Here is a 45,627-nt window from a genome sequence, read left to right as displayed (position 1 = left end):
TGGGCCACGCATTTCATTTTGAGGATACGGAGGATTTTAATGTGAGGGTTAGGGAGTGGTTGTTGAAAAAATTGTCAAGCTGAGCGGACCGGTCCGCTCAGCTTGACAAAAAGAAGCATTTTCAATATGAATTACATTAAAACAAGGCGTTTTTCGCCTTTTACAATCAGAACAAGATAGTAACAATAAATAATGGAGCGTACCGAATCAATAAATCAGGACTGGAAAGAGAAGGTATCCAATCACATCCAGGTAGGAGGAATTGAAACATCCATACTAGACAATGGGGCTGGAAGAGGTACGCGTATCGCCTGGATAAACACCGGGACCGGATTGCGTTTGAAGGTCGTGATCGACCGGGCTATGGACATTGCGGAGGCTTTTTACAATCAACATAGTCTGGCGTGGATCAGCCACGTGGGCATTACTTCTCCGCAACCGTTTTCGGATAAAGGAATCGACTGGCTGAGGACATTTGGGGGTGGGTTGCTCACTACCTGCGGACTTTCTCACGCCGGCGGACCTGAGTCTGACCAGTTTGGAGACCGTGGACTACATGGTCTGATCGGCAATCAGCCCGCCGAGATTGTTTCGATCATTCAGCCGGATTTGAGAGGAGGTAACCTGGAAATGAGCATTACCGGGATCATCCGTGAAACGCGACCATTCGGGCCAAGTCTTGAACTGAAGAGAACCATTTCGGCGACGCTTCGCAAACCCGGGATCCGGATACATGATGAGGTAATTAATAAGGCCAATACAGCCGCGCCGCACATGTTGCTTTACCATTTCAATTTTGGCTGGCCGCTCGTCGATGAGGGTAGCGAGATACTTTGGAACGGCAAATGGTTCCCGCGTCATGGCGAGGAGAATGCGAAGATCTTTAAAGAGGGAAATGATTTCCGTAAATGTCCCGCACCACTCGAAAGTCATTCAGGCAGCGGCGAAGAAGTAGCATTGATCGATGTGGAGGCCGACATTTTTGGTGACAGCATTTGCGGACTGTACAATGAAAAAATTGGTCTGGCGGTTTCACTGAAATTCAAAAAAGAACAATTACCCTGGCTTGCGAACTGGCAGCATTTCGGGAAAGGCGAGTATGTAACGGGTATCGAGCCGAGTACACATCCGCTATCCGGTCAGGCGAAGGCGCGGGAAGATGGGACGCTGATTTTTCTCCAACCGGAAGAGACGAGGGTGTACGATCTGGAACTGACTGTAATCACGGATGAAAACCTGGAAACTTGGGAAGTCTTTAAGACGGGGTCGCCAAGACTTACCAAGTTTAGAGAACTAAAAAATAACAATAACTAAACCAATTTTTAATACAAAACAATGGGAATTTCAAGTATAGCTGAGAAGGCATTGGAGCAGGGAAAAGGGATTTTACGATTGGCGCCGACCTGGGTACCACGTTCATTTTGTGTTCCGGGACGGAGGATCAAGTTGCATCCGGACGATTACTATGTGCTCGGCGGCGAGCGCGGCGGGATCGACGAACGTTGGTTGTCTTCTACCACTCCTGCCAAAAATGGCCCTTTGACTGGTGAAAATGAGGGATTAAGTGCTGTTGTTTACGACGATGGAAATGGCGAGCAGCAAATTCTGCTGAAAGATGCGGTAGAGGAATTGAAGGGTGCATTGATCGGCGACCGTTTGTGGGACGAATACAAAAGCTGGCCGATGTATTCCAAGTTTTTTGATAACATGGGCCCATTGCCTCACCACATTCACCATAATGACGAGCATGCGGCATTGATCGGTCAGAATGGCAAGCCGGAAGCTTACTATTTTCCGCCACAACTCAACAACCACGGAGGCGATTTTCCTTATACTTTCTTTGGAATTACACCCGGAACGACGAAGGAGCAGATCAAGGAATGTCTGATGAATTTCAATAAAGGCGACAATAAAATCACCAATTACTCATCTGCATTCCGTCTTGAACCAGGGACTGGCTGGGACGTTCCTCCTGGGATGTTACATGCACCAGGAAGCTTATGCACTTACGAGCCGCAAAAAGCTTCGGATGTGTTTGCGATGTATCAATCTCTTGTGAACGAGGCGATTGTTCCCGAAGAATTGCTTTGGAATGGAACTCCGGAAGATCGCAAAGGAGATTACGATCAGCTCATGGAAGTGATTGATTGGGAATTAAATACAAATCCCAATATGCTTGAAACCCGTTTCATGCGTCCGAAATCAGTGAAAGATGATGCGGAAATGGAAGCAGAAGGATACAGCGAAAAATGGGTATGCTACCTGAACGAGGCATTTAGTGCAAAAGAACTTACCGTATTGCCCGGCAAAACGGTAACGATCAAAGATGCAGCTGCTTATGGAATTATCGTCATGCAAGGTCACGGAAAGTTCGGAGAATGGGACATTGAAACACCTGCATTAATCCGCTACGGACAGTTGACGAATGACGAGTTTTTTGTAAGTGAAAAAGCAGCAACGGAAGGCGTTGTAATCAGCAATCCATCAAAAACAGATCCAATTGTAATTTTGAAACACTTTGGACCGGGGAATCCGGATTTGGTATTGTAGGTTTTTTAGCTAAAAGCTTTTAGCCGTTAGCTATTGGCTTTTAGCTTTTTTGATTTGCTCGTAATTCAAGATTATATTTTATTTCAAAACCAAACTAAGCTAATGGCTAACAGCTAAAAGCTAACAGCTTAAAATCCCTTAAACCATGCCTGAAAATAATTATCCTAAACTTCACAATGCCACATGGCCTGGGATTGTGGGGAAAGGTTCCGACGAGGAGCCGATTATTTCTTTTGATACAATGCTTGAAAAAACCGCTGCCGCGGAAGTGGGCGGTGTAAGGTTCGATGGTGTTGATATCGGCCTTTTTGATCCGCACGTAGGCATTTACATGAATACCGACGACGGGGCGAAGCTTCTTGCTGACAAACTGAACGGACTTAACCTGGAAGTGGGAAGCCTTGTAGCCAATGTATGGGCAGGCTCCGCGATGGGAAGTAAAGAGGCACGTGACGAATTTGTGGCTCAGGTGCGTACTGCATGTGTTTTTGGAAAAAAACTCCGGGACCTCGGAATACGCAATGGCGGAGTAATCCGTGTAGATTCTGCATGTTCACCAGAAGCATGGGCCGCCGACCCGGCCGGTAATACGAAGCGAATTGCCGAAACATGGCGGGCTGCTTGCGACGTTGCGGCTGATTTTGGCGAAAAAATTGCTGCAGAAGGTGAAATATGCTGGGGCGGTATGCACAGCTGGAAAACGATGATCGATACTCTTGAAGCAGTGGATCGCCCGAATATGGGTTTCCAGGCGGATATGTCACATACATTTCTTTACCTGCTCGGGTACAATGCGCCTGAACACCGCATTCTGCCCGTCGATTTTCAGTGGAACGATCGTGGGGCACTGGATGAAGGCTTAAAGAAAATGACTGCTGCACTTCGTCCCTGGACATTCGATTTCCATGTCGCCCAAAACGACGGAACCGTTCACGGAACAGGCTCACACGACAAAACGGGCCGCCATTGCCTCGCAACCGATCCGAACGGAAGACTCGACATTACCCATGACGCCGGATACTGGCTGCGCGACGAAAACGGCAACATTACCAAAGCCTTCCGGCACATTTGCTGGGATGGCTGTATGTTCCCGAATGAGGTCATGTACAATCAGCAAACATGGAATGATATCCTCGCTGCATTAGTGAAGGTGCGTCAGGCGCATGGCTGGTATCAGGAGGTTTAGGAGGGAGATGTGAGATGTGAGATGTGAGACGTGAGACGTGAGATGTGAGACGTGAGATGTGAGTTACAAGTGAAAAGTTACGCTGAATCTACTTTTTTGAAAAATACTAACAAAGCTAATAGCTAATAGCTAACAGCTAATGGCTAATAGCCCAAAATATCGAAGCAATGTCAAACAAGAAACAAGTCAGAATTGGATTGATTGGTAGCGGTCTCATGGGGCGCACGCATTCCAATGGATATAAAAGAATTGGAGATTTTTTTCCGGAACTCGAGTACACGCCGGTGTTGCAGGCTGTATGTTCCCGCAACGAAGAAAAAGTAAAAGCATTCGCCGAACAATGGGGATATGCTTCTTACGAAACGGATTGGAAAAAGATCATCGAGCGTGACGATATCGATGCGGTGGACATTTGTACGCCAAACGACATGCATATGGAAATTGCCCTGGCTGCTGCGGCGGCAGGTAAAATGATCCTTTGCGAAAAGCCATTGGCAAGAACGCTCGAAGAAGCAAAAACGATGGTGGAAGCCATTGAAAAGGCAGGAGTCCAAAATACGGTCTGGTATAATTATCGCCGTGTTCCAGCTGTGACTTTGGCCAAGCAAATTGTTGATTCAGGTAAACTGGGACGCATTTTCCATTATCGTGCCAACTTCCTGCAGGACTGGACGATCAGCCCGGATGTGCCGCAGGGTGGTACTGCAACCTGGCGTCTGGATGTGGATGCCGCGGGTTCAGGGGTTACCGGCGATTTGCTCGCGCATTGCATTGATACTGCAATGTGGATCAACGGAGGCATAAAAGACGTATCTGCCGTAACTGAAACGTTTATTAAAGAACGTGTTCATGCAGGCAGCGGTGAAGTACAAAAAGTGGGTATCGATGATGCCTGTATCTTCCATTGCCATTTCGATAATGGTTCGTTAGGTCTTTTTGAATCAACGCGTTATGCGAGAGGCCATAAAGCACTTTATACTTTCGAAATTAACGGTGAGCATGCGTCCATTAAATGGGATTTGCATGATCTGAACCGTCTCGAATACTTCGATCACAGTGACGAATCCATCGTTCGCGGATGGAGATCCATTCTGGTTACCGACAGTGATCAGCCGTACATGAAAAGATGGTGGATCCCTGGAACCAGCATTGGGTACGAACATTCATTTATCCACCAGGTAGCTGACTTTTTCGAAAGCCTGCAAACAGGAAAACCTTGCCAGCCAACATTCAGAGATGCATACGAGACACAAAAAGTCTGCGAAGCTGTTCTGGATTCGGCCGCAGCCAAAGCCTGGAAAGATACCGGAGTAAATTGGGAAGGATAGCGAGCCATTTTGGTCGGCAAATCGGCCGCATCGGCCCGTCGGCCAAAGCCTACGGAAAATGAATCCGGAATGGAAAATCAATTGCCGCCGGCTTCAGCCGACGGAAAATAGAAAAAGGGCTTTAGCTGCATCATGAGATCTAGTTAGAGCCTTTTTTTCTAAAAGAATATAGAATTAAAATAAATATGTCTGATTTCATTCTTAGCGTTCGCAATCTTTCCAAATCATTCTCAGGCATTAAAGCGCTGGATGCTGTTCAGTTCAATCTGAAAAGGGGAGAGGTGCATTCGCTGATGGGTGAGAATGGCGCCGGGAAGTCAACCTTCATGAAGATCCTGATCGGGTTGCTGAAACCTGATTCCGGGGAGATTATTTTTGAAGGACAAAATCTGGAGGAAGGCCATACAGGTGATAAGCTGAAAAAAGGCATTTCGATGATCCACCAGGAACTACTGGTTGTGCCTGAATTGACAGTTGCTCAAAACATATTTTTGGGTAGAGAAAAAAGGGTTTCCGGACGTAATGCGTTTTTTTCGGGTTGGTTAAACGATTCTGACATTAACCGGCCGGCCGCTCAATTAATGGAACAAATGGGTGTGAATATCGCCCCGGATACCAAAATGAAATATTTGAGCGTAGCTCAAATGCAGATGGTCGAGATTGCGAAAGCCATTTCGAATGAGGCTAAAATCATCATCATGGACGAGCCCACGTCGGCCATATCAGACAAGGAAGTCGCAACGCTATTTAATATAATCCGGGACTTAAAGTCAAAAGGAGTCAGTGTCATTTATATTTCACACAAAATGGACGAGATCTTTGCGATTTCGGACACAATTACGGTGCTGAGGGATGGTAAATATGTTGGTTCAAAACCTGCAAATGATCTTGATCGAAATTCCCTGATCTCCATGATGGTAGGGCGGGAGCTGACTCAGATGTTCCCGAAACCGGAGCGGAACTTTGGAAAAGAAGTGCTGGCTGTTCGTGGACTAAGTAAAAAAGGAAAATTCACAAATATACATTTCAATGTCCGCGGCGGAGAAATTCTCGGTCTGGCAGGTTTAATGGGCGCTGGCAGGACTGAGATTGCCAGAGCCATATTTGGTCTGGACAAGCCTGATAGCGGTGAAGTTGTGCTCTCGGGAAATGAAAAAGCAATCCATTCCCCACGCGCAGCATTGAAAAGTGGCATTGGTTATGTGAGCGAAGACCGAAAGGGACTTGGATTTATCCCGGGAATGTCCATTAAGGATAACATGACCCTTTCCAGCATCTTCAGGCACAGGAAAGGTATTTTTATTAATGAAGAAAGTGAGATGTATGCGACAGATCAGATGGTGTTGGATCTGCAGATCAAAACTTCGGGAATTGACAAAAAAGTGACTTTGCTCAGTGGCGGAAATCAACAAAAAGTAGTGATCGGAAGAGTATTATTAGCTTCCCCCGACATTGTTATTCTGGACGAACCAACGCGCGGTGTAGACATTGTGGCAAAATTTGAAATATATAAATTGATCAGAGACCTCACGAAACAAGGAATTGCCATCATTATGATCTCTTCTGAGTTGCCTGAAATCCTGGGGATGAGTGACCGGATACTAGTTCTCTCAAAAGGAAAACAAACCGCGCTGCTTTCCAGAGAAGAAGCAACGCAGGAATTAATCATGAAATACGCAGTAGCGTGATGGCTATCGGCGGTCGGCAGTCGGCAATCAAAAAAAGCCGATAGCTGACTGCCGATAACCGACAGCCCGAAAAATCCCTCTATTATGGAAAAAACGATATCTTCTCGCCTGACCGATTTTGGACGCTATGGTATTTTCCTGGCATTCCTGATCATCTGTATTGTTCTTGCATTCAGTACTCCCAAGTTTTTCACGGTATCCAATCTGATGATCATCGGAACGCAGGTGTCGATCAATGCATTACTTGCATTTGGGGTCACTTTTGTGATTATCACAGGAGGGATTGATCTTTCGCTCGGCTCGATGGTCGCAGTGGCGGGGGTGGTTACGGCTATGTTCGCGCATCCCGACACCTATCCACTGGTCGTACCATTACTGGCCGGGATCGGAGCGGGCGTATTGCTGGGGGCATTTAATGGGTTAGTGATTACAAAAAGTAAAGTGCCTCCGTTCATCGTAACACTCGGTACCATGACGATCGGGCGGGGATTAGCATTGATTTTGAGCAAAGGCAGGCCGATTTCCAACTTATCTGATTCATTCAATTTCATCGGTGGCGGAACTGTTTTCGGCGTTCCATTCCCGATCGTTATCCTCATACTAGCATTTATCATTTGCTCGGTGGTACTAAACAAAACGATTTTAGGGCGCTATATGTATGCGGTCGGTGGCAACGAACCTGCGGCGAGGGCCTCGGGAATCCATGTAACGAAGGTCAAAATGTGGGTTTATACGATTTCCGGGCTACTTTCGGCGATAGGCGGGATTTTACTGACATCCCGGATTACCACGGGACAGCCAAATGCAGGTGCAGGTTTTGAACTGGATGCCATTGCCGCCGCCATTATCGGAGGCACAAGTACTTCCGGCGGGACGGGCACAATGACGGGTACCCTGATCGGCGCATTACTTATAGGAGTAATTGGCAATAGCCTGGATCTGCTGAATGTAACTTCTTATTACCAGCAGGTAGTGATGGGCGTTATCATTATCGGGGCGGTTGTTTTGGATGGTTTAGGTAAAAAAGATTAAAAAACAGTTTATGAAAATCAATACAGTAGTATCGTTTTTGCTTTCTGGTGCAGTGCTTTTTGGCTGTAACGGCTCGACCGACGAGAAAGCCGGAGACGGTGAAAAACTTGTGATTGGCGCCACCATGCTGAGTATGCAAAATGAATTCATCGTGAATGTGAGCGATGAAATGGAGGCAAAGGCAAAAGAACTTGGAGTGAAATTGATCACGGTTGATGCGGAACGTTCCGCTTTGAAGCAGGTAGAACAGGTTGAAAGCTTTATCGCCCAGGGGGTGAGCGCCATTATCATGAATCCATGCGAAGTGGAGGCGAGTTCTCCGGCTGTAAAGCTGGCATTGGACGCCAAAATACCGATCATAAATGTAAACTCAGAAACGAGTGCCAAACCGACGGCATTCGTAGGTTCCGATGACACCGAATCCGCGAGGATAGCGATGAAATACATTGCCCAGAGGCTGGGTGGAAAAGGAAACATTTTAATGATGCATGGCTTTATGGGTCAGGCGGCGCAGATCAAAAGAGATAACGGTGCGAAGGAAGTTTTAAAAGCAAACCCAGGCCTGAAACTTCTGGCAGAACAAACCGGCGAATGGGACCGCGCAAAAGCAATGTCATTGACGGAAAACTGGATACAATCCTATGGAAATCAGGTTAATGCGATTTTTGCGCACAATGACGAAATGGGAATGGGTGCCGTGAAAGCGTTGGAGGCCGCAGGTCTTAAGAATAAAGTGCTGGTAGTGAGCGTAGACGCAATCCCGGACGCATTACAAGCCGTAAAAAAAGGAACGCTGGACGCCACGGTTTTTCAGAATGCAAAAGAGCAGGGAAGTAAAGCCATCGAAACAGCTGTTAAAGCAGCAAAAAAGGAAGCATTTGACAAGGAAGTTTTGATTCCTTTTCAGTTGGTGACGAAAGACAATGTCGGGGAGTTTTTGAAATAGTAAGATAGGATACACGTTAATTTATGAATAACTTTAATTGTTTCTAATTTTATACGACTTGCATTATGGCTGCAACATATCACATACGAATCAAGAAGGATTATGCGGCTGCTTTAATTGAGGATCTTCAAAAAGTAGATGCGGTTGAGCTGATTGAAGTAGATAATGGAGATGATTTTGAAATCCCACTTTGGCAAAAAGAAACAGTTCTTAATCGCTTAAAAGATGCAAAAGAGCATCCGGAAAAATTAATCTCCTGGGATGAAGCAAAGCTACGGATCAACAAACTGGGCAATTGAGCATGAGTTTTGAGATTGTTCTTGTCCAGAATGCAATCGACGATATAGAAGCCGCTGTCACGTATTACAATGATGAACTGGCCGGGCTGGGTAACAGGTTTCTGAATCAAGTAGATAGTACAATCAAAAGGATAACAGACGCACCGTTTATTTATTCTGTCAGATATGCGAATATAAGGTGCGCAGGTATTTGGCGGTTTCCTTTCCTGATTCATTTCAATATTGACGAAAGTCTCAGTAAGATTTTCATTTTAGCCGTTTATAGCACTCACCAGCAGCCGCTTTGGGAAACTAAATAGCTAACGTCAGACTCAAGAGAACTTTTCGATAGTAAACATCCCCAAAAACATCCTTTCTATAAGCGTCCACATACCTGGGCGCTTTTGTGTTTTTAATCACCAACCATTCAATTCATGAATAATTTCAACATCAACCGCCGCCACTTCCTGCACGGCGCGACTGCTGCATTGGCGCTTTCTACTTTTGGAGCGAGAGGAATGGATTTGATTAATCCGCCTAAAACGCTTCGGGTTGGTTTGATCGGTACAGGCTGGTATGGCAAAAGTGATTTATTCAGGTTGATACAAGTAGCTCCGGTTGAGGTAGTTGCACTTTGTGACGTGGACAAAAACCAGTTGAATGAGGCTGGTAAGCTGGTGAGCCAGCGCCAGAAATCGGGTAAGGTGCCGAAATTATATGGTGATTACCAGAAGTTGCTTTCAGAAAATCAGTTGGATATCGTGCTCATCGGCACTCCGGACCATTGGCACGCATTGCAAATGATCGACGCTGTAAAAGCGGGTGCCCACGTGTATGTTCAAAAGCCCATTAGTGTAGACGTGATGGAAGGCGAGGCAATGGTAGCAGCAGCCCGCAAATATAAAAAGGTTGTTCAGGTTGGGACGCAGCGCAAAAGCACACCCCATTTGATTGATGCAAAGAAAAATATCGTAGACGCAGGTTTGCTGGGTAAAATTTCTCACGTTGAAATGTGCTGTTACTACCATATGAGGAATAACGGAAATCCGCCTGTGGAAGCTGTTCCTGATTTTCTTGATTATGAAAAATGGACAGGTCCCGCACCGCTGAGACCTTACGATGGAATCCCGCATGTTCGCTGGTGGCGGACATTTATGGAGTATGGAAATGGCATTACCGGAGATATGTGCGTGCACATGTTCGACACGGTACGCTGGATGCTCAAATTAGGCTGGCCTACAAAGATCAGTTCGACAGGAGGTATTTATGTGCAAAAAGAAGGTAAATCCAATATTTCAGATACACAGTCTGCCATTTTTGAATATCCGGAGCTGAACTGTGTTTGGCAGCATCGCACCTGGGGAACGCCTAATAATCCCGATTACCCCTGGTCATTTACGCTTTATGGTGAAAAAGGAACTTTGTGGGCGAGTACCATGGCCTATGATTTCATCCCGCAGGGAAAAGGTGAAAAAATCCATAAAGATGTGGTTTTTGAAAAGGAAAAATATCCGGAAGACCTGAAAGAAGACAAGATCGAATTGAATGCAGCCCCTGCAACACGTTTGCACATGCTGGACTTCCTGAGTGCAATCGATAACAACACGAAGCCAGTGGCTGATATTGAAGAAGGTCATATTTCCACGGCAAGTTGCATTCTCGCAAATCTTTCCATGAAAACCGGCAGACCTATTGTATATGATCCTGTAAAACGCGAAATTGTAGGTGACAGAGAAGCAAATGGCTTGTTAGCACGGTCTTACCGCTCTCCATACAAGCACCCAGACTATAAAAATGTCTAGAAGATGATCTAAAATCTTGTGGTCCCCAATAACTTCCCAGTGCACGCGTCCGGTTATTCCGTGCGCGTTTTTTTTTTGTGAAAAAATGAAATTTTAACAACGATATACCAATGCGGATTGTTTATAAGTTTAATAGATGTTTTCCGACTATTTAAACCTTTTGCTATCGGAAAGTGTCAAATAACCAGTAAACTAAACGTTCAAAGAAAAATGAAAAGCATAGTGAAGTTGATAAAATCCGCCGGCGTGGCGGTTGTGGCGGGAGTCTTGATCATGGCATGCAGCCAGGCGCTCCAGGTAAGTTACGATTACGATTCTTCGGTTAACCTCAAACAATTCAAAACTTTCAAGGTAGAGGCAGAACATAACATGCAAACTGACCCGCTTTTGGGTAGTGAATTGAACCGGAGAAGATTGGGAGATGCAGTAGTGGAAGTGATGGAAGCCAAAGGCTACAAAATGGATACTAAAAATCCGGAGCTAATTGTACGGTTCATGACGGATGTGAAAGACCGCCAGCAAGTTCGTTCCAATAATATGTATTCGCCCTATATGTGGTGGTACGGGGGCGGAAACAATATTTCCACCTACAATTACCAGGAAAGTCGCTTTATCCTGAATATCTATCAGAAAAATAGCGACCGGATGATCTGGCAGGGTTGGGCTTCGGGAAAAGTGAAGGCTCCAACCAAAAAGGATGACCGCGAAAGTATGGTGAAAAACACCATGTCAGACATTCTGAAAACTTTCCCGGAAGCCACACTGGATACGTATAGTAGGAAATAAATTGCCAGATCGGCGCGAAGCTCAGCTTCGTGCCGGTTATGTGAAGGCCTCCGGCCGGTCTGAGTCAGCGATTTGCGACTTGTTCCGGCCGGAGGCCTTTTAATAGCTTCCCCGAAGCACAGCTTCGCGCCAACTTCGGCGCAACTTTCGCACCATTATCATCTCACATCTCACGTCTCACGTCTCACATCTCACAAACTCCCCCCATCCCGATATTCTTCCGATGCTTTCTTCACAATCGCATCTCCCTCATGCAAATCGCCAAAAACCTCCACCAGCGTATCTACGACAGTTCCTCTTTTCACAGAAACCCATTCCGCTTTTTTATTCACGTCACGGATCACGAAAACCCGCTCGCTGGAATTTACGACAGATGTGGTTGGTACAAATAATGTGTTGGAAGTCCGTTCCGTATTCAATAAAACCTGCGCGTACATACCCGCTTTTAGTTCATTTGAACGGTTATCAACATCAAATTCCGTCATCATGGAGCGGTTTTCTTCCGAAAGTGTTCTTGAACTTCTTGCGTAAATCGCTTTGTACACTTTCTCGGGACTGGCTGAAACGGTAAAGCTAATTTCACCTTTGTTGGGAATTGCACTCGAAAGGTTTTCAGGAATAGCCAGTGTCAAACGCAATTTGGTATTGTCTTCCAGAATAAATAGTGGTTTCGCGCCGCTTTCGCCCGGTCCTACCAATGCACCCGGGCTGATGTTTCGCTCTGTAATAATCCCGTCGAACGGTGCGGTCACCGTCAGGTACCTTGCCAGTTCCGATTTCGTTTCCATATGTGATTTTGCAGCCTGCACATTGCCTCTGGCAACCGCCATGGCTGCACTGTCAGTCGTAGCTTTTGCTCTTGCCAGATCCAGTTCGTTGAGTGAAACCGCGCCTTCTGTTTTATTAGTTTTGATTAACCGACTGTATGTGAGCGAGCTAGCCTGAAAACGTGTTGTGATCTCATGCAGGGAAGCTTCTGAAGCAATCACCTGCGCTTTTGCCTGGCTTAATTCAGACATCACTTCCGGCGCTTCCAGAACCGCCAGTACCTGACCTTTTCGAACCATCGTTCCACGGTCCACATTCACCGTTTTTACAAATCCCTTCACTTTTGGATGAATGCTCACTTTGTTCCAGGGTTTCAATTCTCCCGGCAACGCGATTTGCTTGGCAGGTTTCATGCTTTTGACATAAGCCAGCTCAACAGTGGGTGCTTTCTCAGCCGTTTCTTCACGCTTTTCACTCGTCTCAGCTTCCGAACTGCAGGAAATGGCGCCGGCAGCGAAGATGAGAATCATCAGGTAGGATTTCAGGGAGTTCATTGAAATGGATGTTTGAAGTTTTTTACGGAAAAAGTTGCTTTCTGGATCTTCTGGGTCCAGGGATACGGAATGGATGGATGCTTTTCGCTGCACCATTGTGAAGACTGCCGGAAGGATTAGTAATGAAGCTAATGTCGAGGCAATCAAGCCACCGATTACCGCCTGGCCCAGCGGTGCGATCTGGTCGCCGCCCTCGCCAAGTCCCGACGCCATCGGAATCATACCTGCGATCATCGCGATACTGGTCATCAGAATAGGGCGGATCCGGCTGCCGGCTGCCAGGAATACGGCCTCTTTTGCATCATTCAGCTTCAAACGAATGTTTTCCGCATTGGTAACCATTAAAATCGCATTTGCCACCGATACGCCGACCGACATAATCAAGCCCATATACGATTGCAAGTTGAGGGTAGCGCCGGTTAACAATAGTAATCCGATTGATCCCACTACTACCGCAGGAATCGTGGAAAGTACCACAAGTGAAAGCTTAAATGACTGATATGTAGCCGACAACAATAGGAACATAATGACAATCGCGATCAGTAACCCGGTTTGAAGGCTGCCCAAAGTCTCGGATAAAAGATCGGATTGTCCTTTCAACTCTACCAAAACACCACGCGGAGGTTCACCGGCATTTTTAATCGCGTTTTGCACGGCCGTCGTCGCGGCACCAAGGTCTTTTTTGTGAATATTGGCAGTTACGGTTACCAATCTGTTTGGCCCGGCGCGGTCGTATTCACCCGGGGCTGTTTTTTCAGAAAATGTGGCTACATCAGCGAGTAATGGGTTACTTACTCCCGTTTTCAAAGGAATATTGCCAATGTCTTCCACAGAGGTCATCTGGTATTCCGGTATCTGAACCTGCACCTGGTAGGCAAGGCCTTTTGCATCGTCGAGCCAAAGATTTTTATCCGTAAAACGGCTGGAAGAAGTCGCAGCTACCATCGATCTGGCCACCTGGGTTGAAGTAATGCCCAATTGTCCGGCGCGCTCGCGGTTGATTTCCACGTTCAGAACGGGATATTCCAATGGTTGTGCGATTTGCACATCACGCAGGAATGTGATCTGCTCCATTTCTTTCTGGATTTTTTTAGCAAATCTTCCTGCTTCTTCCACATCTTTTGCGGCCACACTTACTTCGATCGGAGTGGAAGCTCCCTGGCTCATGATTTTATCAACAAGCTCGATGGGTTCGAATGAAATAGCGAGCGAGGGGATTTCTTTTTTAATCCTTTCTCTGAGTTTTTCCTTCAACGCATCCATTTTTACTGGAAAATCTTCGTGAAGTGAAACCTGCAAAACCGCCTCGTGCGGGCCGCTGTTGAATACAAAAATGTTGGAAGTACCATAGCTGGAAGGCACCGTGCCGACATAGGCCGACGAAATTTCGACATGATCTTTGCCGACTTCAGACTTAATCAGATCCAGTACTTTTAATGTAGCCGTTTCTGTACGCTCCACACGTGTACCGTCGGGTACCCGCAAACGCATTTGAAACTGGTGACTATTTGCTTTTGGCAAAATATCCGTCCCGATCAAAAAAAATCCGCCGACGATCAATGCGATGGTACCGACCAGATATACCGGAACGACGAACGATCCCCGGTTCATAATTCCCTCCAAAAAACCGATATACCTTCTCTTGAATTTTTCAAAGCCAGTTGGCGGGAGTGACGGGTGAACACCTTCTTCGATGACATCATTAATTTCCCGGCTGTCGAGCGCGAGGGTAGGAGCTTCGTGATGCGGATGGTCTTTCAAAAGCCAGTTTGCCAAAACGGGAACCAGTGTTTGGGATAATAAAAAGGATGCGATCATCGCAAAACCCACCGCCAGCGATAATGGTAAAAACATAGACCGCGGAATGCCGCTCATGACAAATGAAGGTGCAAAAACCGCCAGAATCGCGAGTAAGATCAAAAACTCCGGAAATGCGATTTCCTTACAGGCATCCCAGATCGCCTCTTCTTTCGGCTTGCCCATTTCCTGATGCTGGTGAATATTTTCAATGGTAACTGTCGCCTGATCAACCAAAACTCCGATTGCGAGCGCCAAACCGCTCAATGTCATGATGTTAATGGTTTGGCCAAACAGGTTCATCAAAATCACTGCGGACAAGATGGAGATCGGGATCGTCACGACCACGATGATCACACTGCGCCAGTCGCGAAGGAAAAGCAGTACCATCAGACCCGTCAATAATGCGCCCAGAATACCTTCGGTAATAAGGCTTTTCAGAGAGTTTGTTACGTAAACGGATTGGTCGAATTCATAGGAAATCTTCACATCTTCCGGCACCGCATTTCGCAGTTGCGGCAATGCGGCGCGAATGTTGTTCACCACGTCCAATGTGGAAGCATCCGATTTTTTAACAACAGGAATGTAAACCGCCCGCCGGCCATTGATCAATGCGTAACTCACGGTCACATCGGCGCCATCTTCCACGGTACCCACATCCCGGATAAATACGGTCGGGCCGGCACCAATGCGAATCGGGATGTTGAGAAAATCTTCAGGTTTTTTGATCAGTGAGTTCACCGGCGTCATCAGAGTCCGGTCACCCATTCGGATGTTACCGGCAGGCGAAGGCTGGTTATTGGTAATAATGGATTTAATAATTTCCTCGGGAGTAAGGTGGTAACTCCTGATCCGCTCGGGGTCGACGCGGATTACAATGGTACGTTGATTACCTCCGAATGGCGGGGGGCTGGAAACACCTTCGATCCGGCTGAACATCGGACGAACCCGCGACGAAGCAAAATCCTGGATTTCGTTTAATGACCGGGAGGAACTTTCGAAAACCATTTGACCGATGGGTACGGAGCTGGCATCGAAACGAACAACCTGCGGAGGCACCGTACCTTCGGGCATATACGCTTTCGCCCGCGAAACGTTGTTGGCAACTTCGGCGGCGGCCTGCGCCATGTCGGTACCCGGGTAGAATGAAAGTTTGATCAGTGATAATCCCTGGATCGTTTTTACATCCACGTCACGAATCCCCGAAACGTAGAGAAAGTGGTCCTGGTAACGGGTGGCGATGAAACCGTCCATTTGGTCGGGCGCCATACCACCATAAGGTTGCACGACGTAAATGGTTGGTAAATCGAGGTTTGGGAAAATGTCGACCGGAATGCTGCGGATCGACAGAACGGAAAAGAAGAGAATGCCTATGACAACCACCACAATGGAAATGGGTTGCCTCAGAGCGGTTCGAATGAGTTGGTACATACTAACTTACGTTATGATAATGATTTGATGTTGGACTTTGTCAGGGTGACAATTCTAATTCGCAACCTGATTGAGAAATATGCTCAAATCGCCGGCGGCGGCGGCTTTCATGAGCAGCGCGCGCCACACATTGCCATTGGTCACGAATTTGTCCACTTCGGCGCGGTTAAGTGCATTTACACTTTGCGCGAGTGTGAAAAGATCGGTTAGTCCGCTTTGATATCTTGCTTGTGCCTGATTGAATGCACGTTGCGCCGCATTAAGCTGTACCGGGGTGAGCCTGGCCTGTTCCAGTGAAAGCTGCAATTGCATCTCCGCCTCGCGCGACTGGCGATCTACCTGCAGTTTTTGGGTTTGATATAATTCCTTAAATCGCTCGACCTGGAATTGCTCCGTTTTGTAATCATTCCGGACTTTCAGAATGTTCGTCAGGTTCCACCGCGTAGAAATGCCAAATAAGTAGTTGTAAACCTGATAATTAACCCCACTGACGAAATCGGTACGGAAGGAATCGTCTTTGTTGGAAACCCCCGAACCACGCGCCCAACCGGCACCGAGAATGGAAACCGACGGCAGATACGATCTTTTTACAGCCAGACTTCTCGCATTGGAAGCATCGATCTGCGTCTGCGAAAAGCGTAATGCAGGATTTTTAAGATAAGAATCAACCTGATTGGTCACTGCGGGCAAAATGGAATAGAAACCCATACTATCCACCTCGATGCTGTCACGGATTTGCCCGGTCAGCTCGGTAAGTCTTAATGCCTGCGCTTTTTCGGAACGCTGACTTTCCAAAAGCGACAGTCTGGCTTTTGCGTATTCCGCGGCGGCGAGTGAACTATCCACGCCCGGACGCATTCCCGAGCTCACCGCCGCATCCGTAACCTGCTTAAAAACAAGTGCTCTTTTAAGGTTTTGCCGCTGCGCATCAACCAGCTTTTGATTGATCAATAACACAAGATAAGCATCGGCAATGCGCACCTGATGTTGAAAAAGCTCGTTTTCATAATCAGCCTGGGTTCTGGTCAGGTCTGCTTTTGCTGCATTTACATTGGCTTTGACTTTACCAAAATTAAACACCCGCCAGTCTACTAATGCCGTCGTGAAACTGCCAAAAACACCCGTGTAAATGTTTTCGGGCCGGATGCCGCCGGATGGAGAAATGGCGCTGCCTTCATTTGGCCAAAATGCTCCTGCGACACTATTATTGGTTGAAAATGTGTATTGGTCCTGAATAACCAATGTGGGCAGGTAATCTGTCTTGACCGATTTGATACGCATTTCTGCGCTTCGGATCTCGGCTTGTTTCGATTTCAGAAACGGGAAGTTCAGGGTGCCTTCTTCCAGGACCTGCTGCAGTTTCACGGTTTGTGCGTTGGCCGCAAAACCGGGTAGCAGAAAGGCGATGGCGAGATAGGAGAATGTTTTTCTTAGGCAAAACATGGATTGTTTTTTGGGGAAGAGGAAATAAAATTTTCAGTGAAATTAGAGGCCAATTCTGGAAACATTTGGGAAAACAGGCCATTGGAAGCGGTTCTGACAGAATTTATTAACTTCCCAAATGTTTCCAATTTCGCGGTCTATTTTTGTCCGATCCCTTTTATAGCGAAGAATGAAAATATTAGTAGTAGAAGATGAAAAAGGTCTCGCCGAAAGCATTACCGATTATTTGACGAAGGAGGGATTCATATGCGAGGTGGCGAACACATTTTGGCAGGCCGACGAAAAGATCAGTTTATACCGTTACGACTGCACGATCGTGGATCTCACATTACCTGATGGTGAAGGTTTCGACATTATCCAAACATTGAAAAAGATCGCTGCGACGACGGGAATCATCATTATTTCAGCCAGAAATACATTGGAAGACAAGATCCGTGGCCTGGAAATCGGATCGGACGATTACATGACCAAGCCATTTCACTTGTCCGAGTTAAATGCGCGAGTCAAATCCCTGATCAGGCGGCGCCATTTTGGAGGTAATAATGATATGATCTGGAAAGAAATCCGCGTTCAGCTGGCTGCCAGGAAGGTTTTTATACATGATAGGGAAGCTCTCATTTCGAGGAAGGAATACGATTTATTGCTTTATTTTCTCTCTAATATAGACGTCGCACTTACCAAGGAATCGATCGCGGAGCACCTTTGGGGCGATCATATGGATTCTTCCGATTCGCTCGATATGGTGTATTCGCATATCAAAAATCTCAGACGGAAAATCGTTGAAAGAGGAGGAAAAGATTACATTCAATCCATTTACGGAATAGGTTACAAATTTACAGCACCTTGAAACTGCTCCAAAAAACAAGTCGGATCTACCTCGCAGCCTCGCTGGTGACCTACCTGGTGGTGGGGATCGCCTTTTACTGGATCATTAAATTCATTATCTACGACGAGGTTGAGAGCCGGCTCATGGTCGAAAAGCAGGATTTTGAAACATACATCCGCGCAAACGATATGTGGTCGAGTAACTCATATTTTGTCGAGAATAAGATCGAGGCACATCCGGTTTTTGGAAAGTTTAAAAATGAGGTGGTTTTTACAGATACGCTGATCCGCAACCGGTATGAGGAAAGTGTCGATCCATTCAGGCAGGTCAGTTTCTATACGCTGATCGGCGGCACACCTTACCGGGTTTCGATCCGCAAATCGATGATCGAATCGTATAAATTGATCGAGGCGATTTCGGCAACGATGATCACCTGTCTTGCGCTATTGATGGTCGGCATGTTTTTCTTTCAGCGGCGTCTTTCCGGACAATTATGGCAGCCATTTTATGATTCGCTTTCAAAAATCAAAAACTTTGATTGGACAAGAAATGAGAAGCTGTCGCTGACCCGGAGTGAGATCACCGAATTCAATGAACTGGAAGATGTCATGGAAAAAATGGCTTCAAAAATGCAGCATGATTATAAAAGTCTGCGGGAATTCACGGAAAATGCTTCACATGAAATCCAGACGCCTCTGGCGCTGATCAATGCACGGGTCGAACAGTTTATTCAGTCGAAAGATCTTGGAGAAAATCATACGTACTGGATTGAAGAGATTTATCACGCGGCCAGAAGAATGTCGCGCCTTAATCAGGGGCTTTTGCTTTTGGCCAAGATTGAAAATCAGCAGTTTACGGATCAGGAGGAAATTGATCTGTCAGAATTGATAAAAGACAAAATAAAAGATTTTGAAGACATCATCCATCATAAAAACATCCGGGTCGACTTTAAAATAGAAGGCAGCTTTGGTCGGCTCATGTCGCCATCGCTCGCAGATATTTTGCTGAGTAATCTGTTAAACAATGCCATTAAACACAATCATACTGACGGAACGATCACCATTGAGGCGGGCGAGCACTATCTCGAAATCAGTAATTCAGGTAGCGTATTAAAAGGTAATCCCGAACGGTTATTCGAAAGGTTTAAAAAGGAATCGACCGGTACCGAATCGCTCGGGCTTGGGCTGGCGATTGTGAAGCAGATTTGTGATAATTATAATCTGCAGATTGCATATAATACCAGCGATTCGATGCATACCATATTAATTTCAAAGTAGTGGGCGCTAAGCTACGCTTCGTGCCTGCTATGTTCAGGCCTCTGGCCGGTGTTCACAAGTACGAAAATGTATCTGCAAGTATGACCGGCCGGAGGCCTACAAATATAAATGGCGAAGCTACAGCTTCGCAAACGCTTACATAGCAACCTTCTGCAACTCCGCATTCAACGCCCGGTTGTCGGGGAATTCCTGCGGGATCCAGCGGTTTACAACTTTACCGGCGGAATCGAGCACCAAGTAAGGATACCGGATGTCAATCGCATATTTCTCTTTCAGCAATTCAATATTTTCATCGGAGGCCCACAAATGCTTCACATTGGGGCGGGCTTTCGCGTATTGTTTCCAGGTTGAAAGTGCAAAACCCGGCGCCACAGACACGTAAACGAAAGTCACTTTGCTGCCGAACTTGTCCTCCAAAGCTTTTAATCCGGGTTCGTGCTGGCCGATGCTGAACGAAAATACCATGCAAACCGGCTTTCCTTGCAGCGATGAAACGGTAACCGCAGTGCTGTCTACGCCAAGTAAGGTCACATCAGAAATCGCAGATCCGGGTTTCAAAGATTCTTTGGTTTGGATCAGCTTGGTGATGTATTCGGAATGGGGAGATTGCGGAAATGTGGCCTTATAGTCTTCCAAAAGTGCTTTACTGGTTTCGATCGTCGGAATTGCGGTTGCGGCATAATTGAGCCAGTAGGTTAGCAGATATTCCTTTTGTTTGGGATAATTCGCCAGTTTTTCCTTGCTGAATGCATATACATCTTTTATGGCTTCCGGGCTGAGCTCGTAGCGGCTGTCAGCTTGTAACGGGAATTTCCGGGTAGACGGAATGAGTGCCCAGTTTCTTAATTCATCCCGATATGCCTGGCTGAGCAAAGCATCATCAGACTGTATTTTGAAATCGGATAAAGTAAAATCTTCCAGCTCTTTTTTCTGCGCATCATCCAGTCGGGCTACGCGGTTGCGGCGCATCATGCGTTCCTGGATCGCCCGGCGTGTTACGGATGGTTCGGTCGCTGTTGTCGCCAGTACATAAGCTTCAAATGCAGGAACAGCCGGATTCGCAGTTTTGAATTTCTCAAACGCTTCCAACCTGACCTTTTTTAAACTATCACTTTGTACAACTACACTTTTATTATCAACCTGAGATGGTTTATAGCCAAACACCGGCAAATATTGATACTGATTTTCAAGGAAGTAGTTTTTCAGGAACGTCTGATAATTCGCATTCTTGCCGGTAAACGTTACATCGCCATTGTCTCCGAAATTGATGGAAAGATCATCGCCAGGTTGCAAAAACAGCATCCAGGTTTTGTTCACAGCCCCGCCGCCATATTGCAGGCGCATCATTTTCGGCTCGTTCAACTGGATTACTGCTTTCTCTGAAGTCTTTTCATTGAAATTGACAGACACGACAGGTTCCAGCTTTACATCGGCAAGCCCGATGCCCAGGTTGGGGTGGAAATGAACATCTTCGCTGATCAACGTGACATTTGCCGGGCCTTGTTTTGAGGCAGTAAGGGTTATAGTTGCGGTATTTTGGGCTTTTACGAATAAACTTGTAAAAATCAATATCAGTAGTGTAGCGTTTCTCATTTTGTATATAGTATGAATGGATGGTCTTTACATAAATTGTAAAAACTGTGCCAATATACGTACATGAAGTCTCATTAGTCTTTACTTCCTTTAACTTCGCTTTTCAATTCAATTCATTCCTAAATCCTGATGACCCGCGTTTCTGTTTTTCAATTTAATTCACTTCGTTCTCAATTTGAGGGGGAGCTATATTACGACGAATCCACGTTGCACGCAGCACAAAAATCCATTTATGCCACGGATGCGTCGGTATACCAGGAAATGCCCCTGGCCGTTGCATTGCCCCGGACCGTTGAAGACATTCGTCACCTCATTGAATTTGCGAAAAATAACAAAGTGACCCTCATTCCACGTGCGGCCGGTACCTCATTGGCGGGGCAGGTGGTGGGAAACGGGATTGTCGTCGATATATCCAAACATTTTGGTAAAATATTGGAAATCAATGCGGCGGAGAAATGGGTAAGAGTTCAGCCGGGCGTGATCCGGGATGATCTGAACAAACATCTGGCTGCTCACAAGCTGCTTTTCGGGCCTGAAACTTCTACCGCCAGCCGGGCGATGATCGGGGGAATGATCGGCAATAATTCGTGCGGGCTGCATTCCATTACCTGGGGTGCCACGCGGGACCATTTGCTGGAAGTAAAAGCATTGCTTTCCGATGGCTCGGAGGCTGTTTTTAAGAATCAGACTACCTCAGAATATACACAACAAATTGGTCAGAACCAGGCCAAAGGCCAGCAGGAAAAAGCCATTACCGCTGGTATGTATGGGCTGATATCCAATCCGGTGGATCAGGAATTAATCAAAAAACAATTTCCTAAACCGACGGTTACCAGACGGAATTCAGGTTATGCGCTGGATGCATTAGTCCGCAATTTTGAGAAAAATGAAATAAACCTCTGTAACCTGATCGCGGGCTCCGAGGGGACATTATGCTTTGTAACTGAGGCCAAACTGGCTTTGGTCGATGCGCCGCCAGCTTCGGTTGGCGTCGTTTGCGTACATACCAATTCCGTTGCAGAAGCATTGCATGCCAACCGGGTCGCGATGCTTTATAACCCGAAGGCTTCCGAGCTGGTCGATAAGTACATCATGGATTTCACCAAAGATCATACGGTATACTCGCATAACCGGTTTTTCATGCAAGGTGATCCCGCAGCATTGTTAATGGTCGAATTCTGGGGAAATGATAATACGGAAGTTGAAAGCCAGGCGAGCGCACTGATCGCGCAATTGAACGCCGAAAGTCTGGGTTATGCCTTCCCATTGTTGTTTGGCGATGATGCGAACAAAGCCTGGGATATACGAAAAGCAGGTTTGGGGCTGATCAGAAACTTGCCGGGAGATACCCAGCCCGTCAATTTGATTGAGGATTGCGCGGTAGCTGTCGAAGATCTGCCGGAATACATTGAAGAACTTGAAGTTCTTTTGAAAAGTCACGGGTTACATGCCTCGTATTATGCGCACGCAGGTGCGGGGGAACTGCATGTGGAGCCGATGATCAACCTCAAAACGAGTGAGGGAAAGCAGCAATTCAGACAAGTACTGGCAGATACCGCAGTACTTGTGAAAAAGTACAATGGCGCATTATCGGGTGAGCATGGCGACGGGCGGTTGAGAGGAGAGTTCATCCCTTTTATGATGGGCGAGGAGGTTTACGAAATGTTCCGGCAGGTAAAACGCATTTGGGACCCGAACGGGATTTTTAATGCAAATAAGATTGTCGATACGCCGCCAATGAACGAGTTCCTGCGTTACGAGCAGGATAAAAAGCAGCCGGAAATTCAAACGATTTTCGATTTCTCACGACAGGAGGGAATGCTTCGGCTGGCAGAAAAGTGCAGTGGATCAGGAGATTGCCGGAAAACAGAATTGACCGGCGGTACCATGTGTCCCAGCTACATGGCAACCCGGCGCGAACGGGATACAACCCGTGCACGTGCCAACATTCTGAGACAATATTTTACACCGCCGAAGGAAAAGCAGAAAACAGTAAGCCAGGATATGGTTAAAGAAGTGCTGGACCTTTGTCTTTCCTGCAAAGGCTGCAAGTCGGAATGCCCATCGAGTGTGGATATTGGTAAAATGAAGGCGGAATTCACGCAGAAGTATTACGAAAGTCATGGAGTACCTCTCCGAAGCCGACTGATCGCCAATTTTTCTAAACAAATGAAACTGGCATCCATTGCTCCCTGGGCGTTTAATGGCGTTTTTGGTACACCTTCACTTCGAAAAGTGGCCAATAAAATGGTTGGGTTCCATCCGGACCGCAGCATGCCGTTATTGCAAAATGTTACTTTGAAACAATGGTGGGAAAAACGGGCAAAAAAGACTGGAAAAAGTAGTGGCAGAATCGGTAAGGTTTTTCTGTTTTGTGATGAATTCACAAACTATAACGATGTCGAGGTTGGTAAAAAGGCTGTTGAATTGCTGGAATCGCTAGGTTATGAGGTAGTTATACCCGAACATAAAGAATCGGGGCGGTCTTACCTTTCCAAAGGTTTTGTAAAAGAAGCGCAGAAGCTGGCCATTGAAAACGTCGGATTATTGAAGAATAAGATTACTTACGAAACACCTTTAATCGGAATAGAACCTTCGGCTATATTGTCATTCCGGGATGAATATGTCGATTTAGTACCTGAAAATCAACGCGGCGATGCGCAGAAAATCTCCGAAAATGCATTGTTGTTTGAAGAATTCATCGCCCGGGAAATCGATGCGAAAAGATTAAGCAAAAGTGTTTTTACACAAAAAAAGCAGCTTATTAAGCTGCACGGGCATTGTCATCAAAAAGCATTATCTACATTAACTGCATCAAAAAAAGCATTATCGTTGCCTGAAAATTACCAGGTGCAACTCATTCCGTCCGGGTGCTGCGGTATGGCAGGCTCATTCGGTTATGAAGAAGAACACTATGATGTTTCCATGCAAATCGGTGAGCTGGTGCTTTTCCCGACTGTCCGTCAGCAGCCTGAGGAAGTTATTATTGCTGCCGCAGGGACAAGCTGCCGGCACCAGATCAAAGATGGGACAGGACGTAAGGCATTACATCCTGTCGAAATTTTATGGAATGCTTTATTGAGATAACTATTCGGTACCGCGAACGTGTTCCATAATCGTATCCGGATCGGTTGTCATGGTTGTATCGGAAGCTGTCGAGTCGGAGATCGCTGCTGCGGAATTTTCAGATGGATTGTCAGATTCACCAAAGTTTCCGTCATGGTTAAAAAAGCCACCCCAGAAAGCGATAAGCATCAATACTACACCCACACCCAATATCCATTTCCACACGTTTCCGGTTTTTTTGGTAGCTCTTGCCTGATCATCTGTTTCTTGACTGTTCATGGGTTTATTGATTTAGTTTGAAATGGCAGCTACCATTTTTATACCAACACCCAAATGAAGCGTTTTGAGGGCGTTTATATAATATTGTGTTGATAAAATTTCCCCAAACGAAGGGATTTGCTGAAAATGTAATAAAACAAGTATGTTTGATGTTAGCTTAATTGGAATTCGGTTCCAAACGGCGTTTCTGCATCAAATCAAAGCCATTTTTCATGAAGATTACTCTCAACAATTGCCTCTTTTTTCTGACACTTTCTCTATTCGCACACGTGCGTGCAAATGCACAAAATACACGGGCATTTTTCTCAGTAACAGGTGGGTACAGTTTGCCGGTAGGCGAGCTTGCGCGTGAAAAACTCGATGACCCATTTGCAGGCTTGACCAGTTCAGGGTATTACGGACAGGCCAACTTTGATGTCCGCATCGCCCGATGGATCGGCCTGCGCGCCTCGGGCAGTATGAACCATAATAAAACGAACTCGCAGCCAATCATAGATAAAGCGAATTCATATGCAGAAGTTTTAGGTGAAAGGTTCAACTGGCAAAGTAATGTTTCTCGCTGGAAATTGAATGCATTGATGGTCGGCCCGGCATTGTATATCAACTTTGGACGTACACAAATCGAACTGCACGCGCAGGGAGGTAAAGTCTGGGCTGACTCACCTTCCGTCAAATTACTCGGAACGGCTGAGACGGGCGGGGATCCCATTACAGTGGATTTACAGCCGGCTTCTACCAGTGCATTCGGGCTTGCGGGAGGCCTTAGTTTGCGTGTCCCGCTGGCAGGAGCGTTGTATTTTCAGCTGGGTGGAGATGTAATTGGTGCCGAGGCTGAGATTAAAGATGTTACCATTAAGGTAGTCAGAGGAACGCTGGATTTTTCGGAACCCGTGAGTGCCAAGCGCTTTATCGGCGTTGTAAATGTGGGTGCAGGATTAGGATTGGCATTTTAATTACCATTAAACTTTGGAAAAACCGGCCGGATGCCGCACATCCGGCCGGTTTTTTCTTTTATACCAGGTCTGTAAACTATTTCGCAACCTGGCCCGAGTAAAGGGTGTCTCGTCACAGCAAGCCTTCCCCCGGAATTGTTATATTTGCACCCGGTCAGAACCCGCGTTTTGACATTTATCCACTGCATATTCGAATATAGCTTTATAATGAAGGTTCTTAAATTTGGCGGCACTTCTGTCGGTTCGGTTGACAGCATTAAAACGGTAATCAAAATCCTTGAAGAAAACCTTGCAAAAGGGGAGCGGTTTGCAGTCGTATTTTCAGCCATGGGCGGGGTTACCAACCGCCTGATCGAGATCGGTAAAATGGCTTCTGCCGGAAATCCTGAGTATATCGATTTTCTAAAAGGAGTTGAAGAACGCCATTTCGCCGTGGTACGCGGTTTGATACCCGTAAAAAACCAGAGCAGTACGTTTGCTGGCGTGAGGGGCCTTTTTAATGAACTGGAAGATATTCTTCGCGGTGTTTCGTGGATAAAAGAGTTATCCGAGCGGACTTTGGACCTGATCATGAGCTTTGGTGAGCGGCTATCCACCATGGTGATCACCGAAATATTGAAAAGCAAAGGCGTGAACGCTGAATTCTGCGATGCCCGCCAGATCATCCATACCAATGCAACTTATGGAATGGGCGATGTAAACTTTGAGATCACTAATCAACAGATTTTAGAATTTTTTGCAAAAACGGCCGCATTACAATGCGTAACCGGCTTTATAGCTTCTACCGCCGAAGGTGTGACTACGACACTTGGCCGGGGAGGTTCTGATTATACGGCTTCCATTCTCGCAGCTGCCTTGGACGCTGATTCGATTGAGATATGGACGGATGTGGACGGAATGATGACGGCCGATCCGAGGAAAGTGGCCAATGCATTTACAATTCCATCCATATCGTATGCGGAGGCAATGGAATTGTCTCATTTTGGCGCAAAAGTGATTTATCCGCCGAGCCTCCAACCTGCTTTTGCCAAAAATATTACATTAAAAGTGCTCAATACGTTTAATGTGGATTTTGAAGGTACTTATGTCCAAAAATCCGCTAATGGTAAGGAGTACGCGATCACAGGGATATCGTCGATTGACGAGATTGCATTGGTGAACATTCAGGGTAGCGGGATGATCGGGGTTGCCGGGATCTCGGGCCGGTTATTTACTGCACTTTCCAATCATGCGATCAGCGTGATCCTGATCTCGCAGGCTTCTTCCGAGCATTCCATTTGTTTTTCGATCGATCCTAAAAATGCGCAACGGGCGAGCGAAGTGCTGGAAAGGGAATTTGCGACGGAGATCAGTTTAGGTCATATCGACAGTATTTCCATTGAAAAAAACCTTTCCATTATCGCCATTGTCGGTGAAGGAATGAAAAAAAGCACCGGAGTTTCGGGCAAACTTTTTTCGGTTTTGGGTAAAAATGGTATCAATGTCGTTGCTACGGCGCAAGGATCTTCGGAGCTGAATATCTCGGTTGTGATTGCTAAAAGTGATCTGTCAAAAGCATTGAATGCGATTCACGGTGTCTTTTTCCTTTCCGAAACTCGCTCGCTCAATCTGTTTATCGTGGGTGTGGGATTGATCGGAGGTACCTTGTTGGAACAGATCAGAAACCAGACAAAATTCCTGCGGGAGGAAAAGCTTTTGAACCTGAATATCGCCGGGCTGACTAATACGAAAAAAATGCTGCTTGATCCCGACGGCATTGAACCCGAAAAGTGGCGTGACCGCGTGATGGATGAAGGCGTTAAAACGAGCCTGCCTGCTTTTGTGCAGCGCATTATCGAGCTCAATTTGCCGAACAGCGTTTTTGTGGATTGTACTTCGGAGAAGGATATTGTTCAGTATTATCACATGCTTCTCGACGCCAGCATTTCCGTCGTAACGCCGAATAAAGTAGCCAATTCAGGCTCTTATTCGGAGTACCTTTCTTTGCAACGGACTGCATTACAGCGGGGAGTGAAGTTTTTATACGAAACCAATGTCGGTGCAGGCCTGCCCATTATCAATACGATCCAGGGTTTAATGGCGAGCGGTGACAAATTCCTGAAAATCGAGGCGATCCTTTCGGGTACTTTATCCTATATATTCAACAATTTCAATTCGGAAAACCGGTTTGTAGATATCGTCAGAGAGGCAAAAGCAAAAGGTTTCACGGAACCGGATCCTCGTGATGACCTGAGCGGGGCGGATGTCGGGCGTAAAATTTTGATCCTGGCGCGTGAAGTAGGAGTACCGCTGGAACCGGAGGAGATCAAGATTTCGCAGATCTTGCCTGGCAATTGTTTGAATGCACCTACTGTCGATGCATTCTTCCGGGAGCTGGAAATTTCAAACCAGTATTTCGCAGACAATCAGGCCAATGCAGAAGCAAATGGGGAAAAGCTGAGATACATTGCCACGCTGGAAGACGGAAAAGCAAGTATCGAATTAAAAACCGTCGATTCGCAGCATCCTTTTTATACCTTGTCGGGCAGCGATAACATTGTATCGTTCACGACTGAGAGATATAAAGACCGGCCACTGGTGATCAAAGGTCCGGGCGCGGGGGCCGAGGTAACTGCATCGGGGGTATTTGCCGACATTATGAGTATCAGTAGCTATTTGGGATAGAAGATTTTAAATTGCAGATATTATACAACCTCTTTGAGCCATGAGCAAAAGGAAAATTCCACAAGCAATATCCGCGTTGACCGAAGAATTTGTGAGCAAGGTGAGCCAACTATATGGCAGCCGGCTTAACAAAGTGATCTTATTTGGTTCCTACGCCCGCGGAGAACAGCATGAGGAGTCTGACGTTGATTATCTGGTGGTTTTGAATGATGAGGAGATCAGGACTTTTGCGGAGATAAGTGCTCTTTCCCCAATCACAAGTGCTCTTGGATTAAAATATGATTTATGGATTTCTGCGATTCCTTTCACTACACACAAACTCCTTCCTGGTAAAGCGCTCCTAAGCTCTAATGTTATTAAAGAAGGCATTGTAGTATGAGCGAAGTTACTCTTGAAAAAATCATTCGAAAAGTTGTGGACTGCCTTGAAGTCAGCCAAATGTCTTTTGAAGAAGGTCACAACGAAGGATGTGTCAACCGCGCCTATTACGCGATGTTTCACTGTATCCAGGCATTGCTTTTTATTTCAAATGTGCAATCCAAAACACACGTAGGATCACATACCAAATTTCGTGAGTTGTTTATTAAATCAGGGATTCTGGATTTAGAACTTAATGTTATGCTGCAAAGAGCATTTGAAAAAAGGCAGTTCAGCGACTATGATTATGACGAAGTCCTAACGGAAGATGCCAGAGAATCGGTGGAAGATGCCGAACGTTTTGTCAATGCCACAATCCAGTACTTAAAAGAAAATAACCATTTACAGTGAATTCAGTTAAAGCTTTTGCGCCGGCTACGGTGGCTAATGTGTCTTGTGGGTTTGATATTTTCGGTTTCGCGATTGGCGAGCCGGGGGATGTGGTGGAACTGCGGAAACGGGACGAGCCCGGTATCATCATTACAGACATTATCGGCGACGAAGGTCGTTTGCCCCGCGCCGCAGAAAAGAATGCGGTAACCGTCGTGATGCTTCATTTACTGAAACATTTGGACATTACGGATTTTGGATGCGAAGTGGTTTTGCATAAAAATATGCCGCTGGGAAGTGGAATGGGTTCAAGTGCAGCCAGCGCAGTGGCCGGAGTGGTGGCGATCAACGAATTACTGGGTAATCCGCTGACACGCCAGGAATTGCTGCCATTTGCAATGGAAGGGGAACGTATTGCCTCTGGTTCGGCACATGCGGATAACGTTGGACCGTCGCTTTTGGGCGGTTTTGTGGTGATCAGAAGTTACAATCCGCTGGATATTTTCACGATTCCGGTTCCCGACGATCTGTACTGTACATTGGTACATCCTGATATTGAGATTAATACAAAAGATGCACGCTTCATATTGAGAAACGAAGTATCTCTTAAAAATACGATTGCCCAAATGGGCAACGTCGCCGGGCTTGTTGCCGGATTAATGAAGTCAGACTATGATCTTATCAGCAGATCCATGGTAGATGTAATCATTGAGCCGGTTCGCTCGATCCTGATTCCGGAATTTAAGGAAGTAAAAAAGGCGGCGATCGACAATGGGGCACTCGGCTGCAGCATTTCAGGGGCCGGGCCTTCCATGTTTGCATTGTCCAGAGGCATCGGAAACGCGACGAAAGCCGGGGAAGCAATGCAAAGGCAATTTGCTGCCGCTGGAATAGAATCCGGACTACATATTTCTCCCATCAATAAAAATGGGGCGATCATTTTATAGCACCGGTAAGGTTCAGTTTTACAAAAAAAGTGAACTTTCGGGCGGTTTGCAGGTGTTAAATGTTTTGAATACAAATTAAAACAACATGGTTACTGTTAGTGATACTGCCAAAAACAAGATTGTTGAACTTCGTCATGCCGACGGATTTGTGGATGATTACCAAATTCGCGTCGGGGTTTTGGGTGGAGGTTGCTCCGGATTGACTTATAATCTTGAGTTCAATTCCGATTCAAAACCAAATGATATGGTTTTTGAAGATAAAGGCGTGAAGATCATCGTTGACAAAAAAAGCCTTCTGTATCTAGCGGGAACCACGCTTGATTTTTCAGACGGGTTGAATGGGAAAGGATTTCAGTTCATTAACCCGAATGCGACCCGTACCTGCGGGTGCGGCGAAAGCTTCGCGGTTTAATTGAATTTTAAGATATTTTATTTTTGCAAACGCGCTCCGATTTTTTGGGCGCGTTTTTTTTATCGTATCGAAAGGATTTATTTTGCCAGCGCAGATTTTACACACGGCAGCCTAGCTGTTTAAAACATTTGGAATGAAACCAACGCTTTTGATTTTAGCTGCCGGCATCGGCAGTCGTTATGGAGGTATCAAACAACTCGATCAGTTTGGCCCTAACGGAGAGACAATCATCGATTATTCACTATATGACGCCATTCGCAGTGGATTTGGCAAGGTTGTATTCATCGTCCGCCAGGAAATTAAGGATAGTGCTGAAGCTATTTTCGCACCCAAACTCGCGGGTAAAATTGAGTTCGATTTTGCAATTCAGGGAGTACAATCTTATGTTCCGGAAGACCTGGGGACGGTTGAACGAGTGAAACCCTGGGGTACAGGTCACGCGACATTATGCGCCTGGGACAAAACGGATACGCCTTTTGCAGTAATCAATGCGGATGATTTTTACGGGCTTAATGCATTTCAAACCATGTCTGCGTTTTTACAAAATGACATGAATGAAAATCAGCACGCCATGATCGGGTATGAGCTGAAACGCACGTTATCCGAAAACGGGACTGTCTCGCGCGGAGTATGCGTGGAGCGTGAAGACCATAACCTGGAATCGGTGGTAGAAAGAACGAAGATTTTTGAGGAGGGCGGGGCCATTTACTTCGAAGAAGAAGGAGTTAAGACCGAGCTTGCTCCCGAAACGCCGGTTTCTATGAATTTCTGGGGTTTCAAACCAACTATGTTCCCGATCACAAAAGAATTATTTGATTCCTATTCGAGAGCAAACATCAATACTCCGAAAGCGGAATTTTACATCCCGACTGTGATGACCCACATTATCAAAAACGGTCTGGGCGATTGCCGCGTTTTTCGTACTTCAGCGAACTGGTTTGGTGTCACGTACCCGGAGGATAAACCGGCTGTGCAAGCGTCGCTGGCCGCTTTGCATGTACAGGGTGATTATCCCGAGAAGCTTTGGGAATGAGATTAAATCAACAAAGGCTGCCCAAATGTGGTAGCCTTTGTTGATTAATGGAGGTAATTACAACTTATTTCTGAAGTAAAGCTTCCAGCATTTTCTCCGCTAAAAATTTGTTGCCGACTTCTGTTAAATGCACGCGATCCGTAGTCAAGACGCCTTTTTCTTTGTTTTCCGGGTTGTTTTGAGCTAAATAATCCTGAAAGTATTTTCTCAGGTCACAAACTTGTAAACCGTTGCGGCCCGCGATTTCACGGATCAGTTTTGAATATTGATTCAGGTCACCATCCTGCGCATTTGAATTGTCATTTCTTTCCCCGATAACGGTTGGCGTACAAACGACTACGCGGATATTCTGTGCTTTCAGTTTTTTGATCAAAGCTTCGTAAAACTTGACATATTTATCTGCATCGGTACCGGTTCCCGATGACGCTTTATGCCAAACGTCATTGATTCCCACATAAATAAAAACGACGTCCGGCTTCTTGGAAAGCACATCGTCCTCCATTCTGAGATATAGATCGTAGACCTTATTTCCACCGATCCCTGCACCAATTAATTCAAATTGACTATCCTTACCCGTGCTTTTGAGCATTTCACCCATTTGGGTAATGTAGCCCGTCGGGCCCACACCTGCCTGCGTGATGGAGTCTCCGAAAAAGATCACGCGTAAAGGTTTGTCCTGCCGCATGGCGAGTAATGGAATTGCCAGAAAGGCAATCTGTAAGATTTTGAAAAACAGCTTCATAGAAAGTTTGAATAAATTTTTACAGAAAAGACACTGAAAAGTAAAAGTTACCCTACGTCACAAACGGCATCAGGCTTTACTAATAATCTGTAAAACCGGCGAGTCAAGTGAATAATGCAATGTGAAATGTGCGCCGATATCCAATTTCTGGTGCATATGAATCGGCAATTTCAGTTTCCGGATCTTATTGTCGATTAATGCGTCGATGATCAGTACATCTTCTTCCTGCCTGCAAGTGAGGACTTTACCGTACATCAGTATTCCGTCGTTGCCGGATTGCTCGTTGAGATACACGTCGGACGGTTTGCCCGATTGCAGGATCTTCCCGTTTTCCATGATCAGAACCTGGTCGGACATTCTGAACATTTCACCAATGTCGTGTGTAACCATGATGACGGAGAACTGATATTCTCTCTGGAATTTTAAAAGTAAATCCTGTAACTGAAACCGCATTGCATGGTCCAATGCATTAAAAGGTTCATCCAGAAGAAGTAGATCAGGTTTTCGGACCAATGCACGCGCCAGGGCCACGCGCTGCTGTTGCCCGCCGGATAACTGGTAAGGTTTGCGGTTGCCCAGCTGCAAAAGGCCAACCGATTCAAGCAACTGATCAATTACGGTCTCATCGCCGTTTTTCGGAAGTGCGTAATGCAGGTTTTCCCGGACTGTCATGTGCGGAAATAAGGCGTAATCCTGAAAGACGAAACCAATGTTCCGAACCTGGGAGGGCAGCCGGATTTTATGCTCGGTATCCAGCCAGACGACATTTCTGAATGAGATTTTCCCTGATTCGGGCATCATTAAACCGGCAATCTGCTTTAATAATGTGGTTTTTCCGGCACCTGAGGGTCCGGTTAATGCCGTTATTTTCTTCTCTTCGAGCGCAAGTGATATCTCCATCGCCTGCTTTCCATTTGCAGTTTCAAGCGAGTGCCGGATTTGAATTTCAAGAAGATTGTCGGACACGAAGCAGGCGGTTGTTGACGGAATATACCATCAGCAAAATAACGAATGTTACGGCAAAAAGCACCATCGCATATTGGTTTGCGGCCGGATAGTTCAATGCTTCCACCTCGTTGTAGATCGCCACGGAGGCAACTTTGGTTACGCCGGGAATATTGCCGCCGATCATCAGCACAACTCCGAATTCGCCGACAGTATGCGCAAAGGTGAGCACAAACGCGGTGAGGATTGCGGGTTTGCAATTGGGTAGCAACACTTTAAAAAACGTGGTCCATTCACTTTTTCCCAACGTATAAGACGCCTCCCGCAGCGATGCCGGCAGGGACTGCAACCCGGCGCGGATCGGGTAAACCATGAATGGGAGACTGTACAGGATGGACGCAATCACCAGGCCGGTAAACGAAAAAACGAGCCGCAATCCCAGTATTTTCTCCATATATGCCCCGAAAAAATAAGACGGACTGAATGCAAGCAGCAGGTAAAAACCAATCACAGACGGAGGTAAAACAAGTGGCATCCCAATAATAGCCTCCACAATCCCACGTCCTTTAAACTTCCCAAAAGCAAGCCAGTAAGCCAGCGGCAGAGCCAGTACCAGCAAAATGAGCGAGGTAATGGTTGCCAGACGGAATGTGAGCCACAGAGGTTGCCAGTCCATTTTAATTTTGAATGAGTGAATGAGCGCGTGAATGTTTTGACAACTTCGAACAATATCTAACTATCCCGATCAATATCGACCCATCATGACCACAAATGACTAACCTTGACCACAAATGACCTTTATTATTTATACCCATATTTCCTGAATATCGCTTTTGCTTTGGCTGAATATAAAAACTGGTAAAACTGCTCGCTGATCACCTTTTTTGGGGAGTCTGCGCTATGGTTTAGTAAGATGGCGGCTTGTTGAATTGGTTGATATAATGACGAATCCAGAATCACGTAACTGCCTTTTCCCTTCATTTCATCGGAAAGAACAATCGATAATGCATTAAAACCAGCTTCGACGGAACCGGATGAAATGTACTGGGCAGTTTGGGCGATGCTTTCGCCGTATACCAATTTCTTTTCCGTTTTTTCAAAAAGCTTTTGTGCTTTCAAAACCTGAATTGCCGCCTCGCCATAGGGAGCAGTTCTGGGATTCGGAATGGCGATCCTTTTGACGCGGTCCGTATCCAAGATTGTTGCATTCAACTCCGTTTCAGGAATATCCTTTGACCATAACACGAGCGTTCCCAAGGCGTATACCCTCGGTTTCTCAGCAGATCCGCCATTGGCGAAGATTTCTTCGGGGTACTTGGTGTCTGCGGAAACGAAGACATCGAACGGGGCACCTTCACGGATTTGTGTCGTCAGTTTGCCCGATGAACCGACTACGATCAATATCTCTTTCCCGCTTTCTTTTTTGAATTCTGCCTGAATTTCTTTCATGACATACTGCACATTGGCCGCAGTAGCCACGACGATTTTCTCAGATGGCTTGGAGCAGCCTGTTAATGCGATTGAAAGAAGGAAAATGATTCGTTTAAAGTCCATACCGCAATTTATATGATTTTTGTTTGTCATTTGGATTGTTTAGGAGGCACCTCCGGAGCCCGTTCCAAATAGATAGCGTTTTTTTGCTAGAAACAGGAAGTCCCGCCGGAACCGGGCAATGCTAATAACTCAATCTCAAAAGCAATTCCCTTACAAGAACATCGATCACTTCGAAGCCAGGCACCAGAGGTGCCCCCCTGTTTCTAGCACTCATTTCCGGACAACATTATGAAATCAATCACAAGCAATCCCCTGGACGAGGGTCGCTTATTTCCATGCCAGGCACCAGAGGTGCCCCCTGTTTCTAGAAAAACAACCCTTGACAGATAAAAAAGCTCCGAAGGTGCTTCCTGCAAATTCCAAATCAAGATTCAACAATCTCACAAAATGCCGCTTGGAAAATTATCGTAAATTGCGCCCCGATTCGGCATAATGCCAATAAAATAGTCAACAGCTGAAAGCTAACCGCCAAAAGCTCATTCAAACCAAGTAATGATTATAGATACTGCCCAGCGCACCAAGCAGACTTCGGAATACTATTTTTCCGTCAAGCTGGCCGAAGTGCGCAAGCTTGCTGCAGACGGAAATGATGTGATTAACCTGGGAATCGGCAACCCGGATATGATGCCGTCAAAAGAAACGTTGGACGCATTAACTGTTGCCGCTCAGAAACCGCAGGCGCACGGTTATCAGCCTTATACCGGCACACCGGCATTTCGCAATGCAATTGCAGCTTACTATGATCATACCTATGGCGTCAAGCTGGATCCCGCTTCTGAAATTTTACCTCTTTTGGGATCAAAAGAAGGCATTACGCATATATCCCTGACTTTCCTTGATCCGGGCGATGAAGTACTGGTGCCGGAACTTGGCTATCCGGCCTATCGCGCAGTAAGTCAGATGGTTGGGGCGGTTGTGAAGGAGTATCCATTACGCGAGGATGCAGGCTGGCAGCCCGATTGGAAGGCAATGGAGTCGCTGGTGACACCCAATACCAAAATGATGTGGCTGAACTACCCGCACATGCCCACCGGCGCACCTGCGACCAAAGAATTGTTTCAGGAAGCGGTTGCATTTGCGAAAAGAAACAGGATTTTGCTTTGCCACGACAATCCGTATAGCCTGGTTTTAAATAAAAAGGCGCCGATTAGCTTGTTGTCCATTGAAGGCGCCAAAGAAGTTGCGATTGAACTGAATTCGATGAGCAAGTCGCATAACATGGCTGGCTGGCGGCTTGGCTGGCTTTCTGCCGCGAAAGAATATATTAATGCTGTGCTGACCATTAAAAGCAATGTGGATTCAGGGATGTTCTGGGCGATGCAGGAAGCCGCTGCCGCTGCTTTGATGAACACGGACGAGTGGCACGCAGAAAGAAATGCGGTATATCAGGGCCGTTTGGATGCCGCAGAGGCTATCTTGACAACTTTGGGATGTGCCTGGGATCATAAACAGGAAGGTATGTTCCTCTGGGGCAAACTCCCTGATTCCGTAGAATCCGCCGAGGCACTAGTAAATCAGCTTTTGGTCGAAAAACACGTGTTTATCGCGCCAGGCTTTATTTTCGGGCCGAAAGGTCAGCGTTATATCCGGTTGTCCCTTTGTATGCCGAAAGAGCGGATCTGGGAAGCTGTGGAGAGAATAAAGGCTTAATGTCCGTTTTATCTTTTTATATCCTTTTGAAATGGTAATCAGTATCATTGGAGTTGGTTTGTTGGGCGGGTCATTTGCATTAGGTCTCCGCGAGAAATATCCCAATGTCCGATTTGTGGGCGTTGACAAATCGTCAGTCAATCAGAAAATTGCATTGGCAAAAGGCATTGTCGACGACATTGTCTCACTGGAGGAAGCCCTGCAAATCTCCGAACTGAATGTACTCGCAACACCTGTGGATGCGATCACCAGTTTATTGCCCCATATGCTGGATCTCGTTCCCGAGGGTAGGACGATCATGGACCTCGGCTCCACAAAGGAGCTGGTCTGCAGACTTGCCGATGTGCATCCGAAACGGAATCAGTTCGTGGCAGTACATCCGATGGCGGGAACAGAGGATTCGGGCCCGGGAGCTGCATTTAAAGAGCTTCTTGTTGGTAAAAACGTCATTATATGTGATAAGGAAAAAAGTAGTCCTGAATCTTTGGGACTGGTGGAAACCTTTCTGCGGGACGTGGGGATGAAAATTCATTACATGATGCCTGTGGAGCACGACCTTCACCTGGCCTACGTTTCCCATCTCAGCCACATCAGTTCGTTCGCTTTGGGACTGACGGTCCTGGATAAAGAACGGGATGAAAAAGCGATCTTCGACATGGCCAGTACCGGTTTCTCTTCAACGGTGCGTTTGGCCAAAAGTTCACCTCAAATGTGGGCTCCCATTTTTGACCAGAATAAAACCAATGTGTCAAAAGCATTGGGCGACTACATTGAACTTCTGAAAAAATTCAAAGAAGCCATCGATGACAAAGATCTGGACACAAGTCTCAACTATATGACCCGTGCAAACGATATCGGGCGCATTCTCGCGGGTATTGAACGAAAGTGACGTAATGTAATGATCAGTTAATCAGTAAGTTATGGGTCAATTTTCAATTTTTCGGAACCATTAACTTGAAACCTTCTGTTAACTTACCGTCCCTGAAAGTTGTGGTGTTTCCATTATGAATGCAGGGAAAAAGTAATTCTTCAATCAAACGATAAGAAATGACGAAGGCTCAGTCTGTATTTGTGGCGGTGATTATTGCGCTTAGCGTTTCCATTGGTGTTCAACAAATCAATCCTTTCTCTGATTTTTCCAAATCAAAAACGATAAAGACAGCGAATTCCGGTTTTGCGAAACGGGATTCCATTTCCAAGCCAGAGTGGGTTTCGCTCTATGATTCGCTTAATCTCAAAAAGCAGGGATTGTCTGAAAAAGCATTTTATTACGCTTGGTACGGGTTTCAGAAAATGAAGCTGCATAACCCGGTCATGGCGATCGCCGATTTTACCCAATCTTCCCGCAACAAAAGATTGTACGTGATCGATCTGATCAAAAGGAAAGTTCTGTTAAATACATATGTTGCCCACGGTCGAAATTCAGGCCAGGAATTTGCCGAGCGGTTTTCCAACGATAATTCGTCGTATCAATCCAGTTTGGGTTTTTACAAAACGCTGGGTACTTACCAGGGAAAACACGGGCTTTCACTTCGGTTGGAAGGTGTTGAAAAGGGCATTAACGACCGGGCACTGGAACGCGCCATTGTCATGCACGGAGCGGATTATGTAAGTGAATCGTTCATAAAAAACACCGGAAGATTAGGCAGAAGCCTGGGCTGTCCGGCGGTTTCAACAACAGATTGCAAAAAGCTGATCAACATGATGTACGATGGTGCCGGACTATTCATCTATTCAGGGGACCAAAAATATGTAAAGGCATCGTCGCTGCTGGCCGGTATTTTTCCATTCGCAGACGATCAGACTTTCAAGGCCGCTTCTCTTTTGTACACATCCGGAAAATAAAGTAAATCGCCTTTTTCATTGCAGTCTGCGCCCAGATAAAGCAGAAAAACAGGAATCCTCACTTCGAGCTTGTGCCACTTCGGAGGTGTCGAGACAGTATCGGGTTCAGTCATGAAATCGCTGTCCAGCAGCTTGATACCCGCCATATAGTTTGCCAGCTCAGTTGGCTTTTGAACCCGCACACAACCGTGACTTCTCCATCGCTGATTACTTGCAAACAAATACCGTGCATTAGTATCATGCAAATAAATCGCCAGCGGATTTTTGATTTCTACTTTCAACAAGCCCAGCGAATTATCTTCCCCCGTTTCCTGACGAAACCGATAAGGAAACTTTTCAGCAGTCAAATCCCCCCATTCAAGTTCTGTGGGATCAATCGCCTCACCTTTGATGTCTATAATTTCAATGCGGTTTCTCGATAAATATTCAGGATCGCTCGCAGCTTTCGGGAAAATTTCCTTGATGGCGATGCTTTTAGGCACATTCCAATAGGGGTGCGTCACAATGCTGGTCGCATAAGTATCGATCGTCGGGGTAGGAGTGTCTAACTTTCCAACCACGGTGCGCATCGACAGCACATTTTGCCCCGCCGAATCCATTGCGGTCAGATAGGCTCCACGAATGTTCACGAGTACGAATCTGGGTGAGTTTTTGGACTGGCGATGAATCCAACGGTAAGCATTCAATGCATCGGCTACATATCGTGCGCTATCTTTTTTATTTTCTTTCAATAACCGGGCATAATGGATTTTGAGGTTTGTATAAACCGGGAATACCGGTTCCAGTTTTTCCAGGACTTTGTCGACCGGCTCTCCTGCATAAAGTCTCTCTGCGGCGTCCCGGATTAATGCAGTATCAGCCTGGATTTTCTTTTGCGTGTAACGGATGTTTGGCTTATACCCAAATCCAATCTCTTCCAGTAATGCAAAAACGGGTACGGTGTCGCCGGAAACGGCGAATTTATTGGTGTTGATTCCAACCTGTTTTGAAATTTCGAGCAACTTTTCGTAACTCTTTTTCTTGCCAATTTCCGTTGCAAGTTCCGCATTGGTCATTTCCTTGGGATTCTTGCGACAGGACTGCAGAATTGCTAGTGTGAATAAAATGAGAAGAGGAATGTATTTGATGCGACCCTGACCTGAGAACATTTGCATTGTATTGCTGTTTATTAACACATTATACAATGCAATTGCCATGCTAACCGATATCGGTTGTTTGGTATTATTTAAAGAGTTGATTTTTAATTAATTAAAAAAATCTCGATTTTTTAGCCTGAATAAAAATGGGGAATTAAAGTGTCAGTTGTCCGCACCATAACTCCCCTTTTCTCTAAAACTTACTCATTTCTCAGGCTTTTAACCGGGTCGGCCAGCGCCGCTCTGACAGCCTGAAAACTAATGGTCAGAATGGTAATCGAAATCGCGCTTAAACCAGTGATCACAAATATCCACCAGTTCATTTCAGTCCGGTACGGGTAATGTTCGAGCCATTTGTTCAAACTCAACCAGGCCAGCGGCGAGGCCAGCACAATGGCTATGATCACCAGTTTTATAAAATCTTTTGAAAGTAAGGCTACAATCCCCGCCACCGACGCGCCAAGTACTTTTCTGATCCCCACTTCTTTCGAGCGCTGCTCGGCTGCCTGTACTACCAGTCCGAAAATGCCCAATGCCGACAGGAACATGGTTAACCCGCTGAAAAACATAAACAGTTGGTGCAGCCGGTTTTCAGCTTCATATTGTTTGTCCAGCAATTCTTCAATCTGATTTACTTCCAGTAATTTGGCGGGATAAAATTGTTTCCAGAGCCTGTGAATGCCGGCGTCAACCTGTTTCTCGGTACCCGGTTGCACGCGGATCAACATCCCGCCATCCTGCATGGCCCGGTGCGCGAGAATGATCGTAGGTTTGATCGGCTCGTACAGCGATTCATTGTAAAAGTCGCTCACGATGCCCACGGGAATCGTGTGTGCATTACGGATCTGTTTGTTCAGATCTTTGACATTCAGCATTTTAGCAGCCGATTCAGTGAGCATGGAAGCTTGTGACATGGCTGCCTGCTCAAATTTCATGAAGTCTGCCTGCTGCAAGGAATCGGCATTGAGCGCATCTGTAGAATACTGCTTGCTGAATGTCCGGCCGCCCGAAAGTTTCAGCCCTAATGTTTCCGGAAGGTCCACATCGCCCGCTACAAACCAGACTTTAATGCGTTTTTCGGCATCGGCTGGATCCGGGACCTGCCGCATCATAAAACCGCCACCCTGCGACGGCAGCCAGCGCGTAATGCTCGTCCGCACCACGCCCGGAATGCGCTGAACTTCGGCTTTGAATGCATCCGCTTTGCCATCCCAAGAAACATAGTCGATACCCAGCAAGTGTTTTTTATCATAGCCCAGATCTTTGTTTTTCATCAGATCAAGCTGTTTCCAAACCACAATGGTCGCGAGGAGTACCACGATTGAGATAGAAAACTGCACCACAACCAGACTCTTTCGCAGACTATTCGCGCCGAATGTTCCCGTGATAATCCCGCGAAGTGTGTTGGAAGGTTTAAAACCTGAAATGAGCCAGGCCGGGTAAAGACCTGTGAAAAGTGCGGTCAGAAACACGATTGCCGACGCATATAGGGCCATTTCCGGGTTTGTCGTGAATGTTTGTACCAGCCGATGCCCGAGAAATTCCTCGACCGATTCGATAGATAAATTGTAGAAAGTCGTGGCGACAACGATGGAAGCGCCGAACAAAATGAGTGTTTCTGTCAAAAGCTGTAAAATAAGCTGGTACCGCGAACCGCTCAGAATCCTGCGGACGCCGGCTTCTTTCAGGCGTGCAAATGCTTTGGCGGTACTGAGATTGATAAAATTGACGCAGGCGATAAAAAGCAGCAAAAGGGCGATTCCCGAAAAAATGTAGATCGCATCCGCATTACCTTTTATTCTCTGGGCGTCGGAAAACGCGGAATGCAGATAAATGTATTTTAATGGCTGCAATTCCAGCCTCATTTTACCTCTATCCTTGTTAATTGTTGTGTACCAATGATTTGCTTTTTTACTAAAAGCGGCGACGTCCGTTCCCGGGTGTAGCATTACATAATTTTGGGCAAAGGAATAAAAGCCATTCACTGCGTACGGAGCCACGTTTTTTACATTGAGCAAGATCGCGTCGGCGCGCAAATGGCTGTTGTACGGAAGATCGTCGATAATGCCGGTCACGAGGTAAGGATTGGCTTTGTCCTGGTAGGTCGGGATATCGTAAATCAATTTTCCAACCAGGTCTTTGCCCGGTGCAAACCGCTCGGCAAAGCTTTTGGATAAAATCACATTCTGATTACCAGGAATATAGCGTCGTGGATTGCCCGACGTCACGTGAATGTCTAGCATGTTCCAGGCCGTGGTATCCATTCGCAAAAGCTCTGTTTTGAGACCATATTCATCCAGTTCATTGGGCTTGAAATGGCGCTCTGCGTATGAGAATGCCGACCAGGTTTCTACTTCCGGAAAAAGTTTCTCGAGTTCCTGCGCCAGGCCTTCGTGCGAAGCAGTCATCCGCTCCGGGCCGGAATTGCCTTTTTGATCCTCCGTAACAATGCGGTAAATGTCATTTCCGCGGCTCCATTGCCGATCGTACGACAGACTATCAATCACCACCGTCGCCACGATCATGCACGCCCACAAACCAATTGCCAGACCGGTGAGGTGAATAAAGGAATAGCCGCGGTTTTTCAAAAGAACGCGCGTGCCGATTTTAAAGTAGTTAGCAAGCATTTCAGAGCTGAAAAGTGGGATAGACGAATAGCCGGAGGATTTTCTTCTGATGACGGAAAGGCGGAGCAAGCCAAAAACTTCTCTCAGGTAAAAGAAAAAGGCTTTTTGCCTGCCCGAGCGTTCAAAACGCATGGCATAACGTTCTTGCAGATCGCCGATAAGTTCTTCGCGTAAATGCGGTGCGCATAGTTTGGTGGCGAGTCTGTCGAGCCATTTTGGAGGAAGTATATTCTTTTTCATATTCGAGTCGGATTTACGAAAAGTCAAGACCAATTTTGGCAAGTGTTTCAGGCTCAATGCGGTTCCACAAACTTTCGCGTACCGCCCGGGCCTCATTCAGGATTTTACCGCCAAATGCAGTAATGGTAAAAAGGCGCTTACGTCTGCCGCCGCGTTCCTGAGTAGCCTCGCCCAGGTAGGAGCTCAGATAGCCTTTTTGTTCCAGCCGCTGTAAGGCAGCATGGACTGCGCCGGTACTGACCGGAAAACCAGTTTCCTTCTCCAGTTCCTCCGCAATCACCACGGAATACGCTTTCGGCGCGGTTGCTGCCACCGTCAGCAAAACAATTTCCTCAAATTCACCCAAATCACTTCGTCTCATAATGGCGTACTTTCAATAGGTTGAGCCTGGATTCTTATTTCATCTATTTCCGTATATCAAATACTGCGCCAAAGCAAAAAAAGCCGCTTTACGATGAGAAAAGCGGCTTTTTAGTATAAGTAATGTTCGAAAACGGACAGGGAATGTTCGTGGCTGTACGCTTGAATGGAGTATGAACCGCTGGTTTAATGCATTGCAAAGTTTAGTATGGTATCCTCCTCATTCAGCAGATCGGATGCAGTTGGCAACACCTGAACATCCGGCATAATGCCCCTGGCGGGTGTTTGAGGTGGTTTTACAGCAGAGTAGTAGGCAGCTACCGGTAATCCCACGTCAAATTTTGACGCCGGGAGTTTGAAAATGACAAATGTGCCGCTGTTGTCTCCGGAATAACCGCCGCCACTTTCCGTCCCGATGAACTTGCCGCGCGATTCATTTTTGGCAACTGCCAGAAACTCAGAAGTAACCGAGTAGCTCAGTCCGTCGACCAGAAAGCTGACCTCGCCTTTGTACGCATTCTTTTTCGGACGATGATTTCCAAGATTCTGATGCTTCCTGAAAAGCAACCTGCCGTCTTTTTGTTTTTTGATAAAAAACGTAGCCAGCCCCGCGAATCTTGGAATGTAGGCCATTTCACGATACGTGACGTCTTTTTTGCGACGCGCCGCCACCTCAATATGATCGTAATATTTGAAATCATTTCGGGCAATGCGCGCATACAAATCCTTACCCAGCCGGTCGTTTCCACCCTCGTTTCCCCGCACATCGATGATCAGATGCTTTACCGGTTTTTTGTCGATGGCATTAAAAGAATCATCCAGAAACTTCACAAATGCCTTATTCGTAGTGGAATAAAAATGGGCGATCCGCAGATACGCCACCGAATCACTTTTGAATGTGAGTGTGTTTTCGACTGAAAGATCTTTAAAACTTACATTCAGTTTTTTCCAGTTTTCAGTGGTTATCCCGGCCATGTTAACCTGCTTATTGATACCCGAAGAATTCTTCAAAACCAATTCAAACGAACCGTTTTCCTGAATAAAGTCTGCATACCAGGCACTGAAATACTGCTGGATCTGTGCATTTGCCGATGCCATAATGTCGCCGTCTACAAACATATTGGCCCGCAAAATGTCGAGAATGGAAGCAATGCTCCGGCCGTTTATCGAATCGATGTATTCTCCTACAAATGCCGGATCAACGGATTTTACGATCAGCAGCCGCATTTGTTCATCAAACCGGACGATAACCGGCAGCACATTTTCCTGATGGTAGTAAAACGGAAAATCCTTTTGCGGTGGAAGAAATTTCAAATGCCCGCATTTCACTTTCACAAACAGCGGATTTACCGTTCTGAATAATGCAACCAGAGCGATCGAATCCTGACTTTCGATGACATGACGAATAGAATCATACGTAACCTTAAATCCTGCTTCCTGCCCGAAACGGTTGAGTCCGGGATGGACATCTTCGATGGATTTGCGGATAATAACAAGGTCGTTCAAAGCTGCTTCCCGGGATATTTTTCCGGGTGGCAGAGGCTGCGCCGCACATTCGTAAAAAAGAACGAACAGGCAAATGATGAGAATTTTCGAGTTCATGGCTATTGTTTAAATATCTGCAAAACTGCTCTGAATTAGCATTTAGCGAGTCTTTCCCGATAAGTTAAGACCTAATAAATGCTATTTTTGAGTTTACGTTTCGCCAAATTGGTTTCAGCGCTTCTCACTTCCGGCATTATCCAGGGATTGCTTTTGATCCTGCTTCTTGTTAAAAAGGAATTTAACAGGATACCTAATCGCATTCTCTCGGTTTTGATCCTGGTTGTGACCGCGCATTTGTCGCTGATTGCGATTGATGTGGATGATCTGTTTCTCCAGTATCCGCATTTAAGCAGACTGTCGTGGCTGCTTCCATTGTTATACGGGCCATTGATCCTGCTTCTGACCGAAAGTCTGGTTTCCGTTCAGTTCTCATTCAAAACCCGGCATGCTTTCTATTTTCTGCCTTTCGTAATTTACTTCTTCCTGCTTGCTCCATATTACGCTTCCGGTGCCGATTTTAAGATTGCCTACCTTTCCGATCAGGCGAAGGTAAAGGAAGCTGATTTTGGCTGGATGAATCATTTGACCAACTATTTCCATCTCGCATTTACTTCCGCCGCATTGATCGTTTTTTACTCGGGAAGGCGAAAGTTGACGCAATACTTCTCGGATAGCATCCGGATTAACCTCTCCTGGCTACGGCAGTTTCTATGGATCTTTCTGAGCATTCTGCTTTTTTCATTACTTACTTTTTATTCCAAAAAGTTTGAATGGCAGCATCTTTCCGGCATTTATCCAAAGCATTTTATTCTGGCAGTACTGTTCATTTACTGGCTGGCTTATAAGTTGTTGCAGGAAAAGGTGAAGTTCACACTTCCGGAAAAAGATTCTCCGGGAAAACAGGAAAATGAAGAGTTGGAATCAAAAGAAGAACCGCAGTCGAAGTATTCGAAAACCGGGCTGGATGCTGACACAGCGAGTCAGATTGCGGAAAAGTTGCAGGATTTAATGCAGAAAGATCGCCCATACCTCGATCCTGCATTGACGATTTCAGATCTGAGTGCGATGCTTTCCCTCTCCAAACACAAACTTTCGCAGGTAATCAATGCCGAATTTGACATGAATTTTTACGAATTCATCAACAATTACCGGCTGCAAGCCTTCAAAAAAGAAGCCCTCAATCCCAATAACAGCCATCTCTCCATCCTCGGCATTGCCCTCGAATGCGGCTTCAACTCCAAAGCCACCTTCAACCAATTTTTCAAAAAGAAAGAAGGAATCACCCCGTCGGAATTTTTGAAAAGTAGCAGGGTAGGGTGAGAAATGGACAGTTACAAAATAAAAAAACCAGGCATTCAGCCTGGTTCCAGTGACCGCGACGGGAATCGAACGGCACCGGCCACCCGGCCATATCTAGAGTTTAGGAAACTTCTAATCCGTGATGGCGCCGAGCTGTCAAATGAAAAAACCAGGCATCTAGCCTGGTTCAGTGACCGCGACGGGAATCGAACGGCACCGGCCGCCCGGCCATATCTAGAGTTTAGGAAACTCCTATTCCGTGATGGCGCGAGCTGGCAAATAAAAAAAACCAGGCATT

At 46.2% G+C, this 45,627-nt stretch carries 37 protein-coding genes; 25 read left to right on the top strand and 12 right to left on the bottom strand.

Features of this window, described 5'->3' with window-relative positions:
• Positions 1-192 precede the first annotated feature (192 nt).
• The 11 genes from LZG72_RS24195 (at position 193) to LZG72_RS24145 (ending at position 11,596) form a co-directional block, all read left to right on the top strand.
• Complete coding sequence (locus LZG72_RS24195; protein ID WP_233877713.1) at positions 193-1,314, top strand: aldose 1-epimerase family protein; 1,122 nt, start codon at positions 193-195, stop codon at positions 1,312-1,314.
• 21 nt (positions 1,315-1,335) lie between these two features.
• Positions 1,336-2,550 (top strand): class I mannose-6-phosphate isomerase, encoded by a 1,215-nt coding sequence (locus LZG72_RS24190; RefSeq protein WP_233877712.1) that lies wholly within the window; start codon positions 1,336-1,338, stop codon positions 2,548-2,550.
• 145 nt (positions 2,551-2,695) lie between these two features.
• Positions 2,696-3,736, top strand: a complete 1,041-nt coding sequence (locus LZG72_RS24185; RefSeq protein WP_233877711.1) for a sugar phosphate isomerase/epimerase — start codon at positions 2,696-2,698, stop codon at positions 3,734-3,736.
• Between the two features lie 167 nt (positions 3,737-3,903).
• Entirely contained in the window at positions 3,904-5,064 is a 1,161-nt protein-coding gene (locus LZG72_RS24180) for a Gfo/Idh/MocA family protein (protein ID WP_233877710.1), read from the top strand.
• Between the two features lie 185 nt (positions 5,065-5,249).
• A complete protein-coding gene (locus LZG72_RS24175; RefSeq protein WP_233877709.1) occupies positions 5,250-6,752 on the top strand; it encodes a sugar ABC transporter ATP-binding protein in 1,503 nt (500 codons plus the stop codon).
• Positions 6,753-6,836: 84 nt separating this feature from the next.
• The gene (locus tag LZG72_RS24170) at positions 6,837-7,784 is read left to right on the top strand and encodes an ABC transporter permease (RefSeq protein ID WP_233877708.1); all 948 of its coding nucleotides are present in this window, start codon (positions 6,837-6,839) and stop codon (positions 7,782-7,784) included.
• Positions 7,785-7,794: 10 nt separating this feature from the next.
• Complete coding sequence (locus tag LZG72_RS24165) at positions 7,795-8,730, top strand: sugar ABC transporter substrate-binding protein (protein ID WP_233877707.1); 936 nt, start codon at positions 7,795-7,797, stop codon at positions 8,728-8,730.
• Positions 8,731-8,795: 65 nt separating this feature from the next.
• Positions 8,796-9,029 (top strand): addiction module protein, encoded by a 234-nt coding sequence (locus LZG72_RS24160; RefSeq protein WP_233877706.1) that lies wholly within the window; start codon positions 8,796-8,798, stop codon positions 9,027-9,029.
• A gap of 2 nt (positions 9,030-9,031) precedes the next feature.
• On the top strand, positions 9,032-9,328 hold the full coding sequence (locus LZG72_RS24155) for a type II toxin-antitoxin system RelE/ParE family toxin (RefSeq protein WP_233877705.1): 297 nt from the start codon (positions 9,032-9,034) through the stop codon (positions 9,326-9,328).
• Positions 9,329-9,442: 114 nt separating this feature from the next.
• Positions 9,443-10,810 carry a Gfo/Idh/MocA family protein gene (locus LZG72_RS24150; protein WP_233877704.1) on the top strand — a complete coding sequence of 456 codons (1,368 nt, stop codon included), beginning with the start codon at positions 9,443-9,445 and terminating at the stop codon, positions 10,808-10,810.
• 210 nt (positions 10,811-11,020) lie between these two features.
• A complete protein-coding gene (locus tag LZG72_RS24145) occupies positions 11,021-11,596 on the top strand; it encodes a DUF4136 domain-containing protein (RefSeq protein ID WP_233877703.1) in 576 nt (191 codons plus the stop codon).
• A 191-nt stretch (positions 11,597-11,787) separates the two neighbouring features.
• Here LZG72_RS24145 and LZG72_RS24135 read toward each other — a convergent pair whose 3' ends face one another.
• Positions 11,788-16,146: an efflux RND transporter permease subunit gene (locus tag LZG72_RS24135; protein ID WP_310590571.1), complete on the bottom strand. Its 4,359-nt coding sequence runs from the start codon at positions 16,144-16,146 to the stop codon at positions 11,788-11,790.
• A gap of 54 nt (positions 16,147-16,200) precedes the next feature.
• Entirely contained in the window at positions 16,201-17,589 is a 1,389-nt protein-coding gene (locus LZG72_RS24130; protein WP_233877702.1) for a TolC family protein, read from the bottom strand.
• 169 nt (positions 17,590-17,758) lie between these two features.
• Between LZG72_RS24130 and LZG72_RS24125 the strand changes: the two genes are divergently transcribed.
• Positions 17,759-18,436, top strand: coding sequence for a response regulator transcription factor (locus LZG72_RS24125; RefSeq protein ID WP_233877701.1), 678 nt, complete (start codon positions 17,759-17,761; stop codon positions 18,434-18,436).
• Positions 18,433-19,692: a HAMP domain-containing sensor histidine kinase gene (locus LZG72_RS24120; protein ID WP_233877700.1), complete on the top strand. Its 1,260-nt coding sequence runs from the start codon at positions 18,433-18,435 to the stop codon at positions 19,690-19,692. Before LZG72_RS24125 ends, LZG72_RS24120 begins: the two co-directional genes overlap by 4 nt.
• Before the next feature lie 135 nt (positions 19,693-19,827).
• Here LZG72_RS24120 and LZG72_RS24115 read toward each other — a convergent pair whose 3' ends face one another.
• Positions 19,828-21,285, bottom strand: coding sequence for a hypothetical protein (locus tag LZG72_RS24115; protein ID WP_233877699.1), 1,458 nt, complete (start codon positions 21,283-21,285; stop codon positions 19,828-19,830).
• Positions 21,286-21,414: 129 nt separating this feature from the next.
• On the opposite strand from LZG72_RS24115, the gene LZG72_RS24110 reads away from it, so the two are divergent.
• A complete protein-coding gene (locus LZG72_RS24110; RefSeq protein WP_233877698.1) occupies positions 21,415-24,372 on the top strand; it encodes an FAD-binding and (Fe-S)-binding domain-containing protein in 2,958 nt (985 codons plus the stop codon).
• Here the strand turns inward: LZG72_RS24110 and LZG72_RS24105 are convergent, their stop codons facing one another.
• Entirely contained in the window at positions 24,373-24,630 is a 258-nt protein-coding gene (locus LZG72_RS24105) for a hypothetical protein (protein WP_233877697.1), read from the bottom strand.
• Positions 24,631-24,842: 212 nt separating this feature from the next.
• Here LZG72_RS24105 and LZG72_RS24100 point away from each other — a divergent pair, with 212 nt between their 5' ends.
• From LZG72_RS24100 to LZG72_RS24070, 7 genes are all read left to right on the top strand, one after another.
• Complete coding sequence (locus LZG72_RS24100) at positions 24,843-25,583, top strand: hypothetical protein (protein ID WP_233877696.1); 741 nt, start codon at positions 24,843-24,845, stop codon at positions 25,581-25,583.
• A gap of 207 nt (positions 25,584-25,790) precedes the next feature.
• A complete protein-coding gene (gene thrA / locus LZG72_RS24095) occupies positions 25,791-28,247 on the top strand; it encodes a bifunctional aspartate kinase/homoserine dehydrogenase I (protein WP_233877695.1) in 2,457 nt (818 codons plus the stop codon).
• A gap of 40 nt (positions 28,248-28,287) precedes the next feature.
• Positions 28,288-28,626 (top strand): nucleotidyltransferase domain-containing protein, encoded by a 339-nt coding sequence (locus LZG72_RS24090; RefSeq protein ID WP_233877694.1) that lies wholly within the window; start codon positions 28,288-28,290, stop codon positions 28,624-28,626.
• Positions 28,623-29,015, top strand: a complete 393-nt coding sequence (locus tag LZG72_RS24085) for a HEPN domain-containing protein (protein ID WP_233877693.1) — start codon at positions 28,623-28,625, stop codon at positions 29,013-29,015. The genes LZG72_RS24090 and LZG72_RS24085 overlap by 4 nt, the downstream gene beginning before the upstream one ends.
• Complete coding sequence (locus LZG72_RS24080; protein WP_233877692.1) at positions 29,012-29,941, top strand: homoserine kinase; 930 nt, start codon at positions 29,012-29,014, stop codon at positions 29,939-29,941. Before LZG72_RS24085 ends, LZG72_RS24080 begins: the two co-directional genes overlap by 4 nt.
• Before the next feature lie 85 nt (positions 29,942-30,026).
• Complete coding sequence (locus LZG72_RS24075; protein ID WP_233877691.1) at positions 30,027-30,353, top strand: iron-sulfur cluster assembly accessory protein; 327 nt, start codon at positions 30,027-30,029, stop codon at positions 30,351-30,353.
• 133 nt (positions 30,354-30,486) lie between these two features.
• Positions 30,487-31,386, top strand: coding sequence for a sugar phosphate nucleotidyltransferase (locus tag LZG72_RS24070; protein WP_233877690.1), 900 nt, complete (start codon positions 30,487-30,489; stop codon positions 31,384-31,386).
• Positions 31,387-31,450: 64 nt separating this feature from the next.
• On the opposite strand, the gene LZG72_RS24065 is transcribed toward LZG72_RS24070, so the two are convergent.
• The 4 genes from LZG72_RS24065 to modA form a co-directional block, all read right to left on the bottom strand.
• Entirely contained in the window at positions 31,451-32,128 is a 678-nt protein-coding gene (locus LZG72_RS24065) for an SGNH/GDSL hydrolase family protein (RefSeq protein WP_233877689.1), read from the bottom strand.
• Positions 32,129-32,197: 69 nt separating this feature from the next.
• Positions 32,198-33,094, bottom strand: coding sequence for a sulfate/molybdate ABC transporter ATP-binding protein (locus LZG72_RS24060; RefSeq protein ID WP_233877688.1), 897 nt, complete (start codon positions 33,092-33,094; stop codon positions 32,198-32,200).
• Positions 33,075-33,749, bottom strand: coding sequence for a molybdate ABC transporter permease subunit (gene modB / locus LZG72_RS24055; protein WP_233877687.1), 675 nt, complete (start codon positions 33,747-33,749; stop codon positions 33,075-33,077). The genes LZG72_RS24060 and modB overlap by 20 nt, the downstream gene beginning before the upstream one ends.
• A gap of 125 nt (positions 33,750-33,874) precedes the next feature.
• Positions 33,875-34,627, bottom strand: coding sequence for a molybdate ABC transporter substrate-binding protein (gene modA / locus LZG72_RS24050; RefSeq protein WP_233877686.1), 753 nt, complete (start codon positions 34,625-34,627; stop codon positions 33,875-33,877).
• 492 nt (positions 34,628-35,119) lie between these two features.
• Between modA and LZG72_RS24045 the strand changes: the two genes are divergently transcribed.
• From LZG72_RS24045 to LZG72_RS24035, 3 genes are all read left to right on the top strand, one after another.
• Complete coding sequence (locus LZG72_RS24045) at positions 35,120-36,277, top strand: pyridoxal phosphate-dependent aminotransferase (protein ID WP_233877685.1); 1,158 nt, start codon at positions 35,120-35,122, stop codon at positions 36,275-36,277.
• Between the two features lie 31 nt (positions 36,278-36,308).
• Positions 36,309-37,166 carry a prephenate dehydrogenase gene (locus LZG72_RS24040; RefSeq protein WP_233877684.1) on the top strand — a complete coding sequence of 286 codons (858 nt, stop codon included), beginning with the start codon at positions 36,309-36,311 and terminating at the stop codon, positions 37,164-37,166.
• Positions 37,167-37,324: 158 nt separating this feature from the next.
• The gene (locus LZG72_RS24035) at positions 37,325-38,122 is read left to right on the top strand and encodes a murein L,D-transpeptidase catalytic domain family protein (protein ID WP_233877683.1); all 798 of its coding nucleotides are present in this window, start codon (positions 37,325-37,327) and stop codon (positions 38,120-38,122) included.
• Here LZG72_RS24035 and LZG72_RS24030 read toward each other — a convergent pair.
• From LZG72_RS24030 to LZG72_RS24015, 4 genes are all read right to left on the bottom strand, one after another.
• A complete protein-coding gene (locus LZG72_RS24030; protein WP_233877682.1) occupies positions 38,077-39,276 on the bottom strand; it encodes a L,D-transpeptidase family protein in 1,200 nt (399 codons plus the stop codon). The two genes, LZG72_RS24035 and LZG72_RS24030, sit on opposite strands and share 46 nt — an antisense overlap.
• Positions 39,277-39,458: 182 nt before the next feature.
• Positions 39,459-42,125, bottom strand: a complete 2,667-nt coding sequence (locus LZG72_RS24025; protein WP_233877681.1) for a permease prefix domain 2-containing transporter — start codon at positions 42,123-42,125, stop codon at positions 39,459-39,461.
• A gap of 13 nt (positions 42,126-42,138) precedes the next feature.
• Positions 42,139-42,486: a PadR family transcriptional regulator gene (locus tag LZG72_RS24020; protein ID WP_233877680.1), complete on the bottom strand. Its 348-nt coding sequence runs from the start codon at positions 42,484-42,486 to the stop codon at positions 42,139-42,141.
• Between the two features lie 185 nt (positions 42,487-42,671).
• On the bottom strand, positions 42,672-44,087 hold the full coding sequence (locus LZG72_RS24015) for a S41 family peptidase (RefSeq protein ID WP_233877679.1): 1,416 nt from the start codon (positions 44,085-44,087) through the stop codon (positions 42,672-42,674).
• A gap of 87 nt (positions 44,088-44,174) precedes the next feature.
• On the opposite strand from LZG72_RS24015, the gene LZG72_RS24010 reads away from it, so the two are divergent.
• Complete coding sequence (locus LZG72_RS24010; protein ID WP_233877678.1) at positions 44,175-45,350, top strand: AraC family transcriptional regulator; 1,176 nt, start codon at positions 44,175-44,177, stop codon at positions 45,348-45,350.
• Positions 45,351-45,627: the final 277 nt, after the last annotated feature.

Source organism: Dyadobacter sp. CY323, from assembly GCF_021390245.1.
GTDB lineage: Bacteria > Bacteroidota > Bacteroidia > Cytophagales > Spirosomataceae > Dyadobacter.
This window is presented reverse-complemented; position numbering and strand designations above follow the sequence as displayed.

Bases quoted from the DNA above. Each gene is read 5' to 3' on its own strand.
- LZG72_RS24150 (WP_233877704.1), top strand. From the start codon at position 9,443: ATGAATAATTTCAACATCAACCGCCGCCACTTCCTGCACGGCGCGACT.
- LZG72_RS24100 (WP_233877696.1), top strand. From the start codon at position 24,843: ATGAAGATTACTCTCAACAATTGCCTCTTTTTTCTGACACTTTCTCTA.
- LZG72_RS24195 (WP_233877713.1), top strand. From the start codon at position 193: ATGGAGCGTACCGAATCAATAAATCAGGACTGGAAAGAGAAGGTATCC.
- LZG72_RS24135 (WP_310590571.1), bottom strand. From the start codon at position 16,146: ATGTACCAACTCATTCGAACCGCTCTGAGGCAACCCATTTCCATTGTG.
- LZG72_RS24035 (WP_233877683.1), top strand. From the start codon at position 37,325: ATGACGAAGGCTCAGTCTGTATTTGTGGCGGTGATTATTGCGCTTAGC.
- LZG72_RS24125 (WP_233877701.1), top strand. From the start codon at position 17,759: ATGAAAATATTAGTAGTAGAAGATGAAAAAGGTCTCGCCGAAAGCATT.
- LZG72_RS24025 (WP_233877681.1), bottom strand. From the start codon at position 42,125: ATGAAAAAGAATATACTTCCTCCAAAATGGCTCGACAGACTCGCCACC.
- LZG72_RS24020 (WP_233877680.1), bottom strand. From the start codon at position 42,486: ATGAGACGAAGTGATTTGGGTGAATTTGAGGAAATTGTTTTGCTGACG.
- modA (WP_233877686.1), bottom strand. From the start codon at position 34,627: ATGGACTTTAAACGAATCATTTTCCTTCTTTCAATCGCATTAACAGGC.
- LZG72_RS24180 (WP_233877710.1), top strand. From the start codon at position 3,904: ATGTCAAACAAGAAACAAGTCAGAATTGGATTGATTGGTAGCGGTCTC.
- LZG72_RS24170 (WP_233877708.1), top strand. From the start codon at position 6,837: ATGGAAAAAACGATATCTTCTCGCCTGACCGATTTTGGACGCTATGGT.
- LZG72_RS24090 (WP_233877694.1), top strand. From the start codon at position 28,288: ATGAGCAAAAGGAAAATTCCACAAGCAATATCCGCGTTGACCGAAGAA.
- LZG72_RS24085 (WP_233877693.1), top strand. From the start codon at position 28,623: ATGAGCGAAGTTACTCTTGAAAAAATCATTCGAAAAGTTGTGGACTGC.
- LZG72_RS24160 (WP_233877706.1), top strand. From the start codon at position 8,796: ATGGCTGCAACATATCACATACGAATCAAGAAGGATTATGCGGCTGCT.
- LZG72_RS24145 (WP_233877703.1), top strand. From the start codon at position 11,021: ATGAAAAGCATAGTGAAGTTGATAAAATCCGCCGGCGTGGCGGTTGTG.
- thrA (WP_233877695.1), top strand. From the start codon at position 25,791: ATGAAGGTTCTTAAATTTGGCGGCACTTCTGTCGGTTCGGTTGACAGC.
- LZG72_RS24070 (WP_233877690.1), top strand. From the start codon at position 30,487: ATGAAACCAACGCTTTTGATTTTAGCTGCCGGCATCGGCAGTCGTTAT.
- LZG72_RS24190 (WP_233877712.1), top strand. From the start codon at position 1,336: ATGGGAATTTCAAGTATAGCTGAGAAGGCATTGGAGCAGGGAAAAGGG.
- LZG72_RS24015 (WP_233877679.1), bottom strand. From the start codon at position 44,087: ATGAACTCGAAAATTCTCATCATTTGCCTGTTCGTTCTTTTTTACGAA.
- LZG72_RS24075 (WP_233877691.1), top strand. From the start codon at position 30,027: ATGGTTACTGTTAGTGATACTGCCAAAAACAAGATTGTTGAACTTCGT.
- LZG72_RS24155 (WP_233877705.1), top strand. From the start codon at position 9,032: ATGAGTTTTGAGATTGTTCTTGTCCAGAATGCAATCGACGATATAGAA.
- LZG72_RS24045 (WP_233877685.1), top strand. From the start codon at position 35,120: ATGATTATAGATACTGCCCAGCGCACCAAGCAGACTTCGGAATACTAT.
- LZG72_RS24105 (WP_233877697.1), bottom strand. From the start codon at position 24,630: ATGAACAGTCAAGAAACAGATGATCAGGCAAGAGCTACCAAAAAAACC.
- LZG72_RS24030 (WP_233877682.1), bottom strand. From the start codon at position 39,276: ATGCAAATGTTCTCAGGTCAGGGTCGCATCAAATACATTCCTCTTCTC.
- LZG72_RS24130 (WP_233877702.1), bottom strand. From the start codon at position 17,589: ATGTTTTGCCTAAGAAAAACATTCTCCTATCTCGCCATCGCCTTTCTG.
- LZG72_RS24185 (WP_233877711.1), top strand. From the start codon at position 2,696: ATGCCTGAAAATAATTATCCTAAACTTCACAATGCCACATGGCCTGGG.
- LZG72_RS24065 (WP_233877689.1), bottom strand. From the start codon at position 32,128: ATGAAGCTGTTTTTCAAAATCTTACAGATTGCCTTTCTGGCAATTCCA.
- LZG72_RS24175 (WP_233877709.1), top strand. From the start codon at position 5,250: ATGTCTGATTTCATTCTTAGCGTTCGCAATCTTTCCAAATCATTCTCA.
- modB (WP_233877687.1), bottom strand. From the start codon at position 33,749: ATGGACTGGCAACCTCTGTGGCTCACATTCCGTCTGGCAACCATTACC.
- LZG72_RS24165 (WP_233877707.1), top strand. From the start codon at position 7,795: ATGAAAATCAATACAGTAGTATCGTTTTTGCTTTCTGGTGCAGTGCTT.
- LZG72_RS24110 (WP_233877698.1), top strand. From the start codon at position 21,415: ATGACCCGCGTTTCTGTTTTTCAATTTAATTCACTTCGTTCTCAATTT.
- LZG72_RS24040 (WP_233877684.1), top strand. From the start codon at position 36,309: ATGGTAATCAGTATCATTGGAGTTGGTTTGTTGGGCGGGTCATTTGCA.
- LZG72_RS24115 (WP_233877699.1), bottom strand. From the start codon at position 21,285: ATGAGAAACGCTACACTACTGATATTGATTTTTACAAGTTTATTCGTA.